Raw genomic sequence first — 56,549 nt, 5'->3', positions numbered from 1 at the left:
GCGGCACCTGCGGCACGCGCAGCGGCGCGGCGGCGTCCGTCGCCGGCTGCCCGCGCCACTGCAGCTGCCGGCGCACCCGCGCCAGCACCTGCGAGGCCACCAGCGGCTTGCTGATGAAGTCGGCCGCCCCCATGCGCAGCGCTTCGGCCTCGACCTCGGGCTCGGTGTGGCTGGTGGCGAAGACCACCGGCACGGCCGCCGTCACGGGGTCGGCGCGCAGTGCCTTGAAGACCTCGAAGCCGTTCAGGCCGGGCATCTCCGCGTCGAGCAGGATCAGGTCGGGCCGCTGCGTGCGGGCCATCGCCAGCGCGTCCTCGCCGCAGGTCGCGAAGCTGACCTGGGCGAAGCCGGTCAGCAGGCTGCCGAGCTGGCGGATGGTGGCCAGATCGTCGTCGACCACCAGCAGGCGAAAGGCGGCATCCACGTTCGTTCGCGCGGGCGCGAGGGTCAGGTCGGGGCTCATGACAACACTCCTGTGGTGGCCGCGCGGCGGCCTTCGGCCTCGGCGAGCGCCGATTCAATGCGTTCGGCCAAGGTGCACACGTTCAGCGGCTTGGTCCAGTAGTCGTCGAAGCCCGCAGCCCGCGCCTGCGCCACCTGATCGGGCATGGCGCCGGCCGACAGCGCGATGCAGAGCAGGCCGCCCAATGCGATGTCGGCGCGCAGCGCGCGCACCAGGTCCAGCCCCGACATGCCCGGCAGCTGAATGTCGCTGAGCACCAGCGCCGGGCGGCAGGCCTGCACCAGCGCCAGCCCGGCCGCGGCGTCGGCGGCGTGCAGCACGGTCCAGCCCGGGCGCACCTGCAGCGCGTCCTGCACCAGCAGCGCGTTGACGGGCTCGTCTTCCACATACAACAGCGTCAGTGTCTGCAGGGTGGCCGCGGGCGGCGGCACGGTGTCGGGCGGTTCCGCGTGGGCGGGCACCGGCACGGCGGCCCGCGGCAGCCGCACGCTGAAGGTGGCACCCATGCCGGGCGTGCTGGCCACGCTGATGCGCCCGCCCATGGCCTCGACGAACTGGCGCGAGATCGCCAGGCCCAGGCCCAGCCCTTCCACCGGCGAGTGCTCGGCGCCGAGGCGGGCGAAGGGCTCGAACAGGTGCTCGATCTGCTCGGCTGCCAGGCCCGGACCCTGGTCGCCGATGTCGATACGCACGCGCTGCGCATCGCTGGCATCGACGCTGAAGCGCAAGTCCAGGCGGCCGTCGCGGCGGTTGTACTTGATGCCGTTGCCAAGCAGGTTGACCAGCACCTGGCGCAGGCGCAGCCGGTCGGCGTGCACGGCCAGCGTCGCACTGTCGGGCGCGGCTTAGAGGTGGACCTGCACGCCGCGCTCGGCCGCCGCCGTGCTGACCAGCGCCAGCGCCTCGTCGACCACCGGCGCCAGCAGCAGATCTTCGACCGCCACGACCGGCTGCGCGTGCTCGATGCGGGCCACGTCGAGCAGGTCCTGGATCATGCCCAGCAGGTGCTGCCCGGCATCCTCGATCTGGCGCAGGCGGGCCGCCTGCGCCGGCACCAGCGGTGCCGCGTCATCCATGCGCATCAGCTGCGCAAAGCCCAGCACCGCGTTCAGCGGCGTGCGCAGTTCGTGGCTCATGCGTGAGAGGAAGGCGGTCTTGGCGGCGCTGGCCTGTTCGGCGGCCTGCTGCGCGCGCAGCGCGGCCTCGGCGCGCCGGCGCTCGGTGAGGTCGGTGTTGACGCCGGCCACGCGCAGCGCGCGGCCGTCGGCGTCGCGCAGCACGAAGCCACGCGACAGCACCGGCACGGCGTGGCCGTCGCGGTGCAGCAGGCGGTACTCGAGCTTGAAGGATTCCTGCGCCGGGTCGGCCAGCACCGCGGCGTACGCGGCGGCGACGCACGCGCGGTCGTCGGGGTGCGTCAGCCGGTGCCAGAGGTCGGCGTCGGCCGGCAGGTCGCCCGGTTCGTGGCCGAGCATCTGCAGCCAGCGCGGCGCGTAGTAGGCGGCGCCGTCGACCAGGTTCTGGTCCCACGGTGCGTCGTTGGACCCGCGCAGCACCAGTTGCAGCCGTTCCTCGGACTCGTGCAATTCGCGCTCGGCCTCCTTCAGCCGCGTGACGTCGGTGAAGCTGACCACCACCTCGGTGGGTACACCGTCGGTCCCCAGCACCGGGTAGGCGTTGCACATCAGCCAGACGAGCTGGCGGTCGCTCGACCGGTAAATGCCGAGGACGAGCTGGCGCACCACCGCGCGCGTGGCGACGGCCCGGTTGACCGGGTATTCCGGGATCGGCATGCGCGAGCCGTCGGCGCGGATGAAGCCCCAGCGCGGGTCGGTGTTGACGGCGCCGCGGATCTCGTGGCGGCCCACGCCCAGCAGCCAGGCCGCCGTCTCGTTGGCGTACAGGATCTCGGTGTCGGCGCGGTGCACCACGATGCCGGCCTGGATGTGGTCGAGCAGGAAGTCGCGCCGCTGCTCGACGGCGCGCAGCGCGGCCTCGGCGCGGCGGCGCGGGCTCACGTCGTCGACGATGCCCACCCAGTGCGTGCAGCGGCCCGCCGCGTCGTGCACCGGGTCGAGCCAGCACTCGCGCCAGCAGGGCGCGCCGTCGGGCGCGCGGCCTTCGACCTCGGCGTGGAAAGCGCGGCCGGCCGCCAACGCGGCCCCGACCGCAGCCGCCAGCGCGGGGGCGTCGCCGCTGCCCCGGCACAGCGCGTCGGCCAGCTGCGTGGCCGGCGTGGCAGTGGCTGGAGCGCCGGCCAGTTCGGCGGCGCGTGCGTTGCACCATCGCACGCTGCCGTCGGGGGCGGCCAGCCACACACCCTGAATGGTGCGCGCGAGGGCATCACCCAGCAGTTCGGCCGGGGGCAGGCCGGCCTCAGAGGCGGCGCCCGGGGTCGCTGCAGGGTCGTCGTGCATCGCCATCGCCTCAGGTCTCCAGCGCCCCGAGCTCGACCAGGCGGCTCTCGCCGCGGTCGAGCCAGGCCTCGATGCGCTGCGGCAGGGCCCGCACGTCCAGCGGCTTGGTCCAGTAATCATCGAAACCGGCGTGCATGGCGTCGACGATCTGTTCGTCCATCGCGTCGGCCGACAAGGCGATGCACACGGTGCGCCGGATCGCCGGGTCGCGCCGCAGCGCCTGCACCACGGCCTGGCCCGACAGGCCCGGCAGGTTGATGTCCGTCAGCACGATGGTCGGTTGCAGGGCCTGCGCCAGTGCCAGCCCGCTGCGGCCGTCGGCGGCATGGAACAGACGCCAGTGCGGGCGCGAGTGCAGTGCCTCCTGCACCAGCAGCGCGTTGATGGGGTCGTCTTCGATGTAGAGCACGGTGACCCCGTCCTCGTCGCGATCGACCGGGGACTCGACAGTCGTGGTTCGCGGGGTACCCACGGCCACGGTGGCCGGCGGCAGGGCATCGACACGCCGCAGCCGCACGGTGAACTGGCTGCCTTGCCCCGGCACGCTGGCCACGGTGATCTCGCCGCCCATGGCTTCGACCAGCTGGCGCGAGATCACCAGCCCCAGGCCGCTGCCCTCGACCTGGGTGTGTTCGGCGCCCAGGCGCTCGAAGGGCTGGAACAGTCGGGCGCACTGCGCCGCGTCCAGGCCAGGGCCCTCGTCGCGCACCTCGATCCAGATCCAGCCGGGGTCGGCGCACAGCGCCACCGCGAGCGTGCCGCCACGACGGTTGTACTTGACGCCATTGCTGAGCAGGTTGAGCAGCACCTGCTCGACGGCACGGGGGTCGCCCTCGGCGACCAGCGCCGGGCCGTCGTCGGCGGCGCTGAAGGCCAGCAGTACCCCGGCCTGTGCCGCCATCTGCGCCACCATCGGCAGGCAGCCCGAGACCAGTTCGTGCACCGCCAGCGGCTGCAGCGCCAGCTGGCGCGCGCCCTGCTCGATGCGGCTGACGTCCAGCACGTCGTTGATCAGGCCCAGCAGCAATTGTGCCGCGCGGTGCGCGTGGCCCACGCGCTCCTGCTGGCGCGGGCTCAGCGGCTCATCGGTGTCGATCTGAAGCAGTTGCGTGAAGCCCAGCATGGCGTTGAGCGGCGTGCGCAGCTCGTGGCTGACGCGCGAGAGGAAGGCCGACTTCTCGCGGCTGGCCTGCTCCGCCGCCTGCTTGCCGCGGCGCAACTGCTCGACTTCGACCTGCTCGGTGATGTCGGCGATGAAGCCGTGCCACAGGATCGTCCCATCGCCTTGAGACACCGGGGTGGCGCGCGCCGAGCGCCAGGCCAGGCCACCGTCGGCCAGTTCGATGCGGAATTCGTGACGCCAGGGCACCGTTCTGGCGGCAGCGGCGGCCAGCGCTGCGCGCAGCCCTTCGCGGTCGTCGGGGTGGGCACGCTGCAGGAACGGGCGAACGTCATCGCGCACGGCGTCGGGTTCGAGCGCGAACAGCTCACGCACCTGGGGGCTGACGTAGGAGAAACGCGCAGCACCTTGGGCATCGACGCGGTACTGGAACAGCATGCCCGGCGCCTGTTCGGCGAGATTTTCCAGCAGCGCCAGCCGCTCGGCCGAGCGAGCGCGCTCGGCCTGAAGTTCCAGGTGTTCGCGCCGGCTCTCGAACCAGTGCGACACGGCATGCGCCAGATCGGCCAGCAGCGCGGCCTGCCCAGGTTCCAGCTGCCGCGGTTGATGGTCGATGAGACAGAGCATGCCGATGTTCTGCCCCGCCACCGTCAGCGGCATGCCCGCATAGGCGCGCACATGGGGCTCGCCGGTGACAAGGGGGTTCGCGGCGAAGCGCGGGTCGGTTGTCGCGTCGGGCACCTCGAACAGGCTGTTGCCGAGGATGGCATGGGCGCAGAACGCGACCTCGCGCGGTGTCCCGGCTGCAGCCAGGCCGTGCCGGGCCTTGAACCACTGCCGGTGCTCGTCGACCAGACTGACCAGCGCGATCGGATAGCCCAGCAGGCTGGACGCGCAGCGCACCAGGCCGTCGAGCACCGGGTCGGGCGGCGTGTCGAGCACCGCAAGTTCATCGAGGAGCTGCAGGCGGCGCTGCTCTTCGGGGCCGCCGGCGGTCGTGACCACTGTCTTCATGCCCCGGTCTCCCCGATTCCGGCGCGCGAGGCCAGCCAAAGAACGACCGCAGGCAGCACGGCCTGCGGCACCACGTGGGTCAACCGCGGCTGCGGTGGCCAGCGCTCGTCCATGTCACCGTGCAGAAGCAGTACCTGGGTGCCGCTGTGGGTTCGCAGCAGATGGTCGAGGAACTCCCGCTCCAGCGCTTCGCAGAGCCCGGCATCGATGATGGCCAGCGCCGGCGGGTGGTTCGAGGCCGCGATCATGGCGTCGCCCAAGGTACCGACCTGCGACAACCGGGCACGGAGCGGGCTCGATTGCAGCAGCCGCTGGATGGTGGCCGCAACGTCTGGGTCGCTCAGCAACAGCACCGCCACGGGCGGATGATCGCCCGACGGCATGGACGGGGTGTCGGGCTCGCCCGAGGTCGAGCATTTGGGCAGGCTAAGCGGCATCGGTTCGGCTCGGTTGGGGCCGGCTGACAGTGCCGGCGGCTTGGGTGACCTTGAGCCTCGACTGTAGGGAGCAGCGGCGCCGGCGTCTGGCCGGGCACCCCGTGATGCGTGCCGGGAAACCTTGACGGTCGGCTCTGCAGCGCTCGTCGAGAGCGCCAGGGCGCGCTCAGGGAGCGCCGTCGTCGATCAGACCGTGCCGCAGCGCCAGCTTGACCAGTGCCGTGATGTCGCCGGTGCCCAACTTGGCCATCAGCCGGCTGCGGTAGCTGTCAACCGTCTTCGCCGAGACATGCAGCTCGGCGGCGATCTCCGCGCTGGTGCTGCCGTTGACGACCATCACGACCACCTGACGCTCGCGCGGAGACAGCTGCGCAAAGGGGTCGTCGGCGTGGGGTTCGGCCAGGGCGCGCAATGCCAGCTCCCCGACCTCCGGGCCGAAGTGGCGGCCACCGCGCTGTACGCGTTCGATGGCGGCGAGCAGTTCCTCGGCCGGCGAGCCCTTCAGCACATAGCCGGCAGCCCCCAGCCGCAGCGCGTTGGCCACGTGCCGAGGCTGCGCGGACATGGTGAGCACCAGACAGCGCACGGGAACGCGGCGGCTCTGCAGCTCGGACAGCAACTCCAGCCCCGAACGGTCGCCCAGGCTGAGGTCCACCAGCACCACGTCGGGCAACAGGCGCTGCACCTCGGCCAGCGCCACGGTCAGGTCGCCGCTGTCGCCCAGCACCTGGTGGCCCGCCTCGGCCAGCAGCGCGCGCAAGCCGTGGCGCACCACGGCGTGGTCGTCGACGAGGTACAGCCTGGCTGTCACGTCGGCGTCGCCCAGGCCACGCCCATGCGCGTGCCGCCCTCGGCCGCGGTACCGAGCTCGAGCACGGCGCCGATGGCACGGGCGCGTTCGCGCATGCCGATCAGGCCCAGGTGACCCGGGCGCGCGCGATCGGTGACGGGCTCGAAACCGACACCGTCGTCCACCACCTCGAGTTGCACGCCGCGTGCGTCCCCGGCCATCGCCACCCGCACCAGCGTGGCGCCGGCATGGCGCAAGGCGTTGTCCAGTGCCTCGCGGGTGATCATGAACAGAGCGTACTCGACCTCGCCCGGCCAGCGCATGGACTGCGCGGCGGGGGGTACTTCGAGCAGCAGGTCGATGCCCGGGTGAAGAGAGGTGCGGGCGGCCATCTCGTTATCGAGCGCCGCGTGCAGTCCCTCCTCGTCGAGTAGCGGTGGGCGCAGGTCGACGAGCACCTGGCGCACCTGACCCACCGCCTCGTCGACGAGGGCGAGGCTTTGCGCACTGCGCAGCGCGGCGTCTGCCGCGTCAGCCGCTGGGGCCCGCCGTTCGCGGTCGAGGGCCAGTCGCAGCGCCGTCAGGGTCTGGCCGAGCTGGTCGTGCAGTGCCTGCGCCAGCCGCTGCGTGGTGCGCTTTTCCTGTTCGAGCAGCTGGCGCGTCAGCGCCGACAGCTCGAAGCGGTGGCGCAGCAGGTCAGCCTCGGCGCGCACGCGCTCGGTGACGTCGCGCAGGATGGCGGTGAGCACCACCTGCCCGCCGACCTGGGCCTTGGAGATCGAGGCCTCGAGGTCGAGCTCGTGGCCATCGGCACGCAGCCCCTTGACGCGGCCGGCACCCATGGCACGGCGGCTGCTGGCCGACGCGCTGAACCCGGCGATGTCGACGTGGTGGCGTGCGCGCTGCGCCGCCGGCAGCAACCGGTCCATCGACTGACCGTGCAGCGCAGTCGCCGCGACGCCGAAGATGCGTTCGGCGCCCGGGTTGAACAGCAGCACCTGCCCCTTGACGTCGACGCTGACGATGGCGTCGCTGGCGGCCTCGAAGATCGCTGCGTAGGCCTCGCGCTGCTCGCGCAGCGCCTGCTCGGCCAGCACGCGGTCGCTGATGTCGGTGAGGGCACTGAGCACCAGGGTCTGGCCGCCGATGTCGAGCAGCTGCGAAGACAGGCGCCCGTGCACGGTGCTGCCGTTGTGGTGGCGCAACAGCACGTGCGGCGTGAATGCACGGCCCTCGCGCCGCAACGCATCGGCGAAGGGCACACGCTGCGCGGGCTCGGCCCAGACGCCGAGTTCGACCGTGCTGCGCCCCACCATCTCGCCCGCTGGCCAACCGAGGATGCGGCCCAGCTCGTCATTGGCCTCGACGACCAGGCCGTCGTCCAGGCCGGTCAGTGCGATGCCCACCGGCACGGTGTGCAGCATCGCGCTGGCGCGCGCCTGGCTGTCGCGCAGCGCGTCCTCGATCTGCCGGCGCGCAGTGATGTCGGAGATGCTGCCCGCCATGCGCAGCGGCTGGCCGGCGGCGTCGCGTTCGACTTCGCCGCGCGAACGGAACCAGCGCCACTGGTCGTCCTTGGTGCGCAGGCGCAGCTCGATGTCGTAGGGGGCGCCGTGGCGGAAGTGGGCCTGCACGGCCGCGTTCACGGCGCCGACGTCGTCGGGATGCAGGCGGCCGAAGAAGCTTTCCTCGGCATCGGCGAGCTCGTGTGGCGCGAAGCCCAGCAGTGCCTTCCAGCGCGGCGATAGGTGGTCACGCCCCGTGCGCACGTCCCATTCCCACAGGCCGTCGCTGGTGCCGCGCATTGCCCGCGCCAGGCGTCCCTCGCTCTCGCGCAGCGCCTGCTGGGCCTGCAAGGCATCGGTGATGTCGCGCGTCAGGTACAGCCAGCGGCCGTCGGACATGGCGGTGATGCGCGCCTCGAAGCTGCGGTCGGCCCCGCCGACGGTGGCGAGCCGATACTCGATGCGCTCAACGCTGCCGCCGGCGCGGGCGCGGGCCAGCGCGGCAGCGGCCAGCTCGGACACATGGGGCGATACCACCTCGGCGAAGTGCCGGCCATGGGCCTGTTCCCAGGGCGCGGCCAGACTGGGGTGATCGGGACGGCTGACTTCCATGTAGCGGCCGTCCTCGCTGAGCACGAACCACAGGTCGGGCACCGCCTCGAGCACGGCCTTGACGCGGGCCATGGCCTCCTGGGCCTCTGTTCGGCTTTGTTCGAGAGCCTGCTCGATCTGCCTGCGCTCGCTGACGTCCTGCAGCGTCCCTTCAGCGCGCGCAGCTGACGCATCAGGCACGGGCGCGCCACGCATTCGCAAGCAGCACCGACCGAGCGGGGGACGGTGGACATCGAAAAACAGGTCGATCGGCCGCCCGCCGGCGACCAGTGCCTCGAAAGCGCGGGCGATTGAGGAACGGTCCTCGACATCGACCAAGGCGAGCAAGTCCGCCAGGCCGAGCCGGGCGCTGTCGGCGTCGCCAACGAGCAACTGCCGCGCCTGTGGGCTGAGAGTGAGATCCCCGGCCGGAAGACTGAGGGTCCACGACCCGATGCAGCCGTGCTTGAACAGCAGCCACTGCCGGGCTCGCAGCGCCTCGATCTCGCCGTCCGGATCAGGCTGCGGCGAATTCATGGGGAGGACTGGCTGTCGCGACGCATTGCAAAGTTGATGTCTCAGGAAGTCGTGTAAGTGCAACCACTGCGTAGCGGTTTGCCGCGAAGCTGTGGCGGCCATCCCGCAAGGGGTGGGCATCGTGAGCCCGGATAAGGTTGAGGTGCGAGCCATCCACCTTGATCGAAGGAATCCACGATGACCGCCGCCACTATGGCATTGACCGAACTCGCCGAGAAGGGAGCCGACATCGACGTGCTGCGCCAGAGGGTGCAGTTCATGGCCCAGCGCTTGATGGAACTCGACGTCGAAGGACGCTGCGGCGCCGGCTATGACGAAAAGAACCTCGGGTCGCTGAACAGCCGCAATGGCTAACGCGATCGCACCTGGGACACCCGTGCCGGCATCGTCGAGCTGAAGATCCCCAAGCTGCGCCAGGGCAGCGACTTCCCCGAGTTCCTGGAGCCCCGGCGCACGGCAGAGAAGGCGCTCCCCGCCGTGATCGAGCAGGCGTACATCCAGGGCATCTCCACGCGCTCGGTGGACGATCTGGTCAAGGCGCTGGGCATGACCGGCGTGTCCAAGAGCCAGGTCAGCCGGCTGTGCGCCGAGCTCGACGAACGCGTCGGCGCGTTCCTGAACCGACAGATCGAAGGCGACTGGCCGTACCTGTGGATCGACGTGACTTACGTGAAGATCCACGAGGCCGGGCGCATCGAGAGCGTAGCCGTAAAAGTCGCCGTCGGCATCAACACCGACGGCCAGCGGGAGGTGCTGGGGCTGAAGGTCAATACCAGCGAGGCCGAGTCCTTGTGGACGGAGTTCCTGCGCAGCTTGAACCGGCGCAGTCTTCGCGGCCTCAAGCTCGTGATCAGCGACAGCCACGGGGTATCAAGGCCGCTGCCAACAAGGTCCTGAAGTCGACCCAGCAGCGTTGCCGGGCTCACTTCAAGCGCAACGCTCTGGCGCACGCTGGCAAGACGCAGCGGCGCATGGTCAGCGCAGCCATCGGAACCGTCTTCGTGCAGGACTCGGCCGACAGCGCCCGGGCGCAGTGGCGCATCGCAGCTGATCAGCCACGATGCAATTTCCCCACGCTCGTTACGCTGATGGACGAAGCCGAGAACGACGTGCTGGCTTTCATGACCAACTTCATGATGGTTGAGCCGATGAGATTCGGCTCCTGAAGGCGGAGTTGCGCCGGGTGAGCGAGGAGCGCGGCATGCGCTTGTTCGGCAGGAACGACATGAAGAGCGGCGATCGCTTTGCGCGGGCCTTGAATGACGCGTCACTTGAAGTGCTTCGTTACCCGTCCGGCAAAAACCCTCGCGTGTTCACTTAGGAGTGCAGGGAAATGGCGCGCACTGCCTGGTGCAAGGCACCGCGTCGTACCGCCCTGTCAGCAGACGGGTTCTAGGGCAGTGCTGACGTCGCGACTGGCAGTGTCCGCTTCCCCAAACCCCTCAACGCACCGCAGCCGGCACGGCTTCAACCGGCCGGCTCGCTTCGCTCTGTGCGGCGAGCCACTGCGTGGCGGCGCGGGCGGTCATGGGGCGGGACCACAGGTAGCCCTGGCCCTTGTCGCATCCCAGCGTGGTGAGCAGGGCCGCCTGACCGTCGGTTTCGACGCCCTCGGCGGTGGTGCTCATGCCGAGGCTGCGGGCGACGCGTACGGTGGCTTCGATCAGGACGCGCTTGTGCAGATTGGTTTCGGCGTCGGCGACGAATGAACGGTCGATCTTGACCACGTCGATCGGCAGCTGGCCCAGGCAGGCGAGCGATGAGTAGCCGGTGCCGAAATCGTCCAGCGCCAGGGCGATGCCGAGCGCTTTGAGTTCGTGCAGGCGGGTGCGAATGTCGTCGCCCTGGGCCGCCATGCTTTCGGTCAGTTCCAGTTGCAGTGACGCCGCGGGCATGCGGGTTGCGTGCATGACGCGTTCGACCTGACGGGCGATTTCGGGGTCGTTCAGCTGGGCGCGTGAGAGGTTGACGGACACCATGCGGGGCACTTCGCTGCCGAACTGTTGTTGCCACGACACCAGCTGGCGGCAGGCCGAATGCAGGACGAACTCGCCGAGTGCGCCGATCAGGCCGCACTCTTCGGCGATTTCGATGAATTCGATCGGCGACACGACACCGCGTTCCGGGTGCTGCCAGCGCACCAGTGCTTCGAAGCCCGCGACGCGGGCATCGGGCAGTTCGACGATGGGCTGATAGACGACGAACAGTTCCTTCTGTTCGAGCGCGCGCCTCAGTTCATGCTCCATGACGCCGCGTCGGGTCGCCCGGTCCTTGATCGACGGGTTGAACAGCACGTGGCGTCCGCCGCCGGCATGCTTGGCTTCCTGCATGGCGAGGCTTGCGTCCTGCAGCACGGTATTGGCGAGCGAGGCGGTATGCACACCGGCCACGACGCCGATGCTGGCGGAAATATGGACTTCGATGCCATTGATCAGATACGGCCGCGACAGGGTGTCGATCAGCCGCTGCGCGATGCTGTGCACATCGTCGCTGTCGCGCAGCCCGTCGAGCAGCAGCACGAATTCATCGCCGCCGAGCCGCGCCGTCGTGTGCAGGTTCTCGTGTGCCGAGCCGACTGCGTCGCGCTGCCGGACGGTGCCGTTCAGCCGCTCGGCCACCATGCGCAGCAGCCGGTCACCGCCTTCCTGCCCGAGCGTCAGATTGACCCGGTTGAAGCGGTCGAAGTTGATGAACAGCACCGCGAAGTGGGGCGAGTCTTCACCTTCCGAACGCGCGATCGCCTGCTGTATGCGTTCGAGCACGGCGGCACGGTTCGGCATCTGGGTCAGGCTGTCGGTACGCGACGCGTCGCGCATCCGCGATGCCAGGCGCTGCTGCTCCAGCTCGACTTCATGCGTCACATCATTCACGCAGCCCATGATGGTGTGGGCATCGAGTCGCAGCAAGCTGAGGCCGAGCACACGTCTGCTGCGGGTCGGCGGCAGCACGGGCATGCGCAGTCCTTCGCACACCAGTGCCCCCGGTTCGGCCGCGGCGGCGACCATGGCGCGCAGATCGGGAGCGACTTCGGCCAGCACCTCGAACAGGTTGTCCAGATTGCCCTGTCGCGCGAGCGGCATCAGCAGCTGCGCCGAGCGCGGATTCATCATCGTCACCGAGCCGTCGGGCCGGATCTGCAGCAGGCCGGTCGGCGCCTGATAGAGGAACTGGATCAGCGCCTCGAGATTGGGCGGCTGAAGATCCTCCGCATCGACGTCTGTGCTCATCGCACGGCCGCCGGCAGGGTGGCGGGTTGCCAGCGTTCGACCCGGTTGCGACCCTTGGCCTTGGCGGCGTAGAGCGCCTCGTCGGCGCGCTGCACCAGCGCGTCGAAATCGGTCGCGTCGGCATCCATGGCCGCGACACCCGCGCTGACCGTGTAACGCACCGTGTGCTCGCCGACCACCGCCGGCGTGGCCTCGATGAGGCGGCACAGTCGCTGTGCGACCTGCTCGGCGCCCTCGAGCGACGTGTCCGGCAGCAGCACGATGAATTCCTCGCCACCGAAGCGCGCCAGCACATCCATCGCCCGGAAGGTCGCGGTCATGCTGGCGGCCAGATGGCGCAGCACGCCGTCGCCGGTGACGTGGCCGTACTGGTCGTTGATCCGCTTGAAGTGATCGGCGTCGATCATGACCAGCGACAGCGGTCGCGGCGAGCGGGCCCAGCGCTGCATTTCGAGTTCGGCCGCCTCGACGAAGGCGCGGCGATTGAACAGCCCGGTCAGGTGATCGCACGACACGGCCTTCAGCATCGCTTCGGCCGCATCGCGCCGATCCGACACGTCGCGGATGATGAGGCTGTACGCGTGTTCGTCCGACGGGTCATCGTCGCTGTCGTGCAGCGGGGCGATCAGGCAGCTGCCCCAGTAGCGGCCGCCCTCGGCGCGCATGCACCATCCTTCGTCCAGGCTCCAGCCGGTCAGATCGGCTTCGTGCAGGCGATCCAGCACGCGCTGGTCGGACATGGCATCGGCCGGGTAGAACAGCGACAGGCTGCGGCCTTCGACCTGCTCCCGGCTGAAGCCGGTGATCCGGCTGATGCTCGGGTTCCAGTCCTGCACGCAGCCGCGGTGGTCGAGTGAAACCAGGGCGTAGTCGCTCAGGCCGATGGCCAGCGTGTTGATCCAGGCCTGGCTCTGGCGCAGTTCGCGCTCCCTGCGGACCGACTGCGTCACGTCCGACAGCACGGCCATCAGCCGCTCGGCGTCCAGCTTGAGCAGGGTCAGCGACAGCACCTGGTGCTGCCGACGGCCCGCCTGGCCGGTCGAGATCGGCACCTGCTGGGCGTCGCAGATGGTGCCGTGCGCATCCGGAAATTCCCTCACGCGCTGGCGCAGGTCGGGCACGACGGCTTCGAGTGCCGTAAACAGGTTGGCCAGCTGGCCGTCCGGGGAGAGTGGCATCAGCAGCTGCGCACAGAGCGGATTGACCATGGTGATCTCGCCGTCCGCCAGCGTCTGCACCAGGCCGATCGGGGCCATGTACATGAACTGCAGCAGCGCTTCGTATTCCTGTTCTACCGGTGCGCTCATGCTGGCTCCGTTTTCAGATCTGACGGTGAACCAGCACATAGCGCAGCGCGCTGCCGGGTTGGGCGAGCAATCTGAGCTTCACCTTGACCGGCCGCATGCGCAGCGTCAATACGTAATCGATGGTGTCGTCGAGTGCGCTGCCATCCTGCTGTGCATCCTCGAAGCGCTGGGCGATCATGAAGTTGTTCATGCACGGCGCGACGACCGTGAACAGCGCATGGCCGAGCACGCGGTCGGGCGAAAGGCCTGCGGCGATCGATTCGAAACGGTTGTAGCGCGTGACGTGTGAAGCGTCATCCATGCCGATGACGCCGAAATCCAGTCCGTCCAGCTCGGCATCGCTGGCGCGCTCAAGAAAGTCGAGGATGGCTGCGTCGGCAAAGGACACGGTATGTTCAGTGTTCATGAGGCTCCTTGGGTCTGAATCTCCGGCTGCGACGCGGCGCACCGGATGCCAAAGCAGAGGCGATGGCTATTTTAGATAGCGTTCTACGTATCGGCATTTTGCCGCCAAACTTGAGCGAATTCACGCCCGGCTCGGTGGTGGTGCGCGGCACCCGCATCAGCGCACCGGCGGTGCGATGGACCAGTCCGCGAGCTTGCCGCGCTCGTCCATCGGAAGCCGGTCGCCGAAAGTCCAGCCACGCGGACATTCCAGCGCGGACAGTCGTTCCCGCGCCCACGCTTCAAGCTCGGGCAGCAGTGCAGCGGCGGCCGCGCCCGCGCGCGGCACGATGAAGGCCTTCAGGCGCTCGCCTTCCCCGGTCGACATGCGTCGCACCGCGCACGCCTCGACCCGCGGGTGTTCCAGCAGCACGGCGCGCACCCGCGCCGGAAATACATTCACGCCGGCCACCTGCACCGCCTCGTCCCGCCGACCGGCCAGCCGGAAGTGACGGCGGCGGTCAGGCAGCCATTCGAGGACATCCTGCAGCACGGCCTGAACCGTCGTGCCGTCCGCCGATGACTGGCACAGCACCGGGTCACCGGCGTGCGTGTCGTGCCCGGTGCGCCGCCAGTGCGGCATCAGTTCGAAGGCCGCGCCTGCGGCATCGCGCCAGCCGACGCCCGCCGTTTCGGAACTGCCGTAGATCTGGATGAGGCGCGCCAGACCTTTCGCGATCAGCGCGTCGGCGAGGGCGTCCGGGCAGGGCGCCGTCGACGTGATCCCGACGACGTCGGCGGGCAGCTGCGGGCAGAAGCGGTCGACCAGCGCCCAGTGCGCCGGGTGGCTGACGATCAGGTCGCCCGCCTGCAACCGGCCTTCCAGCGCGAGCGGCGACAGCTGCCGGATATCTTCCGTGCCGGTGGCGCCCAGCCGTGGCGGAAGCAGCACCCCGAAAATGAAGCCGTAGATGTGATGACCCGGTACGGCGAGCAGCACCCGCCTGCGCGGCCCGATGTAGTCCGCCAGCGCGTCGGCTTCGGTTTCGAGGGTGTGCAGCGCATGCCGGCACGGTTTCGGCGTACCGGTGCTGCCGGAGGTGCGGAAGGTCAGGTGCGTGTCCGCCTGCGCGAGCCCTTCCGCGGCGAGCGCACACCACTGTCCGAACTGCCGCGCCGCGGGCAGCGCATCGATCACCGAAGATTCGTGAAGCTGCAGCATTTCGGCGATCGCTGCGGCCACGGTGTAGCGTTCGAGCGAATCGAGTCCGAAACCGGTCTCATCCAGCGCCATGTGCGCCGGCCAGGGCGGCGGCGGCGCGCTTCCACCCGGCCTGATGCGACGGATTTCATCGGCGATCAGGTCGGCCAGCACGCGGGCGAACGCCGCTTCATCTGCGTACCAGGCTGCCCTCACTCGCCCGACTCCAGCACGTTGCGGGCGCTGTCGTCGCGCAGGACCTGCATCAGCTGCATCAGCGCCTGATCCAGTGCGCGGTCTTCGACCACCAGCGGAATGTGTGCCGCGAGCCACGCCTGCGTGTCCGACAGCACCGGCGGCAAGGTGCCGCCGTCGATGCGCAGCCGCAGCGTGACGGCCTGGCGGGCCGCGATCAGCATGGCGGCCAGCACCTGGTCGCCCAGATCGAGGATGCGCTGGCAGTCGCGTGCCGCGATCGTGCCCATGCTCACCTTGTCCTGGTTGTGGCACTCGGTCGAGCGCGAGAACACCGACGCCGGCATCGTCAGCTTCAGCGCTTCGGCGGTCCAGGCGGACACCGCGATCTGCAGCGCCTTCAGCCCGTGGTTGATCGCGCTGCGGTCGGCCGGGGCGGCCGACAGGTTGTCGGGCAGGCCGTGGCTGAAGCGGCTGTCCACCAGCAGCGCCAGCTGCCGGTCCAGCAGGTCGAGCACGTTGGCCACCGCGGTTTTCAGGCTGTCCATTGCGAACGCCACGTGACCGCCGTAGAAATGGCCGCCGTGCAGCACACGACCCGATTCGGGGTCGATCAGCGGATTGTCGTTGGCGCTGTTCAGTTCGTTCTCGATCAGGGACCGGGTGAATGGCAAGGCATCTTCCAGCACGCCGATCACGTGCGGTGCGCAGCGCAGTGAATACCGGTCCTGCAGTCGCGCCGGATTGCGGCCCTCAGCGTCGGCGCAGGCCAGGTCGCGGCGCAGCCAGCGCGCGACCGCGCGCGGGCCCGGATGCGGCTTGGCGTCGAACAGCAGTGTGTCGAAGTGGTGCGGATTGCCGGCCGTCGCGAACACGTTCAGCGCGGTCAGGCGGGTGGCGATGCGGCTGCACCGTCGGGCCCGCTGCCAGGCGAGGCAGGCCAGCGCGGTCATGACGGCCGTCCCGTTCATGATCGCCAGCCCCTCTTTCGGCTGCAGCGCCAGCGGCTCGACACCGGCCTGTTCCAGCGCCTCTTTCGCCGGCATCCTCCGGCCCCGCCACAGCACGTCGCGCTCGCCGCACAGCGCGGCGGCGACATACGACAGCGGCGTCAGATCGCCGCTGGCGCCGACCGAACCTTCGGCCGGAATGCAGGGCAGGATGTCGTGGTGCAGAAACACCTCGATCTGCTGCAGCAGCGCATGGCGCACGCCCGACATGCCCTGGCACAGCGACGCCAGCCGCACCGCCAGCACCGCGCGTGTCTCCTCGGCGTCGAGCAGGCGTCCCAGGCCGACACCGTGATAGGCGTAGAGGTGATGGGGCAGTTCGGCGATCTGGGCCGGCGGTACCGGCACCGTGCACGATTCGCCGTAACCGGTGGTGACGCCATAGATCACGCCGTCGTCGGCGAGCAGTTGCAGCACGGCGCGGGCGCCGGCATCGATGCGTTCGCGGAACCGTTGGTCGGTGGACAATCCGGCGCGCCGCGTGCCATGCGCGATGGCATCGATGGCTTCAATGTCGAGTGGCTGACCGTCGAAAACAACGGCCTCCGTGTGCTGTGCAGCTGCAGTCATGAAAGCAGGTTCGGATGTGTGCAGGGGGAAAGCATGGCATCTGTCGGCCAGGATGCCTATCGCCCTCCGTGCCTCCCGACCGTGCGAGTCCGCAGACAGCCGAGCGGCCGGTCAGTTCAGCACGTGGGCGGCCGGGTCAGTGCCCGGCGACCTGACTGAGCCCTGCCCGAGCCCTTCGATCCCCGATGCTTCGGCGACGCGACGACGCGACGGCTTCGTTGTCAGGACCTTGGCCGCCCTGCCTGGAACACGGGCGTGCCGCGTCGGCGCATGGCGCCTGCGCTGACGACGGCCAGGCCCAGCAGCATGAGCAGTGCCGCGTGCGGCTCGGGAATGGCGGGCGGCTGCACGTAGTCGTAGCCGCCCACGCCGTCGATGTACACATCCACGCCAGGGTCGGCTGAAGCGAAATAGAGGTACGCGGAATTGCCGTAGCTCGACTGCGATGTGCGACCGTTCGCCACCTCGTCCGCCTGCCAGGCGGCAGTGCTGACACCGGTCGAGGCGCGCAGGCTGTAGTCGACATCCAGCGTTTCGCCGATGTAGGCGATGAACGAGCCACCCATGCCCGCAATGCTTCTCTGCGCGCTGTTCGAGGATTCGGTATCGCCGAACAGGACCGTCTCGATGCCGTCGCGTCTGCCGACCACGTTCAGATACAGCGTGCCCTCACCGATGCCGGTGATGTTGAATACGGTGCTCAGTGTGACGGCCGTTCCGTTGGCGAGTGTCGAAGACCGGATCCTGATACGGTCTTCGACGGCCGCATAACCGTAGCCGCTGATGCCCGGCACGAAGGCGCCACCCGTGCCGGTGACTTCGACCGCGACCGAGGCGTGCAGCGAACCCGGCAGCGCGAGCGCGAAGGCATCGCCGGTCAGCCGGAAGTTTGGAGAGCCGCTGGTGTTGGCCGGTGCATACACTTCGCGCAGCAGGTGGCTGCCGGTCGATACGCCATTCTGGTCGGTGACGAGCAGCGGCTGGTCGAGCAAGCGGTTGCACTCGCGCGTGTCGTTGTTGGTGGTGCAGGACGTGTTGCCGGGACCGATCACGTTCGGCTCGTATTTCGTCTCGACGTGCGCATACACGGAGGCGGTTGCGGCGTGAACCGTCGGGCTGGCAAGCGCGAGGAGGATCGCGGCGGACGAGCTTGCAATGGCAATTCGCATGCGGGCGACTCCTCAGGCTGACTGACTGCAGTGTAGGTCACCGCCGCGACATGTACAGGGATACGGCGGCGCCCTCGAATCCGCTCATCGCAGCGCCGCCGAACCTGCTGCCTGGAGCCGTGCGGCGGCGAGCATGCGCCGCAGCCGATGTGCCGTGCTCAATGTGCCGTGGTCATTTCCGGTGGGTGGTCGGCCACGGTGCGGTCAGGCTCCCGCCTCCTCCGATGCGGCCTGTCCCTTCGCGCCTGCCGGCCGCCGGCGCGCTGCCCACAGCCCCGCCGCGCCCGCCGTCGCCAGCAGCAACAGCGTGTCGGGCTCAGGTACCGGCGCGGTCGGGCGGTGGTCGAAGGTCGCCGAGAAGGCGAGATCGGCTCCGGCCGTGACTCGCCAGGGGGAGGCGAGTGCGGTATCGAGATCGGCGAATGCCGACATCGGAATGTTGTAGGCGCCGCCTGCGAGGTCGCTGCCCGACGTGGCCAGCCGCAGCCGCGAATCGTCCGGGATCTGCAGTTCGAAATTGTTCGCGAACAGAAACATCATGTAGGTGCTGCCGGCGATGACCGCGGCATCGACGTCGAACTTGTACAGCTCGAACTGCAGTGCGGACGTCACCGGTACAGTGATCTCGGCGCTGCTGTAAAGCGTCGGGCCGACGATGAGGCGGGTGAGCGGGTTGTACTGCACCAGATGCGCCTGCATCGCGACCGGCACAGGATTCGTGTTGCCGCCCTCAATTGCGTCACTCAGCAGGAAGGTGAAGTCGATGAGGCGGTTGGTGCCCGTCGGTGCGACGAAGAATTGTCCCCACGCGGAGAACCCGGAAGAGCCGAAGTCGCCGATGCTGGCGCTGCCGTTCCACGACGGCAGGGTGCTGATGACGATGGGCGCGGCAAGGGCGCTGCGTGCGCCGCCCGCGAGGGCGACCAGAATCGATGCCGCAAGTACGATGGTTTTCATGGCGAGTCTCCCGTTTCAGGACCGGATCCGCGGCGGACACCGGTGGTGCGGTGCATCGCGGCAGCGGACGGGCGGGCACGCGGCCGATTGCCGCGGCACTGCGCCCGAAACGCTGCAGGCATTCTGATCAGCGCAGGGGGGTCGGCACAATACGAAGGAGTGCGTAGTCCGGCCCGGCAACCGTGGCAAACCGCACGGCATGGTCGTCGGCTTTCGTGGCCTTGCTGCGCCGGCTGCTTCCAGTACGTGTATATCGCGCTGCCGTGACCTAGACTGAGGTCTGGCACACGAAGGAGTGACCGACATGCGAATCGCCTTCTGGAACCTTTCGGTCGCGCTCCTGCTCGCGCTGGCCAGTCTGTCCGCCCAGGCCGCCACCGCCTGGGTCGGTGCCCATGTGGAGACCGTATTCAACCGGCTCACACTCGGGCCCGGCAATACGTCCTGCTCGACCAACAACATCCTGCGCGAATGCAACCAGTTGATCGACGAGCCGCTGCTGGCCGGTGACCCGGATGGCGTATGGGTCAGGAGCGAGCTCTACCACGACGTGTTCCTCCCCGGCAACGTCAGTGCCGTGCCGAACATGGTGTTCACCGGCAATGCCATCGCGCGGGCGCGACCGGGTTCGCTGCACGCGTCCGCGGAAGTCAAGCTCGTCGGTACAGGAGGCGGTCAGCCGGGCATGAGCGCGTACGGCTATGTCGAAATCGACGATCAGATCAAGGTCCGCTCCTCGACCCTTGCCGACGGTACGGCCGTCACGCTGAGTGTCCTGCTCGACATCACCGGCCTAGGGCCCGGCTCCATCGCCCTGAACGTGCGCGGCAGCCGCAACGGCATTTTCCCCTGGCTCGTATTTGGCGACAGCGACAACGCGAGCGGTACGCCCAGGCGCCTTGAGGACATCGGCGGCTCGTTCACCGCCTTCATCGGCGAAACCCTGTACGTGACCTACGCTCTGCGCGCCTCGAACGGCGTGAGCACCGCTGGGTGGCAACAGATCGATGTGCAGAATGGTCGGGCGGCCGCGTCGACCTACGGCAATTCCGCCTATCTGTACTTCTCGTCGGCCGATCCGTCCGCGGATGTCTTCATCGAAGGCCTGAGCGGCTACGACTACGTGCAGCCGCCACCTGTACCCGAGCCGGAGACCGCGCTGCTCATGCTCCTCGGCCTCGGTGTGGTGGTATTCGGCGCCCTGCAGCGTCGGCGCAGTCTGCCTTCCGGTGCTTCAGGCAGCGCGGATCAACGCTGACCTGCTTCGCCGCAACGCAAACGCCGTTCGGCGCGCCCGGAGGATTGACGTCTGCAGCGCGCCTGCTGCGGTCTGAGAGAATCTTTGCCCGAGACACCCTGCGTCCATCGCGGCCGGGCCGACTCCCCTCCGCGTCATCGCTGCCCGGGTCGTTCAGGCAATCGCCGCTTTTGTTCAAGCCGCGCAGCGCGCTCGTCTCTACAGTCGGGCTCCAATGGCGTTCTTCCGTTCGGCCGGTTAGTCTTGAGCCGGCTGCGGCGTGCCAGTGACCGGCTTACAGACCCATAAAGGAGGAGAACAGATGAACACATCGACGGTGGTTGCGAAGGCAGCCGACGCGCAGGGCAAGGTGACGACTTTCGACGCGGTGGTGATCGGCGCCGGTGTGGCCGGCATGTACCAGCTGTACCGGCTGCGCCAGCAGGGGCTCAACGTGGTGGCCATCGAAGCCGGCTCGGCCGTCGGCGGCACCTGGTACTGGAACCGCTACCCCGGGGCGCGCGTCGATTCGCAGGCCTACATCTATCAGTACTGGTTCTCCGAAGACCTGGCGAAGGAATGGAACTGGAGCGAGCGCTTCCCGGCCCAGCCGGAAACCGAGGCCTACCTGAACTTCATCGCCGACCGCTGCGATCTGCGCAAGGACATCCGCTTCAACACCCGCGTCGTCGGCGCACGCTTCGACGAAGCGACGAACCGCTGGCAGATCCGCACCGATTCCGGTGAAGTGCTCGACGCCAAGTATTTCGTGTCGTGCGCCGGCATGCTGTCGGCGCCGCTGACCTCGACCTTCCCGGGGCAGGAAACCTTCAAGGGCCCGATCTTCCATACCGCGCGCTGGCCGAAGGAGCCGGTGCAGCTCGCCGGCAAGCGCGTCGGCGTCGTCGGCACGGGTGCGACCGGCATCCAGGTCATTCAGACCATTGCCAGCCAGGTCGGCCACATGAAGGTGTTCATGCGTACGCCGCAGTACATTATCCCGATGCGCAACCCGAAGTACGGCGACAGCGACCGCGCCGCGCAGAAGGAAGGTTTCCACGACATGCGCAAGCGCGTGCAGGGCACCTTCGCCGGTTTCGACTACGATTTTGCCGGCGACAGCTTCTACGCCATGACGCCGGAAGCGCGCCGCGAACTGATGGAAAAGGTGTGGGCCGACGGCTCGCTGAGCTTCTGGCTCACGCTGTACCCGGAAATGTTCACCGACCAGAAGGTGAATGACGAAGTGTCGGAGTTCGTGCGCGAGAAGATGCGCGAACGCATCAAGGACCCGGTGCTGGCCGAAAAGCTGATTCCGACCAGCTACGGTTTCGGCACCCACCGCGTGCCGCTGGAAACGCAATTCCTCGAAGCCTTCCTGCGCCCGAACGTCGAGATCGTCGACGTGAAGGCCTCGCCCATCGTGTGCGTGACCCCGGAAGGCGTGAAGACGGCCGACGGCACGATCCACGAACTGGATGTGCTCATCCTGGCCACCGGTTTCGACGCCGGCACCGGCGCGCTGACCCGCATGGACATCCAGGGTCGCGGCGGCCGCTCGCTGACCGAAGACTGGAACAAGGACATCCGCAGCACCATGGGTCTGATGGTGAATGGCTATCCCAATCTGTTCACCACCGCCGCGCCGCTGGCGCCGTCGGCGGCGTTCTGCAACATGACCACCTGTCTGCAGCAGCAGGTCGACTGGGTGACCGACTGCATCAAGTACATGGAAAGCCATGACCTGAAGGTGATCGAGCCGACGAAGGAAACGGAAGACAAGTGGGTCGAGCACCATGACGAAATCGCCAACGCGACGCTGGTGACCAAGACCGACTCCTGGTACATGGGCTCGAACGTCAATGGCAAACCGCGCCGTTTGTTGTCCTACATCGGCGGTGTCGGCACCTATCGTCAGAAGTGCGACGAGGTGACGGCGTCGAACTACGCCGGGTTCAGGATGCAGTAAGGCGTCGCCGGTCGCGGACGCACGGGACGGGGGCCTTCGGGTCCCCGTTTTCATGTCCGCCGCGGCACGCGTCGTTCGCGACCCGGTCACAGCCGGGCCGGCGACGCTCTGGTAAGCTCGGCTCGGGGAATGCATGGCGTCGGCACGTGTCGAACGCGGATAAAGCCCCGACGATAATGTTCAGGGCAGGCGATCGGCCGCACCGGATCGGCAGGAGGAGAGAATCGATGGGACGCGCCATCACACCGGAAGAGCTACTTGACTGGGTGCCCGGAACCATTCTGTCGTCGAGCGACAAGCTCGGCTGGAAGGGGGTTTCCCACCGGGCCTATCACTACGCCGGGCTGGACGTATTCATCCCCCCGCTCGATCACTTCATGGTCGTGCGCTACGCCGCCGGCCAGACGCCGATGGACCGCTGCTTCGACGATCGCTGGTCGCGCGCCCAGTGCGCGCCGGGCGACGCGTCGCTGCTGACCATGTCGCAGGCGTCGCACTGGCACTGGACGCAGGATGTCGATGTGTCGCACGTCTATCTGTCGAACACCCTGATGGACCGTGTGGCCAGCGAAGTCACCGAACGGTCGGTGGCCGAGGTGCGACTGCGTGACGTGCTGTGCGCCAAGGATCCCACGCTGGTCGCCATCACCGACGCCATCACCAGCGAGGCGAAACAGAACGGCATGGGCGGTCCGCTGTACGTTGAGGCGCTCGGCACCCAGCTTGCGGTGCACCTGCTGCGCAATTACGCCGATGTGCGCTTTCGCTCATCGCACGATCCGGGGCGGTTGTCGTCCGCCCAGCTGCGGCGCGTGCTCGATCTGATCGAATCGCGGCTGCATGAGGCGCTGACGCTGGAAGACATGGCCGAAGCCGCAGGACTGGGCGTGTGCACCTTCAGTCGACGGTTCCGCGAAACCCAGGGGCGCGCGCCGCACGCCTTCGTGATCGACCAGCGCGTGAAGCGGGCGCGCGAACTGCTGACGATCGGCGATCTGGCGGTGAAGGAAATCGCCGCTTCGTGCGGCTTTTCAGATCAGGCGCACATGACCCGCGTGCTGCACGCCCGGCTCGGTCTCACGCCGGCAAAACTCAGGGCGTCCGTGCGTTCCGCCGGCTGAAGTCGCCGGCAAACGCGTCGATCAGCGTTTGCGTCAAGCCATGCATCGGCCCGATCGCCGTCACGTCGGGCTGCAACCCGCGACGGAATCCCGCCTCCTCCAGACGCGCCAGCAACGCCTCGTCGGTGCCGATCACATGCACCGGCACATCCCATGACGCACCCGGTCCGGTGACGCCGCCGATCGGCTGGTGGTCGCCGATCACGACGAGCAGCATGTGCCGGGGCGCATCCTCGCGCAGCCAGCGGGTCAGCCAGTCGAACTGGTAGTGCATCGCATCGATGTAGGCCGGCGTCGGGTCGGTCCACGACACCGGCGCGGTCAGTGCCCGGTTGACGTCCTCGTCGGAGAACGCATCGGCCGCGAGCAGTCGCTGCGGGTCGGCCAGATACGGCGGCACTGGCCGGAACGGCGCGTGCGTGGTGAGCGTCGGGAACACGATGAAGCGCGGCGTCGACGGATCGGCGCTGCTCAGCGACACGGTGCGCAGGCCGGCAGCGGTGTCGCGATTGTCATCCGCCGCGCGGTGCAGCTCCTGTTGCTGCAGCAGCGCGATCGACACCTGATCCGGAATGCGCCAGTAGCCGAAGGGCAGGCCGGCGTAGCCGGTGTTGTCGGCGTCCGCCAGGCGGTCGAATCCGTAGAAGGCTCCCTCGGGCCAAGGGCGCTGCAGGCCGGGCATCCAGCCTATGGTGCGGTAGCCATGCTGCGCGAAGTGGCTGACCAGCGTGGGCCGCCGCGTGGTCAGCAGCAGCGCGTAGTCGTCCGGGTCGTGCGTGTCGATGCCGGACAGCAGCGCCGCGTGCGCCAGCCACGATGCCCCGCCGAAAGTGGGCGAAGTGACGCGTGCCGACACGACTTGCCGGCCGCCGGCGTCGAGCGCCTGCTGCAGCGCGCGGCGCCGTTCCGCCAGCGCGGCGGCCAGTTCCGGCCGGTCGAACGTAATCGCGCCATAAGCTTCGGAGAACAGCACGAACACGTCGGCACCGCCGAGCGCAGCGATGTCGCCGTCGAACGCCGGTCCGGGGCCGAGCTGTCGTTCGCCCGCGCTGCGCGACAGCGCGCGGCTCAGCAGGCTGGCCTGCGCCGCCACCATCGTGCCGACCGGCGGCGCGAACAGCCGCTGCAGGTCATGGTGGGCGACCGATGCAGCGCCGTGCGTCAGCAGCACGGCGCTGCCGAGCGCGGCCAGCGGCCACTGCCAGCGTGGCCTGGCGGCCGCGGCGGCCAGTGCGCGCACGCAGGCGCGCACCAGGATGAACAGCAGTGCCAGCCCGGCACAGGCGGTGAGCAGTACGGCCGTAATCTGCCAGGCGGTGGCGAATTCTCCGCCCATGCGCGCCAGCTGCCACAGGTGCCGGCCATCCCACCAGGCATTGACCGGCCGGCCGAGCAGCGCCGGAATGGTCACGTCGATGTAGTGCAGCAGCACCCACAGACTGGCGAGCGCGGCGACGACGCCGATCACGCGCGCCGACACGGCGCCGCGCCAGCGCGCCCACAGCACCAGCGCAAGCAGGCCGGCGAACAGGTCGACCGACAGACGTGCCTCCGGCCGCGGCCAGGCGCTCGGCCACAGATTGCCGAAGGCGAGCAGCGCATTGAGCACGATCAGCGCAAGCAGCAGTCGAAGAAGGCTTTGAAGCGGCGCGGTCGGGTGGGGCATCACTGGGCTCGGGCCTCGGGGGCTCTGATTTCGTGGCTCACGCTGCGTGGTCAGGGCAGCAGGCGTGGTGCAGATTTCGCTGTCTTGTCGGACCGCCCGGTAGTATCGGGCCGGACAGGCGGCGCCACGGCATTCAACGGAGACACGGCATGGCAGACGGTGCAGGTGAAGGGCAGTCGGGCGACAGCTCCTGGTGGCAGGACCTGACGCCGCAGCGTATCGCGCAGTGCGCCGCGCGTGGTGGCGTGGCGCTGCTGCCGCTGGCGGCGATCGAGCAGCATGGCGAGCACCTGCCGCTGAGCACCGATCTCGATATCGCGAACGGACTGGTCGCAGTGGCCCTGCCGCGTGTGCGCGCCGATGTGCCGGTGTGCGTGCTGCCGCCGCTGGCGGTCGGGCTCAGTCTGGAACACACCGGTTTCGCCGGCACCCTGAGCCTGAGCCCGGAAACCGCGCTGGCCGCGCTGGGCGAACTGGGCGACAGCGTGGCACGTGCCGGTTTCCGCAGGCTGGTGCTGTTCAACAGCCATGGCGGCAACAAGGCGCTGGTCGATCTGGCCGCGCTGAAGCTGCGCGCGGCGCACGGCATGTTGGTGGTGCGCGCCCATTACTTCCGTTTCGCGTTGCCGCCCGGTGTGCTCGATGCAGACGAACTGCGTCACGGCCTGCACGGCGGCGCGCTGGAAACGTCGATGATGCTGCATCTGGCGCCACACGCGGTGCGCCGAGAGGCGCTCGGCGACTTCCGCAGTCTGGGCGCGCAGATGGCGGCCGACGGCTGCCTGCTCGGTCCGGAAGGTGAAGCGGGCTTCGGCTGGATGGCGCAGGACCTGCACGGCTCGGGCGCCGCAGGCAACGCGCAGGACGCCAGCGCCGCACTGGGTGCGCGGCTGGTCGACCACTTTGCCGCCCGGCTGGCGCAGCTGATCGACGAGGCGCATGACTTCGATCTGGCGCAGCTCAAGCCGGCGCCGCGCTGAGCCGCCGACCATGTGCTCAGGCACGGCCGGCGCCGTCGGCCAGCGGCCGCACGGCGAGCAGCTCGCCCAGGCTGTGTCCCTGCCGGCGCGCCTTGGTTTCCAGGTAGCGCTGGTTCTGCGACGTGAGGTCGCCGTAGATCGCCTGCCGCGCCACCACATTGATGCCGGCATGGCGCAGTGCGTCGATCTTGCCCGGATTGTTGGTCAGCAGCAGCACGCGCGATACGCCCAGCTGGTCGAGGATCTGGTGCGCAATGCGGAAATCGCGCTGGTCGTCGCCGAAGCCGATGACCTGGTCGGCATCGATCGTGTCGAGGCCGTCGTCCTGCAGCGCGTAGGCGCGCAGCTTGTTCGCCAGACCGATGCCACGCCCTTCCTGCGACAGGTAGAGCAGCACGCCGCCGCCCTGCGCATTGATCGCCGCCACGCCGCGGCGCAGCTGTTCGCCGCAGTCGCAGCGCAGGCTGCCGAACAGGTCGCCGGTCAGACAGGACGAATGCAGCCGAACCGGCACCGGCTCGGCCCAGTCGTCCGGATCGCCGATGACGATGGCGACATGCTCGCGCAGGCCGTCGGCTTCGCGGAACAGCACGAAGCGGGCTTCGTCGGCGTCGGCCAGCGGTATGCGTGCCTCGCTGATGCGCGTCAGCACGCCATGGCCGCCGTCGCACAGTGCCAGCACGTCGGCCGTACTGACCGACAGCAGATGGCCGCTGGCGATTTCGGCGGCGACCAGCGCGGCGCGCGCCGGCAGCACCGGAAGGGCGACGGCCGCCGGCAGCAGCTGTGCGCGTCCGAGCAGGCGCAGCGCAGCCGCGGAAGCGGTGCTGGCCGGCGCGCGCCGCAGGCCGTCCGGCAGCCGGGCGTCGCGCGCGCTGGCCAGTCGGCGCAGGTGCGCACTGTCCGTCAGACCGGTCGGCGTGAGCGCCTGCGCCTCATCGCTGATAAGGTGACCGAGTGCCGCCAGGCGATGGCGCGACAGCACCAGTTGCGGCACGCTGCCGGTCAGCAGCTGTGCATCGGTCAGTGCATCGTCGGTCAGTGTTTCGACCGGCAGGATCAGGGTGTCGCTGCCGACGTCGGCCAGCAGCACCGGGACGCCGCGTCGCAGGTCAAACAGGGCTCGTTCGGCTTGGCGCATGTCGTTTTTCCGATTTGATATGGATGTTGTTTGAAGACGCCCGTTGCCCGTCCGTTGTCGTGTCGAGGCAGTCACTCCATGAAGGAATGCGTTGCGGATGTCGCTGACCGAAGTCGCCGAAGATGAAGCGTGGGCCCTCGTCCTGCAGGCCCGTTGCGTCGATTGGTCCGCAATCGCGCTGACAAGTTTCCGTCATGAGCACGTCACGCTCGAGGTGGCGCCGGGCGGCGCATGGGCCAGCACGCCGGCGGCCGGTCCCGCCGCGGCCGCGCTGTTCGACCTCTTTCTGCCGCTGGTGGCGCGTTGCGCGCCGCTCGCCATCGCGCAGATCGGCCAGAGCCTGGACGGACGCATCGCCACCGACAGCGGTCATTCGCACTATATAAATGGCGACGAGGCGCGTCGTCACCTGCACCGAGTGCGTGCCGTGGTCGATGCGGTCGTGGTGGGCGTCGGTACGGCGGATGCCGATCAGCCGCAACTGACGGTGCGCCATGTCGCCGGGCCGCATCCGGTGCGCGTGGTGCTCGATCCGCGCGGGCGTGCGCAGCGCAGCGGACCGCTGTTCGATCAGGCGGATGCGCCGACGCTGCATGTGGTCGCAGCCGGGCAGTGGGCCGTCGTGTCCGCCGCCGGGCACGTCGAGCGCGTCGAGCTGACCACGGATGCAGACGGATTCGCGCCGCAGTCAGTGCTCGCGCTGCTCGCGTCGCGCGGCCTGAAGCGGGTGCTGATCGAAGGGGGCGGGGTGACCGTGTCGCGCTTTCTGCAGGCCGGCGCACTCGACCGCCTGCACGTCATGGTCGCGCCCTTGCTGATCGGCTCCGGCAGACCGGGTCTGACCCTGCCGCCAATCGGCACGCTCGATGAGGCACTGCGGCCGCGCTGTCGCAGCTATGCCTGCGGCAGCGACACGCTGTTCGATCTGGAGCTGGACGCGACGCGGGCGCGCTGACGCAGCAGCACCAGCGCGCCGGGCAGGCTGGACAGCAGCACCACCAGACCGTACGTCACGGAAATCGCCACGCCCTGCGCCGGGTCCAGCCCGGCAGCCACCCAGATCACGGCGGCTGCGCCTTCGCGCACGCCCCAGCCGGCGACCGACAGCGGGATCGCCATTGCGAACAGCACCCAGGGCACCAGCGGCCACAGTTCGGCCGTCGGCAGCGTCACGCCTATCATGCGCGCACAGCATAGGTATACGGTGATGTAGCTCAGCACGACGCCCGCCGACGCCACGAGCTGCACCGGCCACACGTCGCGCCCCAGCAGGCTGCGCCCGAGCACGGCAGCGATGCGCCCGGACAGCGGCCCACGGCGGCGGCGCAGCACCGCCACGCCCACCCCCACCGCCAGGGCGCCGGCCAGCAGCGCACCGATGATCCCGCCGCCGTGTCGACCGCCGATGGCGTGTGCCAGTGCGGACTGCAGCGGCAGCGATGCGGTCAGTGCCGCCAGCGCGCACAGGAGCAGCACGCACTGGCCGGATGCACGCTCGATCACGACGGCCTGCCATGCGGCGTGCCCGGCATCCAGGTTCCGCGCATGTCGCCAGGCACGCGCCGCATCGCCGGCCACACCGCCCGGCAACACCTGGTTCAGAAAGGTGGCCAGGTAGTACTCGGCGTACGCCTGCCGCCTGCCGAGTGGGGCGCCCAGCCGCGCGGCGGTGTAGCGCCAGCGCCACGCCGAAAGCGCCACCTGCGGCACGCTCAGCAGCAGTGCAGCGATCAGCCAGCCGGGCGATGCACCGGCGATGGCCGTGCCGATCGCCGCGACATCCAGTGTGGCAGCGAGCCCGATCAGCAGCGCGGCACCGACCGCATAGCGCCAGAGGACGCGTCCCTGGTTCATGTGCGGACGCCCGGCTCGGCGTACAGATCGAAATGGCCGACTTCGATCCGGGTCGAATCACGTGCCAGCGCCAGTTGCCGGCGCGCGTGCCAGGCCTCGATGCGCGCGGCGGCATGCGGGCATTGTTCAGCGGCTGCGGCGCGCCAGCCGTCGAGCAGCGCGGCGGCGAGTGCGCGCTGCCCGGCGTCGTCGGTGTGCAGCAACCAGGGACTGTCTGCCAGCGTGACGCGATACCCCTGCGCCTCGAGCAGCGTGGCCAGCCGCGGCGCAGCGCGCGCGCCGAGCGCCGGGCCTGACGCCCTGCCCGCACCATCGCCGGCTCCGGCGCCCTTGTGTCTTTGCTGGTGCGCGTTGAACGCGGTGCGCACGAAGGCGTCATCGGGATCGGCCATCTCGCCATCGTCGATCACCCAGTGACCATCGACGCTGAGCGTGATCAGCACCGCGCAGCCCGCATCGGCGCAGGCGTCGGCGAAGCGGACCAGCCAGCCCTCGTCGACCAGATCGATCAGCGCCGAAGCGCTGACCAGATCGCTGCCGGCGAAATCGTCTTCGGCCAGCCCATGCAGCGTACGCAGCCGGGTGTCGACCCCGACCGGCCGGCCATCGCGGTCGCACACCGCGCTGCATGTGCCCTGCGCCAGCGCGAGCAGCGCCGGGTCGTGATCGACCAGCTGCCAGTGCTGCGGTCCGGGCAGCCGGGGCGCGAGATAGTGCGGATTGGCGCCGCTGCCGCTGCCCAGATCGATCAGTCGCAGCGGCCGGCCGGCGCGGGCGCTCAGCCAGTCGTGCGCCAGCCGGTTCAGCGGCTCGGCGCGGGCGGCGGTGTCGGCCGGGCGGCGCAGGGCGAGCCAGCCGGCGTCGAAAACCGTGTCCGGGTGCGGTGCGTCGGGACGCCGGGGCGGGGCGCTCATGCGGCGTGGTCCTCCACCGCAAGCAGGTTCCGCAGTGCGGCGGCGAAGGCGTCGCCGGCGGCGGTCCAGTCGGGCAGGTCAGCGCGCCGGGCGCGTGCGCCTGCGCGCAGCGCGTGGCGGGCCGATGCGTCGCCGATCAGGTGGCGCAGCGCAGCCGCCAGCGCCGGCACGTCACCCGGAGGTACGGCGACGCCGCTACCCGGCGGCAAGGTGTCGACCAGCGCGCCGCCGGTCGTCGTGAGCACCGGCAGCCCATGCGCCAGCGCTTCGGTGATCACCATGCCGTAGCCTTCGTAATGCGACGGCAACACGAACAGGTCGGCCGCCCGCCAGGCGGCGGCCAGTGCGGCGTCGCTGCATTCGCCGTGCAGGCGGATGCGCGCGTCGAGGCCGGCGGCGGCAATCTGCGCGGCCACCTGCGCTGCATGGCTCGGCGTGCGCGCGGTCGAGCCGATGCAGTCGCAGGTCCAGTCGAGGTCGGCGACCGATGCCAGCGCCGCCACCAGCACATCGTGGCCCTTGCGCGGCGTGATCGTGGCGACGCACAGCAGGCGCGGCGGCTGCTGGTCGGCGGCGGCCAGCGGCGCGGCATCGACGCCGGGTTCGACCACCGCCATCGGCCGGTCACCGACGCCATAGCTGGCCAGCCGGCGCGCGGTGAACGGGCTGCTGGTGATGAGGCCTGCCATGTGTGAAAGCGCTGCGCATTCGCTGCGCAGAAAGGCGCTGTGCCGCTCGGCGTCGAGACCGGTTTCGTCGGCCAGCGGGTGATGGATCAGTGCGATCAACCGCAGCCGCTGCGCGTGCGCGGCCGCGACCTCAGGCAGGCCGCCCAGCGCCAGACCGTCGATCACCACGGCAGTGCCGTCGGCCAGCGCGGCCAGTGTGCGCTGCAGCGCACGGCGCGCCGTGTCGTCGGCGTCGGGGAAGCGGCCGGGCAGGCCGGTCACCTCGACCGTCCAGCCGCGCGCACGCAGCGCGGCCACGATGCGTGCGTCGTAGCGGTAGCCCCCGGTGTGTTGAGCCGGGTCGCCCGCGACGATGAAATGCAGCGTCACAGATCCGCTTCGTAGCCGGCCCAGGCGACGTGCGATTCGTGCAGCGTCACCTTCAGCCGGTCCAGCCCGCGACCGCTGTCGCCCAGCCGGCCGTCGCGCGTGGCGGCGGCGATGCGGTCGAATACCACGCGTGCCATGAATTCGGTGGTGGTGTTCTTGCCGCTGAACGCCGGCTCTTCGTCCAGATTGCGGAAGTTCAGGTCGGCCAGCACGTCATGCAGCACGGTGCTGGCGAGACCGATGTCGATCACCAGCCCGTCGGCGTCGAGTTCGGCGCGCTGGAAGCACACGTCGATCAGGTAGGTGGCGCCGTGCATGCGCTGCGCCGGGCCGAAGATTTCGCCCTGGAAGCTGTGCGCAATCATGATGTGGTCGCGGACGGTAAGACTGTACATGGGAGGTCCTTGGTAACGGAAACAGGAATGAATACTCAGCCGGCCGCGTAGCGGATGCGATGGCACAGCACACCGGCGCCATTCGCGGCCAGCACGCGCATCAGGTCGGGCAGATCGGCGAAATCACTTTCACCGCTGATCAGGACATCGAGCCTGTCGTCGACGAGCAGCGACAGCGCGAGTTCCATGCGCCGCCGATAAGTCCAGCGCGGCAGCCGCGCAGGTGGCAGGTGACCGACCTGGCTGGAACGCAGCGTGAGGCGCTTTGCGTGGAAGGCTTCGCCCAGGGGCAATGCGACCGCCTGCTGACCGAACCAGCTCATTTCGATCACGGTGGCTTCGAAGCCGGCCATCGCCAGCGCACTGCGCAGACCGGCGGCACTGCCGCTGGCGTGAATGACCAGGTCGCACTCCCGGCTGCACTCGGGCGTGTCCGGCGCGCGCATGGCGAGGCCGAGCGCCGCGGCCGGCGCGGCGCGGCCCGGGTCGATATCGATCAGTTCGACCCGGGTGCCCGGGATGCGCGCGCACAGCCAGGCGACCAGCGTGCCGACCACGCCGGCGCCGATCACCGCGATGCGATCGCCGACCGAAGGCGCGGCGTCCCACACCGCGTTGATGGCGGTTTCCATGTTGGCGGCCAGTACCGCGCGCGCGGCCGGCAGGCCGTCGGGCAGCGGCACGACCGCGTCGACAGGCACCACGTAACGCTGCTGATGCGGGTGCAGGCAGAACACGGTGCGGCCGCGCAGCGCGGCAGCCTGTTCGCCCAGGCCGTCCTCGACGATGCCGACGCTGATGTAGCCGTACTTCACCGGCCCCGGGAAGTCGCCCTGCTGGAACGGCGCGCGCATGCGCCGGTACTCGCTTGCCGGCACTTCGCCGCGGAACACGAGGCTTTCGGTGCCGCGGCTGATGCCGCTGTACAGCGCGCGCACGCGCACCTCACCGGCGCGCAGCGCCGGCAGTGCTTCGGCGCGCAGTTCGCCGGTGCCGGGCGCGACGGTCCAGAATGCAGACGTGGGGTCGATGGACGTGTCAGTGGGCATGGTTTTTCGTTGTGAGCGAACGATTCGGTGCTTCAGGGTATCGAATCGCAAGTTGAAGTATGCAGGCCGATGGACGCGCCGCCATACCGGAAGGTTGCACGGCGACCGACATGCAGGCCTCGGCACAGCGTTCAGGGAGATCGGCTTGGCAGCAGGACTGGGGAATGCGCGAGCGCTCGACGCGGTGCCGTCGATGTGGGTGGATCTGCTGGCGGGGGGGGCGTTGCTCGCCCTCCTTGCAGCCACCCTCACGCATGCGCTCGATCTGCCGCCGCGGGTCGGAGGTGCCGCACTGTGTGTATACGGGGTGATGGCGGCACTGCTGCTGCGTCACGTGCCGGACAGGCGCCGACCGCTGGGCGCGGCGAACCGGGTGACGCTGTTCCGCGCGCTGCTGGTGGCCTTGCTGGCCGGCGCGCTGGCGAGCCCGGCCGTGCTCGCGGCGCAGGCGACGCCCTTCGCCATGCTGGCGCTCGTGGCGTTGCTGCTCGACGGGGTCGATGGCTGGGTCGCCCGCCGCTTTGACGCGGCCAGCGATTTCGGCGCGCGTTTCGACATGGAACTCGACGCCTTCCTGATCGCAGTGCTGTGCCTGGCGCCGGTACTGCTCGGCAAGGTCGGCCCCTGGGTACTGGCGATCGGCGCGATGCGCTACGCCTTCGTCGCCGCGATGCCGGTCTGGCGCTGGCTCGATCGCCCGCTGCCGGACAGCCTGCGCCGCAAGACGGTGTGCGTGGTGCAGGTGGCCTGTCTGCTGGTGTGCCTGTTGCCGGCCGTCGATGCGCGCACCACCGCCGCGCTGCTCGGCAGCGCGTTGCTGGCGCTCGCGGCCTCATTCTTCGTCGACATCCGCTGGCTGTACCGCCGGCGGACACACGCATGACTTCGTCGGATTTCCGACTGAACCGGGAGGGCATTCCATGAAAACGATGCATCCGCTGCTGCTGCACCTGTACCGTCCGCTGCTCGTCGCGCTGGCCTGCGGCACAGTCGCCACGGCTGCACAGGCCGAGCCGCGCACCTATGACATCGATCCCGATCATTTTTCGATCGGTTTCGGCGTCGCCCACATCGGCTACGCCGACATCCTCGGCCTGTTCCTGAAAGGCAAGGGCAGCTTCGTCTATGACGAACAGACCCGCAAGCTGAGTTCGGGCCGCGTCGTGGTGTCGGCCGACAGCGTGTTCAGCAATCACAAGGCGCGCGACAACCACATTCGCGAGAACGATTTTCTGGATGCGAAGCAGCATCCGGACATCGTGTTCGAAGCCACGGGGTATGAAACGACCAGCCCGACCGCCGGCAAGCTGGCCGGCAAGCTCACGCTGCTCGGCCAGACCCGGCCGGTCACGCTGAACGTGACGCTGAACAAGGCGGCCAGTTATCCGTTCGGCCACAAGAAGCACACGCTGGGCATTTCTGCGCGCACGACGATACGGCGCAGCGAATGGGGCATGACCTACGGCGTGGAAAAGGGGCTGGTCGGCGATGAAGTGGCGCTGACGTTCGAGCTGGAGGCGATCAGGCAGTAGCCGGCTCGCCGCCGGCACAGCGGACCTGGATCAGGCCGGCTCGCACGCGTACTGGCGCGACATGTCCTGCTTCATCTGGTCGTACAGCGGCTGCATGAAGGCCGGCAGGTGCGCCATCAGCTCGGTGCGATAGATGACCGAAGGCACCCGTTTGCCGCGGTGTTCGATCGCCTGGCCGATCAGGTGGATGCGAAAACCGAGCGCAGACAGGTGTCGCGCCAGACGCGCTTCGGTGAGCGTGAACAGGTGTTCGATGCCGTGCAGTTCCGCCGCCACGAGCAGGCCCAGGTACAGGCCGACCGGGATGTACGGGAAACGCGGCTGATCGCGCGTGCCCATGTCCTCTTCGGAAATCGCCATCGGGCTGCCGCTGTCGCCCTTCCGCTTGCGGTAGTCGGACAACACCGCCAGGCGCGAGATTTCGACCATGGCGCGTCGATCCACCTGCGCCGGATCGATGATCGACCGGTCTATGGCGTCGGTGCAGAGCTTTTCGAACGGCAACAGCGTGTCCGGCGCGTCGGGGTCGCACTGGACCAGCCGGACACAGCCCACAATGCGGCCGTGTGCCTGCGCACGCAGCGCGATGTGCAGTGAGCGCGCATCGTAGCTGTCGGATTCTTCGTGATTCGGATTGGTGTTTTCGTAGCCGAGTTCTTCGCAATACACCGCGTGCCGGACGCGAAACACCTCGTGCTTGAGTTCTTCGGTGACGGCCGCTTCCACCGAGAAATACTTTGCGAAATTCTCTTTTAGGTTTCCGACTTCGAGCAGAAACATGATGATCTGACCACGAAAGACGACGCTGGATACGTTCCGCGACGTGACGGCAGGGCGCGGGTCATTCCACCTTCTTCAGATATTCCTTCGTGAATATCTTGTCCGGCAGTTCGCGCAGCTGCAATGCACTGTATTCAAGCACAGATTGATCGCCTTCCCTGAGGGCATCCTGCATAACCAGGCGCGTCGGGCGCAATTTTCCACCCAAGGTCTTGTAGTCGTCGTAGACGCAGGTTTTCAGCAGTTTTCCGGAGACTGAATAGAATTCCGCCTTGTGCGGTGCGCCATTGCTTGCACGGACCCAGTACAGGACGCGGGCGTAGGTCACCGAGCGGTCCACTGCCGTGAGCTCCAGTGCATGGTGATCGGCGCCGTCGATCTTCTCGACGCCGATCAGTCTGGGGGTGTAGTCACCGGAAAAATTGGCGCGCGCAAGGTCACCGTTGGCCACCTGACCCGTCAGCCGCTGCGCGAGGGACAGCCGTACCGGTTGCGACACTGTCGGCAGGAACGCCCACAGGTCGCGCTCCTTCATCAGCAGTATCTGCCCGCGCTCGGACGCCGGTTCGATGGTCTGGATGATCGTGTTGCTGCTGCCCTTGGACAGAATCCTGAACTTGCGGAATTCTTCGCCGCTCGCGCTGTTTGACGTGATGCTGACTTCGACCTGGAAGGCCTCGCGCGGGAAGCGGATCGTATCGGCCTTTTCCACTATACTCGCGGCATCCTGAGCAAAGGCAGGCTGGGCAACAAGAAGCGCGGAACCCCATGCGACCGACAAGAGTACGCAGCGAGCCAGTGATGCCAGGTGATTCGGGACCGCTGCAGGGCGCAGGAAGCGTGTCGGCCATGCAGCCGGACGGGTGCAGGAAAGCAATGCCATTCGTGGTGTCTCCAGTGACGGGCGTTTCGCCCTCAACTCTTGCCGGGCGTATTGATGAATAACGTCGTCCAGATCCGGAACGTGAGCCGCAGTTACATGCTGGGCGGCCAACTGGTAACCGCATTGAAGAGTATCACGCTCGATATTGAGGACGGCGTGTTCATCGCCATCGCCGGCCCCTCCGGCAGCGGCAAGTCGACCTTGCTCAATCTGATCGGTTGCATCGATACGCCGACCAGCGGTCAGATACTGATCAACGGCCAGGATGTGTCCGGGCAGACGCCGGATCAGCTGGCCGGCCTGCGTGCGCGCACGATCGGTTTCATATTCCAGACCTTCAATCTGCTGCCTGTACTCACGGCCTACGAGAACGTCGAATATCCCTTGCTTCAGTTGCCGGAAGTCGGCAAGGAAGAACGTGACCGGCGCGTCCGCTATTTTCTCGATGTGGTCGGGCTTGGCAAAAAGATGAATAATCGACCGAACGAATTGTCAGGCGGACAGCGCCAGCGCGTGGCGATCGCCCGTGCGCTGGCCGCGCAGCCCACGATCGTACTGGCGGACGAACCGACCGCCAACCTCGATCGCAAGACGGGTGATGCCATTCTTGAATTGATGCGTGAGATCAATCGTACCTTGAAGACGACCTTCATCTTTTCCACACACGACAAACGCGTCATGTCGATGGCCGACCGCCTGGTCCGCATCGAGGATGGCGAACTGACCGCACTGGGCGTACAGAAATCGCCGGGTGAGTGGTCCTATGTGAAGCCGCCGAAGCCGGCTGCCGACAAGGCGGCGTGATGATGTCCCGAGTCATGCCCCCGATGAAGCGGAATGCGGTCATTCCATCGTTGCTCATCGCGTTGCTTGTCGCATTTCCCCCTGCGCACGCGGCCGATCCGCTGGACGATCTTTTCCTCGACGCACCGGCGTCCGACACACCTGCGAAGTCGGACGCAGGTGGTTCATTGCCGGATCTGGGCGAAGCATCGGCACCCGCGACCTCCGGCTGGAAGGGATTCACGCAGTTCGAACTGGCCCGCACTGTGGCCGGTGACAGCCACTGGTCGAAGGCGCGCTGGCGCAACGAACTGGGGCGCAGCGGCAGCTTCGGGCAGGGCATCAAGTGGAAGGCCTTCGGGCGCGTCGATTACGACTTCGCCTATGGCTGGGAAGACGACTTCTACAACGCGAATGTGCGCGACGACAAGCGCAGCGAGTTCCAGTGGCGCGAAGTGTTCGTCGATGTGCCGCTGGGCAACATGGAACTTCGACTCGGACGCCAGCACATCGTGTGGGGCGAAATGGTCGGACTTTTCTTCGCCGACGTCGTGTCGGCCAAGGACACCCGCGAATTCTTCAACCCCGAATTCGACCAGCTTCGCATTCCACAGTGGGCCGCGCGCGCCGAGTACTTCATGGGCAACGTGCACGCCGAAATCGTGTGGATACCCTACGTCAGCGTCGACAACATCGGGCGTTTCGGCGGCGACTACTACCCTGTCCAGCCCGAAATCTCCGGGCTGACAGCCGTCTACAACGATCAGGTGCGACCCGATCGCAAGCTGAGCAACTCGAACTACGGTCTGCGCGTCAGCACGCTGGTGAAGGGCTGGGACCTCTCGGCGTTCTATTACCGCAGCCTGGACGTCAATCCGACCTTCGCCCGCCAGATCGTTGGTCCGACCGCGGTGTACACGCCGGAGCATGACTGGATACATCAGTACGGTTCCACGCTGAGCAAGGACTTCGGCCGGGTATTGCTGCGCGCCGAAGGGGTGCTGACGCTGGATCGTCGCGCGCCGACGTCGTTGCCCGGCGCGGATGGCCTGGTCAAGCAGAACATGGTCGACTACGCGGTCGGCCTCGACTTCCCGCTCGAGAACGAAGCGCGTTTCAACGTCCAGTACTTTGAGCGTTATCACAACGATCGCCCACCGGAGCTGCTGGCATCCAAGCGCGAGAACGGCATGTCGCTGCTGTATCACCACAAGTTCGGCGAACGCGTGGAAGGCGAGGTGCTGTGGGTGCAGTCATTGGTGCGCAACGACTACATGTTCCGGCCGAAGGTTATCTGGCGCGTGCAGTCGAATCTGCGTGCCATGTTCGGCGCCGACCTTTTCGGCGGCAACTCGAATGGTTTCTTCGGTCGTTACGGCGAATCGGATCGCTACTACGGCGAAATGCGCTACTCATTCTGAGCCGAAAGCGGGGTCGTCAATGCGAGTACTGATTACGGGTGGCGCGGGTTTCATCGGCTCGCATACTGCCGATGCGCTTCTGGCGCGCGGCCACAGCGTGCGTGCGCTCGACATCCTCGATCCGCAGATACATGGCGAAGGCCGGCAACGTCCGGTCTACCTTGCGCCTGAAGTCGAATTGATGGTCGGGGACGTGTGCGACGCCGCCGATGTCGCGCGTGCGCTGGACGGCGTGGATGCCGTCTTCCACTTCGCGTCGCTGACCGGCGTCGGGCAGAGCATGTATGACATGGCGCACTATGTGCGCGTGAATTGTCTCGGCACGACGACCCTGATCGAGGGCATCGTCAAGGGCGGGCATACGCTCAAGCGGTTCCTGCTGTCGTCGTCGCGGGCCATCTACGGCGAGGGCGCCTATCGGTGCGCCGAACACGGTCTGCAGTTTCCCGGCGCCCGCGCCCGGGAGCGTCTGCAGGCGGGCAGATTCGCCATGCCCTGTCCGGTGTGCGGGGCTGCCCTCGACGTGATACCGACGCCCGAAAACAAGCTTTCAGAGCCGTTTTCGGTCTATGCGATCACCAAGAAGCAGCAGGAAGACTATGTCCGCTACGCCGCGTCGACATTCGGTATCCCGGCCACCATCCTGCGTTACTTCAATGTGTTCGGCTCGCGCCAGTCGTTGCGCAACCCCTACACCGGTGTGGTGTCGATCTTCTACTCGCGCATCTGCGCGGGGCAGCCGATTTCGGTTTATGAGGGTGGCCTGCCGGTGCGCGACTTCGTGCACGTGTCGGATGTGGTCGCCGCCAACCTGCTGTCGCTCACGCAGGATGTGGCGCCCGGCGCAGTCTTCAACGTGGGCGCCGGTGTGTCCAGCACGATTGCCGACATCGCCAATGCACTCGCCCGCGCCGCCGGAAAGCCGGTGTCGATGGAAGACAAGGGCGAGTTCCGCGTGGGTGACATCTTCGGCTGCGTTGCCGATCTGAGTACCTCGCGCGCGCAACTCGGCTATGTCCCGGCCTGCACGCTCGACGCGGGCATGGCCGAGTTCGAGGCCTGGGCGCGTACGCAGGCGTCCGAGGACCGTTATCAACAGACGGTGTCCGAGCTGACCCGTTTCGGTTTGTTCGGCCGCGCCGGAGGCGCCTGATGGCTGCGCGCCGCCGCGTGCTGTTCGTGGCGGAGGCGGTTTCGCTTGCGCATGTCGCACGCCCTGTCGTGCTCGCGCAGGCGCTCGCGCCCTCGTGCGATGTCAGTATTGCTTCGGCCGGGGCGTTCGACCTGTGCCTGCGCGGTACGGATCTGGCGCGTATCGGTCTCGACAGCATTGCTCCCGCGCTTTTCCTTGAACGTCTCGCCGAAGGCGCACCGTTGTACACCCAGGCCGAACTTGCGCGATACGTCGAACAGGATGTCGAACTGCTCCGGCGTGAGAAGCCGGACGTCGTGGTGGGTGATTTCCGCCTGTCGCTCAGCGTGTCGGCGCGGGTGGCGGGCATCCCGTACATGGCGCTGTGCAATGCGCACTGGAGTCCGTGGTCGGTGCATCGGCGCTTTCCGCTGCCCGACATCACGCTCACCCGCCTGCTCGGCCCGGCCCTTGCGACGCCCATCTTCCAGATGGCGCAGCCCATCGCGTTCCGCCTGCATGCCAGACCGCTGAATGCACTGCGGCGCAAGCACGGCTTGTCGACCTTTCCGGATGTGCGCTACGCCTACACCGATGGCGATTTCACGTTGTACGCCGATACACCCACTCTGGTACCGGTCAGCGCCGACTGCCCGTCGAATCATCACTTCATCGGCCCCATCGTCTGGTCACCGGACACGCCGCTGCCCGATTGGTGGGACAGTATTCCGGACGGGCCGCTGGCTTACCTGACCTTGGGGTCGACCGGACGCGTCGACCTCCTGCCGATGTTGTTCGAAGTGCTCGAACAGCAAGGCGTGCGGTGCATGACAGCCACTGCCGGCCGCTCGAATGTTGCAGCCAGCAGCGCATCGTGTTTCGTGGCGGATTATCTGCCCGGAGCTTCAGCGGCCGCTCGCGCAGACTTCGTCATCTGCAACGGCGGCAGCGCGACTGTCTATCAGGCGCTGTCGGAGGGCAGACCGGTGATTGGCATCTGTTCGAACATGGATCAGTTCCTCACCATGTCGAGGGTGCAGGATGCCGGTGCCGGCATCTGCCTGCGTGCGGGAACGGTGAAACGGGATGCGTTGCAGGTCGCGATTGAGCGCATGGTCCGGGATCCGGATTTCAAGATCGCAGCCGGCCGTGTGCGCGCCGATTTTTCCGGTTTCGTCGCTGGCGCACGACTGAATGATCTGATCGAGACGATCTTCAAGGCCTGAAGCGCACGCCTTCAAACGGGCGGTCATCGCAGGTGTGCATTGAATCGGAAAGAAAATTCAGGACGAAAAAAAACGGGAGCTTTCGCTCCCGTTTTTCATGTCTGCCTGTGTGACCGAAGCTTAGGCTGCCTTGCGACGGCGAGCGAAGCTCAGTGCACCCAGGGCCAGACCGGTCAGAGCCAGCGTAGCCGGTTCCGGGATACCTTGCACCGGGCCGTTGAAGTCGGTCTGGAACAGAATGTCCGGACCCACAGCAACCAGACCACCCGGCAGTGCGCCGTTGGTGTCGAACGTGCCACCATTGACTGGACCGATGTTCGGCACCTGGCCAGCGATCAGGACCGACGGATCAACTGACGTGAAAGGAAGCGCCTGGCTGATGTTGGTGACCAGGAATTCCGTCAGCTGCGAGTTCCAGAACGTCGGGTCGAAGGTGATCGGCACGACGGTCAGCAGATCGAATTCCGGCGTCGAGCCTGCGCCAACGACAGTCTGTGCGCCTGAAAGGGCCGACGTGCCGTTGCTGGCATCGCCGTCACTGCCCAAGGTACCGAGCGTCGTCGTGCTGGCCGAGAAGTTCGAAACCGAACCTGCTGCACCCGGGGCGATTGCGCCGGAGAACACCAGCGTGCCGGTGTTGAAGCCGGTACCCGCTGCGTAGTTGGCTGCTGCGGCGAGGTCCAGATCCTTCACGTAGACGTTGAAGTAATTGCGGTTGGCATCCTGCGAAGCGGCAAAGTCGAACACGGCGATGTTGGCACCCGTGACAGACACTGCCGTCGTCACGACTTCCTGGTAGGCCAGTTCGAACGTGATTTCGTAGCGGTTGGCGGTGGCGCCCGAACCGTTGTACAGATTGCCTACTGCGCCCACGCCGCCGAGGAACGCGGACAGGCGACCTTGCGAATACACCGTGAACTTGTTGCCCGAATCGCCATTGAGACCCAGGTCACCATTGTTGACACCGTTGGCGAGATCAACGAAGGCCTGGTTACCACCCTGGGCCAGCACCGGCGACGGTGCCCAGTCGAAAGCGGTGATGCCGCTGACGACACCATTCGGCGTGGTGATGGAAACGGGCTCAGCGTATGCCGACGCTGCGAAACCACCGGCAAGTGCTGCTGCGATTGCGAGTTTTGAAAATTTGATCATTTTGGACTCCGACTGGTAGGTGACTTGAACCACGAGTACATCTAAGCAATCCCCGGGCCAGTTTTTTTGATTCGAATTAAGCTAATGAATTATATGAATTTTATTTTCTTCCCAGGGGCGTCGGTGGCGGTTCAGTCAGGCCCTGCTTCAGATTTGTAAAGTATTTCGACAGGTCTCTTGTCCCTGCTTCCGCGACGTTGAAGCCCACTCACTCGGCACGCGCTCGAAGACGCTGCAAGGTCATGCGCAATGAGCGACCCGGTGCGCTGCGGGAACGGCCCACCCGGCACAGCCAGACAGCGCGTTCCAGATCCGTCTGGCCGAGCATGGTTTCAAGCGAATCGCTCAACGCGCGGGCGCTGGTCAGTGCGCTGTCGGAGGTCGTGAAGCGCAGCCCGCTGCGCGTGTAGTGACTGAATATCAATGGTGTCATTTCCGGCTGGTGCTGCAGGCCGAGCCGTTCGCAGGTCAGCCAGAAGCGCTGGACCGCGGCGCCGGCGGCCACCCGCTGCTCGATGGTTGCCATCGCCGCTGGTGCGACCAGGAAGGCGTGTGCCGAGCATGCGATGCCGGGGATGAGATCAAGCTGGACGCGAGGCGCAAGCGTACCGGCGAGCCACGCGTTAAAAAACTCGACACGCGACCAGCTGTGCATGACCCACTTCATCATTTTTGCCGTCATCGGATCCACACCGACCGCCGCTTCGGGAATGCGGTCCTCGCTGAACTGCGCGCCCCACTCGATCACCCGCTTGTGAACCTCGTACGCTTCGCGGATCGTCAGGCGGATTTTCGCGTTGGCGAAATTCAGACGGGCGATCGACCATCGTTCCGATGTTGATTCGAACCAGCGCACCTTGAACGGATGTGCGGCGGTTTCAAGGGCGGCGCGCTCGGCACTCGTCAGCGGCGCACCAGGCATCGGGCGTCGCTGCACGCTGCGTCGCTCTACATAGGCCAGGAGCGGGTCTTCGGTCAGCGTCGGGTCCGGTTGCAGTCGTACGTCGTACAGAAGGTGAGTGTCCGGCGTACCGGCCCGACGCGTCCACGCAGCGCTCAGGCCATGCCGGGTGGCGGCGATGCGCAGCGTTTCAAGCAGTGCGCCGTGCGCAAGCTGGCTGGCGTGCCCTTCGAGGTCGTATACACAGTCGTGTCGCGTGTCGAAGCCGTGAATCAGCACGTGGTCGTCGGCCAGGATTTCGAAGCGCCAGGGCTGCGTGTTGTCGCCGCTGGGCGCCCAGCGGGCGAGGTCGAGGATCTGTTCAATGACGCGCATGGAAGGGCCTCGCGTTGGGTGAGGAGTCAGAGCGAAGGTTTGCGTGCGAGCTGACGACGACCGATGGCCATGATCAGCCGCTGCAGCGGGTGGTTGTTGCCGCCCGGCCGCCAGGTACGCACCAGCTTGTTGCGGAAGGCGTCGTACTGCAGGCCCCAGGGCGCCGGTCGGACTTCGCCCCGGCCGAGCAGCAGCTTGATGCCCTCCGCGGCGGCGAAACCGGCGCAGAGATTGCACGCGATCATGGTCGATGGGCCACGCCGCGCCGCCAGATCGATACGGGAAGGCTCGACCAGATAAGGGCGGTGCAGGCCTGCCGGCGCGAGACCGACCAGGAAGCGCAACGCCTGTTCGGTCTCGTCGCACCCCTCCAGCCGGAAGTACTCCTCGAAACTCATCCGGTCGGGCAGAAAGACCAGCAGGGCCGAGCCCATGCCGAGCGGCGCCGCGGTGACGGCGGGGATGCGCAGGCGATGGCAGGCTGCGAAGGTCGCACGGCGCGCCGCAAAGGCGAAAAAATCGAGTCCGTCTATATATATATCCGCGCCGCGCAGGAAGTCGTCGGGAGATTCGGCCGAAACGCCCTGCGGAAACAGCTTCAGCTCGACTTCAGGGTTGATGTCCCGCGCCTGGGCCGCCAGCACATCGAGCTTGCGCTGGCCCAGCGTGCTCATCGTGGCGCCCACCTGCCGGTTGAAGTTGGCGACGTCGAAGGTATCGAAGTCCGCGATGTGGAACCGGCCGACGCCGAGTCGCGCAAGGGTCAGCAGGTGGATGCCACCGACCCCGCCCAATCCGGCGATGGCGACTGTGCTGGCGCGCAGCTTCTGCTGCTCGGCGTCGGTAAACCACCCCAGATTCCGGCTGAATGCTTCGTTATAGTCAAATGCGGAATGATTCATCATCGTCCTGCCTGTCGGCGCTTGCCCGAACCCTTGCCTGCCCTGAAGGCTTGCGGCTTCTGAAAAGTCAAAAACTGTTATGCTGGCAATACCTTAGCATCTTACCCTTCGAATCCGCATGAAGTTTTGGCTGCTTGATCTGCGACTGGCCATGCGCAGCGTGCTGCGACAGGGGCGGCGCACGATGATTGCGATCGGAGCGGTGAGCTTCGGGGTCGTTGCCATGATCCTTTCGGCCGGATTCATCGAGTGGTTGATGGACGGAATGCGCGAATCGACGATCAAGTCACAGCTTGGCCACATCCAGGTGGTCAGGCCGGGGTATGTGGAGCGCGGCACCTCGGATCCGTTCGGCTTCATGATCGAAGGCGAGGAGGCGGCGCGTGCGGCGGTGCAATCCAGCAGTGGCGTGAAGGTGATCGCGCCTCGACTCAGTTTCAACGGTCTGGCGAGCAAGGGCGAAAACACCTTTGCCTTCCTCGGGCAGGGCGTCTCGCCGGAAGCCGAAGCCGTGCTGTCCAGTTCGATCCGGATCAGTCGCGGTCGTAACCTCGCCGCAGACGGTGCGAACGAAATGATCATGGGGCGTGGCCTGGCGATCAATCTCGATGCCCAGGTCGGCGACACCATCGTGCTGCTGACCACGACAGCCGGCGGCAGCATCAATGCCATCGAGGCCCCCATCGTCGGTCTGTTCAATTCGGTCAGCAAGGAATACGACGATTCGGCGCTGCGCATGCCGATCGCGCTGGCCCAGCAGCTGGTCAAGGTGACCGGCGCACAGCAGTGGCTGGTGCTGCTTGAGCGCACCGATGCCACGGACAGCAAGATCGAGGAGTTGCGCAAGGTGCTCCCTGCAGACAAGCTCGAACTCGTGCCGTGGTATCAGCTCGCCGACTTCTACAACAAGACGCGCGACCTCTTCTCCAGTCAGATCAATGTGGTACGGCTGATCATCCTGATGATCATCGTGCTCAGCATTTCGAATACGCTGTCGATGAGTGTCATGGAGCGGGTCAGCGAAATCGGCACCTGCATGGCGCTGGGCCTGACGCGCAGTCGCATCCTGCGCATATTTGTGTCAGAGGGGCTGATGCTCGGTGTCGTGGGCGGCGGATTGGGTGTGGTGCTGGGCTGCCTGCTGGCGGTGGGGATATCCGCAGTGGGCATTCCGCTGCCGCCGCCGCCGGGCATGGAGGAGGGATTTGACGGCAAGATCATGCTGACCTTCGGTATCGTGGCGCAGGCCATGCTGGTGGCGGTGGCCAGCAGCTTCGTATCCAGCCTGTACCCCGCCTGGCGCGCATCGCGCATGAACATTGTTGACGCCTTGCGACAGAGCCGCTGACCCGCCATGTTCAAACTCGCCCTGCGCAACATCCTCCGTCAGAAATCGCGCACCGCGATGACGCTGGCGGCCATCGTGTTCGGCGTATCGGGTCTGATCCTGACCGGCGGTTTCGTGGCGGATGTGCTGACCCAGCTCGGTGAGGCGACGATCCACAGCCAGCTCGGTCATGTGCAGGTGTTCAAGCAGGGCTTTTACGAGAAGGGCTCCCGCTCGCCGGAAAAGTACGTCATTGAAGACGCCGACCAGATCGCGCGCTTTGCGGCCAAGATGCCGGAAGCGGACACGGTGCTTCAACGCATCCGCTTTGCCGGCCTGCTCAACAACGGCAAGGCTGACTGGGCCATCGTGGGCGAGGGCGTGGAGCCGGACAAGGAAAATCACCTCGGTACGTTTGTCCGGATCACGGCGGGGCGGCAGCTCAAGGATGAGGACGCATCGGGCGTCCTGATCGGGGACGGGGTGGCAAAGGCGCTCGCGCTTGCGCCCGGCGACACGGTCACCTTGATCATGAATACTGCGGACGGCGCGCTGAACACGACCGAACTCAACGTGGTGGGCGTTTTTCAAAGCTTTTCGAAAGATTTCGATACCCGTGCCGTAAGAATCCCCATCGCAGCAGCGCGGGAGTTGCTGGCGCGCGATGGCGCCAACTCGATCGTGCTGCTGCTGCATCGCACGGCCGACACCGCGCTGGTGAAGGATCTCCTGATTCCGCGCCTGCAGTCTCTGGGGTTCGATATCCGGGATTGGGTGGAACTGTCGGATTTCTACGCCAAGACGGTCGAGCTTTACCGCACGCAGTTCGGCGTGCTGCAGTGGATTGTGCTGATCATGGTGCTTCTCAGCGTGTTCAACACGGTGAATATGAGTGTTTTCGAGCGTGTGGGAGAATTCGGCACGCTCATGGCGCTGGGCAACACGAGAGGTTATGTGTTCCGTCTGGTCATGGTGGAGAACGCGATACTGGGCCTCTTCGGTGCCGTGGTGGGGGTTGTGCTGGGCACGCTCGCGGCGCTGGCGATCAGCGAAGTCGGTATCCCGATGCCGCCGCCGCCGAATTCCAATGTCGCTTACACCGCGACCGTCAGGGTGCTGCCCGACACTGTTTTTCTGGCATTCGGGGTCGGTTTGATCGCCACGCTGGTGGCCGCGCTTTTGCCGGCTCACCGCGTATCACGCACACCGATTGTCGATGCGCTGCGCTACAACATCTGATGAGGCGTGACGGAATAGAGCGCGCTGTCGGGCGCATTGGCTATGATTCGCGGCTTGTCTCGCCGCTGTCCTTCTGGAGGATGCAATGTTTCGTTCGATCTTTCTGATGTCCGCCCTGCGCAAATGCGCCTTGCTCCTTGCACCGCTGGCGCTCGTGGCGTGCACTTCGTCACCCTACCCGGCGGCTCCGACGCAGGCCTACAGTGACGGTTACAACTACATTCTGGGCCCCGGCGACTCGGTGAGTATCGTCGTGTGGCGCAATCCGGAAATCTCGTCGACGGTCACCATCCGGCCGGACGGCAAGATCACCGGTACGCTGTTCGAGGACCTGCCGGCGGCCGGTCGTGATCCCACGACACTGGCGCGCGAGATCGAGCAGGTACTGTCCAAGTACATCCGTGATCCCATCGTCAGCGTCATCGTGGCCGGCGGCATCGGTCCGTACAGCGAACAGATCCGCGTGATCGGCGAAGCGGCCAAACCGCAGGCGCTGGCCTACAAGCAGAAGATGACCTTGCTCGACGTGATGATTGCGGTGGGCGGCATCACCGACTTTGCCGATGGCAATGCGGCGACCATCCTCCGTACGTCCGAAGGCGACAAGCAATACAACGTGCGCCTGAAAGACCTGATCCGCCGCGGTGATGTCAGTGCGAATGTGGACGTCAAGCCGGGCGACATCCTGATCATTCCGCAGAGCTGGTTCTGAGCGGTGACCATTGATATTCAAATTCGCGAGGTAGCCCGAGTTGGATGAGCTTCTGCGCATGGTGCTCAGCTATCTGCGATCGATGTGGTCGTATCGCTGGGCGGGGTTGATCGTGGCCTGGGTGATCGGACTGGTCGGCGCGGTGGTCGTCATGAAACTGCCCGACAAATACGAGGCGTCGGCCAAGATCTATGTCGACACGCAATCGCTGCTGCGACCGCTGATGTCCGGACTCGCCATCCAGCCGAACATCGATCAGCAGATCAACATGCTCAGCCGTACGCTCATCACGCGGCCGAACGTTGAAAAGCTGATCCGCATGTCGGATATGGACATCGACGTCAAGACGAAGAAAGAGCGCGACGAACTGATCGACACGCTGATCAAGGACCTGAAGCTGAGCAGTTCCGGGCGCGACAACCTCTACAACGTCACCTACTCGAACCAGCGGCCGGAGAAGGCGCAGAAGGTCGTGCAGTCGCTGGTCACCCTGTTCGTGGAATCCGGGCTTGGCGGCAAGCGGCAGGATGCCGATACCGCACGCAAGTTCATCGAGGAACAGATCAAGTCCTACGAAGCCAAGCTGCTTGAAGCAGAAAACCGGGTGAAGGAGTTCCGCCTCAAGAACCTCGACCGCCCCGGCGGCAACGACTATTTCGGTTCCCTCAGTGCGGCGCAGGGCCAGCTGAAGGAAGCGCAGCTCGCGTTGAGCGAAGCAACCAACTCGCGCGATGCGCTGCGCCGGCAGATCGTCGGTGAAGAGCCGACGCTCGCCTTTGATTTCGGCGCAACCGGACAGTCTTCCGGCGAGCCGGGTACGCCGGGTCCGAATACATCCGATCTCGATCAGCGGATCGCGTCGATGAAGAACGATGTCGAGGCGCTGCTTCAGCGCTATACCGACGCGCATCCGGATGTTGCAACCTTGCGTTCCCGTATTTCGAAAGCCGAAGCGGAGCGCGCCGAGAAGGTTGAACAGTTCAATACCGCGCTGGCCGAACAGGCGAAGAAGGCGAAGAGCAGCGGCGCGCAGCCGGCCGTCAATCCGCTGGCCAGCATGTCGAACAACCCGGTGTATCAGCAACTGAAGGTGGCGCTCGCAGAATCGGAAGCGCAGGTCGCGTCGCTGACGGCACGCGTGGCCGAATACTCCTCGCGCGTCGGGAAGATGAAGGATTCGGCGCGCCTCGTGCCGGAGCTCGAAGCGGAGTTCGCCCAGCTGAATCGCGATTACGACATCCAGAAGGACAACTACAACCAACTGGTTTCGCGTCGGGAGTCGGCATCGATTTCAGAAGAAATGGACGCCTCGGGTGTTGCCGAGTTTCGTCTGATCGAGCCGCCGCGGGTAACGCCCAATGCGGTCTGGCCCAACCGGCTGGTGCTGTTGCCGGCGGTCCTCGGTGGCGCTTTTGCAGTGGCAATCGCGATCTGTTTTCTGCTTTCGCAGCTTCGTCCGGTGTTTCACGACGGTCGGGACCTGGCTGAGGCGACAGGGGTGCCGGTGCTCGGATCCGTTTCGATGCTGCTTTCAGACGATTTCAAGCGCGTCGAACGCCGGCGCCAATTCACATTCCTTGGCGGGGTCGGGTCGCTTGTGGCGTCCTATGTTGCGCTGCTCGCCTTTGTCGCACTTGCCGTGCGCGGCGCCTGAGGTCATTCATGAGCATCATTGAACAAGCGGCAGCACGGATCGCCCAGCTGAAGAAGGTGGGTGTCGATATCGGTGCGCACGACTCGCCGGAGCCGGTGGCGGCGCCTGTAGTGGCCCCGGAATCGCGGCAGGAGACGATTGCAGTACCCCTCGCCACTGCGCCCGACGTCGCTGCCGAAGCACCCGTGTCGGCCCGCGTCGCGATCGAATCAGATCCCGATGTGTCCTCGCGCCGCGTCGAACTCGACCTGAAGCGGCTCGACGAAATGCGCATCGTCACCCCGCGGTCTCCGCGCTCGCAGATCGCCGAAGAATTCCGGATGATCAAGCGTCCCATCCTCGCCAATGCGCGTGGCAAGGGCGCTTCGCCCGTCGAGAACGGCAATCTGATCATGGTGACGAGTTCCGTCCCGGGCGAAGGCAAGAGTTTCAACTCGATCAACCTCGCGATGAGCATTGCGATGGAGCTCGACAACACGGTGCTGCTGGTGGACGCCGACGTTGCCCGCCCGTCCGTGTTGAACCTGCTCGGTTTGCCCCCTGCAAAGGGTTTGATGGACGTACTGCTCGACAAGACCGTCACACTGTCGGATGTACTGCTGCGCACGAACATCGAAAAGCTGACCTTGCTGCCTGCCGGCATGCCGCACAAGAATGCGACCGAATTGCTGGCCAGCCGGTCGATGAAGAACCTGCTGGTGGAAATTGCCCATCGCTATCCTGACCGGATCATCGTGTTCGACTCGCCGCCGCTGATGGTGACGACGGAAGCGCCCGTGCTCGCACAGTCCATGGGTCAGCTCGTGCTCGTGGTCGAGGCGGGGCGTACGACTCAGACGATGGTGAAGCAGGCGCTGGCCAAGGTGGCGTCGTGTCCGGTCAAGATGCTGGTACTCAACAAGGCGCGCTACGCCCGTTCGGACGGGTACTACGGCTATTACGGCTATGGATACGGCTACAGCGGCGCCGTGCGTGGTGATGCTGGTGAAAAGGCTGCCTGAGGTGTCGAGCAGCCAGGCGTATCGCTGCGTGCGATTTGTGTCGCTCTCGGCACTCGCTCTCGCGCCGACCGTGGCTGCCGCGGAAGGCTGGCGCGTCAACACGGCGCTCACGACGCGGGTCATCGCCAGCGACAACATCAACTACTCGGCCATTTCGCCCCAGTCGGATTCGCTCGTCGAGTTGAACCCCAGGGTCAATCTGACGCGCACCAGTCCGCGCCTGCAGCTCAATCTGACCTACACGCCGCGCTATCTGCATTACGTTGAAGAAACCTTTGATTCGAGGGTGGCCCACGACTACAACGGCACCGGCAGCGTGGAAATCGTCGATGACCTGTTTTTCCTCAGTGGAACGGCGATCTCCGCCCAGCGGAACCAGTCGATCTTCAATGCCGTACCGTCCGACAACCAGCTGTCTCCGAATCAGCTCAATCGCACGCGCACCTACTCGCTGACGCCGTCGTTCCGCGGCACGGTGCGGCTGGGCGATATCGCGACCTGGCGCTCGAGTTACAACATCGTGCGCAGCGAGACCGCAGGCTCGGTGAATGCCGGGACGCTGACGGCGGAAACCTTCAATGGCACGCTGGCCGGCGCGCCGGCGACGCTGAGCTGGCAGGTCGACGTCAATTCTACAAAAACCTCCTCGGATATCGCCCGGGCGACCGATCGGCAGCGCGTGACCGGGTCGCTGATCTACAAATACGATGCGACCCTGCGCCTGGTCGGTCGCTATGGATACGAAGACACCAACTTTTCGAATCAGCGCAGCGGCAATACCTACGGTGCGGGTTTCTCGTGGAATCCCTCGCTGCGCACGTCGATCAGCGGTGACTACGATGATCGACCGTTCGCCTCGACGTCTTCGTTCAACATTTCGCACCGCATGCCGCGCATTGCGATGTCGGCCGATTACCGGCGGACGCTCACGAATCGCGCAGAACAGATTCTTTCGCCGAGCGGTGCCATCGATCTTGCCGAGTCGCTCGCGCTGCTTGAACCGTTCGCGAGCGAATCCGATCCGGTCCAGCGCTTGCGACTGATCGAAAACTTCCTGCGCGACAACGGGCTTTCGCGTTTTCAGGTTGCGCTGAGCCCCATCCTGAGCGACCGCCAGTTCCTGCAGACCCGCTGGCAGGTTTCGGCGACCCGTACCGGCGTTCGCAATACCGTGAGCCTCAGCTACTTCCGTACCGAGAGCAACAGCGGCATCGGCGGCATCGGGCCTGCCGTGGGAGACGACTTCGCCCTGTCACCGATCATCCGGCAGAACGGATGGACGGCCTCCTATTCGCATCGGGTGAGCACCGACTCATCGGTCAATCTGTCTTACACCAGCTCCAAGTCGAACGGGACGTCCCTCTCCGGGCTCGGGACCAATCGCGACACGCTCAACGCAACCTGGTCCACGCGTCTGGGCACGCGCAGCAACGGTTCAATCGGTCTGCGCATGACGCGTGCCACAGTCACGGCCGGCGATGTCGATGAAAATGCAGTGATCGCGACGCTCTCGACGCGATTCAACTGAACACCTCTCTGGCGCCTGTGCCGGAGCGGTTCTTGCGTCGAACCAGACACGTCGCGGATACATGTACGAAACCTTTTACGGCCTTTCCGGCAAACCTTTCCAGCTCAACCCCGATCCGTCCTTCTTCTTCGGCAGCAAGGGACATCGCCGTGCGCTGGCCTACCTTGAATACGGCTTGCACCAGAGTGAAGGCTTCATCGTCATCACCGGTGAGATCGGCGCCGGCAAGACCACGCTGGTGCGCAGCCTGCTGCAGAAGCTCGACGTCAAGAAGGTGGTGGCCGCGCAGCTGGTCAGCACCCATCTCGACGCCGAAGACACCCTGCGTCTGGTTGCCGCCGCATTCGGACTGCCGAACAAGCAGCTGAAGAAGGCCGACCTGTTGCTGTCGATCGAAATGTTCCTGCTGTCGCTGACGGCGGCGGGCAAGCGCGCGCTGCTGATCGTCGACGAGGCGCAGAACCTGACGCCGCGCGCGATCGAGGAATTGCGCATGCTGTCCAATTTCCAGCTCGGCGAGCACGCGCTGCTGCAGAGTTTTCTGGTCGGTCAGCCCGAGTTTCGCGAAACGATGCAGAGCCCGGACATGCAGCAGCTGCGGCAACGGGTCATTGCGTCCTACCACCTCGGACCGATGGACCCGGCCGAAACCGAGGCCTACATCGAACACCGGCTCAAGCACGTCGGCTGGCGCGGATCGCCGGCCTTCCTGGCGGGTACCCACGAAGCCATTTTCAAGGCGACCGACGGCGTGCCGCGGCGCATCAACACGCTGTGCGACCGGCTCATGCTGGCCGGATTCCTGACCGGAGCAACGGCATTCTCGACGGAAGAGGTGGCCGTCGTGGTCAGCGAAATCCGTGATGAAGCGGGTGACGCTGCGGCGGCTGCTGCGGTGGCCAAGCATGGCGATGGCGGTGCGGCGGTTGCGACATCCGGACGCGCTGCCTTCGGCGGTTCGCACATGATCGGAGCCCCGGAGCTGTTCGACATGGATCTGTCGCAGTTCAAGCTCGATGCAACATCCGCACAACGGGTACGCGATTTCGTCAATGCCCATCAGGCCGGTTATCTCGAAGACCGGTTGTCACGTATCGAACGTACCCTCGAACAAACCATCGCAATGCTCGGCGAGCTGGCTGACCGTTCGCTCGACGCCCAAGGCAAGGAAACAGAATGACTGCTGCCCGTTCCATCGCGCCGGTACTGTGCATCGTCGGTGCCCGCCCGAACTACATGAAGATGGCGCCCATCCTGCGCGCCTTCGACGAACACGTTCCCGCCATTCCGTGGGTGCTGGTGCACACCGGCCAGCACTACGACCATGCGATGAACGAACGCCTGTTCAGCGGGCTGCGCCTGCCGACACCGCAGCACAACCTCGAAGTGGGTTCCGGCACGCACGCCGTGCAGACGGCCGAAATCATGAAGCGCTTCGAGCCGCTGGTCGACGACATCAAGCCGTCGTGCGTGCTTGTCGTCGGGGACGTGAATTCCACGCTGGCGTGCGCACTGGTCGCGGTGAAGAAGCACATCGCCGTGGTGCATGTCGAAGCGGGCCTGCGCAGCGGCGACCGCGCGATGCCGGAAGAGATCAACCGCATCCTGGTCGATCGCATTTCCGACCGGCTGTACACGACCGAACGCAGCGCACTGGCGAACCTCGTGGCCGAAGGCGTCGATGCATCCTGGGTGCATTTTGCCGGCAACGTCATGATCGACTCGCTGCTGTCGAGTCGCTCGCTGGCAGTGCCCCCGGCGGCGACATTGAGCGAGCACGGCATCGATCCCGCGCTGATTGCCGGTGGTCGTTACGGCGTCGTCACGCTGCATCGCCCGAGCAATGTCGACGATCCGGAACAGCTCAGGCGCCTCGCCGGCATGCTGTCCCAGGCCGCCGAGCGTCTGCCGCTGGTGTTCGCCATCCATCCGCGCACCCGCACCAATCTCGAAAAATTCGGTCTGGGTGCCTTGCTGGACAACCCGCGCATCGCACTGCTGCCGCCGCTGGGGTATCTGGAAATGCTCGGCCTGATGGATGGGGCGACGGTCATGATCACCGACTCCGGCGGACTGCAGGAAGAGACGACGGCGCTGTCGGTGCCGTGCATCACCCTGCGCGAAAACACCGAGCGGCCGATCACGGCGGAGCAGGGCACCAATACCGTCGTGGGTTCGGACGAGGCCTTGTTCGTGCGCTGCCTCGATGACACGCTCGCCACCGGCGGCAAGCGCGGACGCGTTCCCGAATACTGGGACGGCGCCGCCGCCCCGCGTATCGCCGCCGATCTGTATGCCTGGCTGCAGGCGCGCGCCGCATCGTGAGCCGGACGTCGTGACGGCCATCCGCAACGCGTTCACCGTCGACGTGGAAGATTACTTCCAGGTGTCGGCGCTCGCGCCTTACATCGCCCGCGCCGACTGGGATCGCATCGAATGTCGCGTCGAACGCAACGTGGACCGCATCCTTGCGCTGCTCGATGCGTCCGGCAACCACGCCACCTTCTTCACGCTGGGCTGGATTGCGCAGCGCCACCCGGCCATGGTGCAGCGCATTGCCCGCGCCGGGCACGAAATTGCCAGCCACGGCAGTGCGCACCTGCGTGCCACCGAGCAGTCGCCGGCCGATTTCCTCGACGACATTTCGCGTGCCAAGAAGCTGCTTGAAGACATCACCGGCGTGGAAGTACGCGGTTACCGCGCGCCGAGCTTTTCGATCGGCCACGCCAATCCGTGGGCGCTCGACTGCGTGGCCGAAGCCGGCTACCGCTACAGCTCCAGCATTTATCCGGTCAAGCATGATCACTACGGCATGCCGGATGCGCCGCGTTTTCCATTCGCCTCGCGCGACGGCCTGATGGAAGTGCCGGTCACCACCGTGCGTGTCGGCAGCCGCAATCTGCCGGCGGGCGGTGGCGGTTACTTCAGGCTGCTGCCCTACGTGGCCTCGCGCTGGCTGCTGCAGCAGGTGAACAGACGCGACGGCCGACCGGCCATGTTCTATTGCCACCCGTGGGAAATCGACGCCGCCCAGCCGCGCGTGGCCGGCGTGGATGCGAAGTCGCGCTTTCGTCACTACATCAACCTCGACCGCACCGAAGGCCGGCTGGCGCGCCTGATGCGCGACTTCCGCTGGGGCCGGATGGACGAGGTGTTTCCGGAGATTGCCCGTGCGACCTGAGGCGGAATTCATGACAGCTGTCAGCGTGAGCGTGCGCGCCGCCACCGATGCGGACCGCGCAAACTGGAACGCCTTCGTGGAAGCGAGCCCGGCGGCAAGCTTCTTCCACCTGTTCGAGTGGCGCGACATCATGCGCGACGTGTTCGGCCACCGCACGCACTACCTGCTGGCCGAACAGGCCGGGCGCGTCTGCGGCGTGCTGCCGCTGGCGCAGGTCAAGAGCCGGCTGTTCGGACACTCTCTGGTGTCGCTGCCGTTCGGCGTCTATGGCGGCGTGGCGGCGGACAACGAAGCCGCTGCACTGGCGCTCGAGACCGAAGCGCAACGCATTGCGCAGTCGCTCGGCGTCGACCACCTCGAATTCCGCAACGTCACCGCGCGCCACACCGACTGGCCGACCGAAGACCTGTACGTCACCTTCCGCAAGGAATTGTCGCCCGACGTCGAGGCGAACATGAACGCCATCCCGCGCAAGCAGCGCGCCATGGTGCGCAAGGGCATCAAGAACGGTCTGGTCGCGAAGTTCGATGTCGACAACGCCCGCTTCTTCGAGCTGTATTCCGACAACGTGCATCGTCACGGTACGCCTGCGCTGTCGCGTCGCTACTTCGACACGCTGCGCGCCACCTTCGGCGAGCGCTGTTCGGTCATGACGGTCGAAGGGCCGGACGGAGCCTTGCTCAGCAGCGTCATGAGCTTCTACTTCCGCGACGAAATCCTGCCCTATTACGCAGGCGACGCGGAGGCCGCGCGCGATCTGGCCGCGAACGATTTCAAGTACTGGGAACTGATGCGCCACGCCTGCGAGCGCGGCATCCGGGTGTTCGACTACGGCCGCAGCAAGCAGGGCACCGGTTCCTATTCGTTCAAGAAGAACTGGGGTTTCGAACCGGCGCCGCTGCACTACGAATACTGCCTGTACAAGCGGGACAGCCTGCCGCGCAACAACCCATCGAACCCCAAGTACAAGCTGATGATCGAAGTGTGGCGCCGCATGCCGCGCAGTTTCGCCAACACGCTCGGGCCGCTGATCGTCCGCAACCTGGGCTGACCGGGTTGGAACCGCTGCTCTACCTCGCGCACAGGTTGCCGTATCCGCCCAACAAGGGCGACAAGGTGCGCTCGTTCAACCTGCTGCGTCACCTGTCGAAGCGTTACCGCGTTCATCTGGGCTGCTTCGTCGACTACGCCGAAGACATGCAGCATGTGCCTGCGCTGGCGCAGTGGTGTGCGTCGAGTCACGTCGAGCGCATCGATCCGCGCCTGGGCAAGGCTCTGTCGCTCAGTGGTCTGCTGACCGGCGAAGCGCTCACGCTGCCGTATTACCGCAGCGCCGCGATGACGCGCTGGGTCAGACAGGTGATCGATCGCGAAGGCATCCGCAACGCGGTGGTGTTCTCGTCGGCGATGGGGCAGTACGTACAGGCCATCGACGGGTTGTCCAGCGTGGTCGATTTCTGCGACGTGGATTCTGCCAAATGGGCCGAGTACGGTCGCACGCAGACCGGGCCGATGGCCTGGCTGTATCGGCGGGAAGGCCGTCGTTTGCTTGCCTTCGAGCGCGCGCTGTCGCAGCGCGCGACAGCGAGTGTCTTCGTGTCGCAGGCTGAAGCCGATCTGTTCGTGTCGCTGGCGCCGGAAGCCGCATCGCGCACGGTCGCCGTGTCGAACGGCGTCGATGCGGCCTATTTTGCGCCGGCGCCGGCGCTGCCCGATCCGCTGGTCGAAGGTGCCCAGTCGCTGGTATTCACCGGCGCCATGGACTACTGGCCCAATATCGACGCCGCCACGAGTTTCGTCAGCGAGCTGTGGCCTGCCATCGCAGCCGCCCGCCCCGCGCTCCACCTTTGGCTGGTCGGCATGAATCCTGCGCCTGCGGTGCGGAATCTGGCCGGGCCGCGCATCCATGTGACCGGCACCGTGCCCGACGTCCGGCCCTATCTGCAGCACGCGGAGCTCGTCATCGCCCCGCTGCGCATCGCCCGCGGCATCCAGAACAAGGTACTGGAGGCGATGGCCATGGGCTGCGCAGTCGTCTGTTCCGGCGAAGCCGCTGAAGGCATCGATGCCATGCCGGGTATCGAATTCGCCGTGGCGCGGGATCCGGCCACCTGGCTGTCGACGCTTGCCGATCTGCTGGACAACCCGGCCCGGGCTGCCGTCATCGGCCACGCCGCGCGCGACCGGGTGCTGTCCGATTACAGCTGGGATGCGCACCTGTCGCGCTTCGACCGGCTGCTCGACCATCCGGATCGGCACGCGCCGGCACTCGGCGTGCCGCAGGTCCGCACGACATGAGTCAGCTCAGTTCCGCGTCGCCGCCGCTCTCCTTGCCGCGGTTCTTCATGTTGCCCCTGCTCGTGCTGGCGGGGCTGGTTGCGATATGGATCGGCTATCGCGACACGGTGATGTCGCTCTATGAGCAGTGGCTCAGTTCCGAGTCATATTCGCATGGGCTGGTCGTCGTGCCGATCACGCTGTACTTCATCTGGATGCGCCGTGCCACGCTATACGATGCGGCGATCCAGCCCAGCCTCGTCGG

General features: G+C 66.6%; 49 protein-coding genes and 1 pseudogene (2 of these 50 cut by a window edge). 24 read left to right on the top strand and 26 right to left on the bottom strand.

Annotated features, from left to right (window positions below; translation table 11 throughout):
- From ACTIFF_RS03900 to ACTIFF_RS03870, 7 genes are all read right to left on the bottom strand, one after another.
- On the bottom strand, positions 1 to 463 hold the start of the coding sequence (locus tag ACTIFF_RS03900) for a response regulator (protein ID WP_439535645.1). Its footprint begins 1,466 nt before the window's first position; only the first 463 of its 1,929 coding nucleotides appear in the window; it begins with the start codon at positions 461 to 463; its stop codon lies off the left edge, out of view.
- Positions 460 to 1,281 carry a hybrid sensor histidine kinase/response regulator gene (locus ACTIFF_RS03895; protein WP_439535644.1) on the bottom strand — a complete coding sequence of 274 codons (822 nt, stop codon included), beginning with the start codon at positions 1,279 to 1,281 and terminating at the stop codon, positions 460 to 462. The genes ACTIFF_RS03900 and ACTIFF_RS03895 overlap by 4 nt, the downstream gene beginning before the upstream one ends.
- A 27-nt stretch (positions 1,282 to 1,308) precedes the next feature.
- Complete coding sequence (locus ACTIFF_RS03890) at positions 1,309 to 2,886, bottom strand: PAS domain-containing sensor histidine kinase (RefSeq protein WP_439535643.1); 1,578 nt, start codon at positions 2,884 to 2,886, stop codon at positions 1,309 to 1,311.
- A gap of 4 nt (positions 2,887 to 2,890) precedes the next feature.
- Entirely contained in the window at positions 2,891 to 5,014 is a 2,124-nt protein-coding gene (locus tag ACTIFF_RS03885) for an ATP-binding protein (protein WP_439535642.1), read from the bottom strand.
- The gene (locus tag ACTIFF_RS03880; protein ID WP_439535641.1) at positions 5,011 to 5,451 is read right to left on the bottom strand and encodes a hypothetical protein; all 441 of its coding nucleotides are present in this window, start codon (positions 5,449 to 5,451) and stop codon (positions 5,011 to 5,013) included. Before ACTIFF_RS03880 ends, ACTIFF_RS03885 begins: the two co-directional genes overlap by 4 nt.
- Before the next feature lie 166 nt (positions 5,452 to 5,617).
- Entirely contained in the window at positions 5,618 to 6,262 is a 645-nt protein-coding gene (locus tag ACTIFF_RS03875) for a response regulator (RefSeq protein WP_439535640.1), read from the bottom strand.
- A complete protein-coding gene (locus tag ACTIFF_RS03870; protein ID WP_439535639.1) occupies positions 6,259 to 8,874 on the bottom strand; it encodes a PAS domain-containing sensor histidine kinase in 2,616 nt (871 codons plus the stop codon). Before ACTIFF_RS03870 ends, ACTIFF_RS03875 begins: the two co-directional genes overlap by 4 nt.
- Before the next feature lie 177 nt (positions 8,875 to 9,051).
- Between ACTIFF_RS03870 and ACTIFF_RS03865 the strand changes: the two are divergent.
- Positions 9,052 to 9,998, top strand: a pseudogene (locus tag ACTIFF_RS03865) (IS256 family transposase); the annotation flags it as partial.
- A 318-nt stretch (positions 9,999 to 10,316) separates the two neighbouring features.
- On the opposite strand, the gene ACTIFF_RS03860 reads toward ACTIFF_RS03865, so the two are convergent.
- The 7 genes from ACTIFF_RS03860 to ACTIFF_RS03830 all read right to left on the bottom strand — a co-directional run bounded on the left by ACTIFF_RS03860 (position 10,317) and on the right by ACTIFF_RS03830 (position 18,894).
- Positions 10,317 to 12,101 carry a putative bifunctional diguanylate cyclase/phosphodiesterase gene (locus tag ACTIFF_RS03860; protein WP_439535638.1) on the bottom strand — a complete coding sequence of 595 codons (1,785 nt, stop codon included), beginning with the start codon at positions 12,099 to 12,101 and terminating at the stop codon, positions 10,317 to 10,319.
- Positions 12,098 to 13,408, bottom strand: coding sequence for a diguanylate cyclase (locus ACTIFF_RS03855; protein WP_439535637.1), 1,311 nt, complete (start codon positions 13,406 to 13,408; stop codon positions 12,098 to 12,100). The genes ACTIFF_RS03860 and ACTIFF_RS03855 overlap by 4 nt, the downstream gene beginning before the upstream one ends.
- 13 nt (positions 13,409 to 13,421) lie before the next feature.
- Positions 13,422 to 13,814, bottom strand: coding sequence for a phosphonate transporter (locus tag ACTIFF_RS03850; RefSeq protein WP_439535636.1), 393 nt, complete (start codon positions 13,812 to 13,814; stop codon positions 13,422 to 13,424).
- A 156-nt stretch (positions 13,815 to 13,970) separates the two neighbouring features.
- Positions 13,971 to 15,209 carry an AMP-binding enzyme gene (locus ACTIFF_RS03845; RefSeq protein WP_439535635.1) on the bottom strand — a complete coding sequence of 413 codons (1,239 nt, stop codon included), beginning with the start codon at positions 15,207 to 15,209 and terminating at the stop codon, positions 13,971 to 13,973.
- Positions 15,206 to 16,768 (bottom strand): HAL/PAL/TAL family ammonia-lyase, encoded by a 1,563-nt coding sequence (locus tag ACTIFF_RS03840; RefSeq protein WP_439535634.1) that lies wholly within the window; start codon positions 16,766 to 16,768, stop codon positions 15,206 to 15,208. Before ACTIFF_RS03840 ends, ACTIFF_RS03845 begins: the two co-directional genes overlap by 4 nt.
- 221 nt (positions 16,769 to 16,989) lie before the next feature.
- Entirely contained in the window at positions 16,990 to 17,937 is a 948-nt protein-coding gene (locus ACTIFF_RS03835) for a PEP-CTERM sorting domain-containing protein (RefSeq protein ID WP_439535633.1), read from the bottom strand.
- A 204-nt stretch (positions 17,938 to 18,141) separates the two neighbouring features.
- A complete protein-coding gene (locus ACTIFF_RS03830; protein ID WP_439535632.1) occupies positions 18,142 to 18,894 on the bottom strand; it encodes a PEP-CTERM sorting domain-containing protein in 753 nt (250 codons plus the stop codon).
- 304 nt (positions 18,895 to 19,198) lie between these two features.
- On the opposite strand from ACTIFF_RS03830, the gene ACTIFF_RS03825 reads away from it, so the two are divergent.
- The 3 genes from ACTIFF_RS03825 to ACTIFF_RS03815 all read left to right on the top strand — a co-directional run bounded on the left by ACTIFF_RS03825 (position 19,199) and on the right by ACTIFF_RS03815 (position 23,221).
- Positions 19,199 to 20,152, top strand: a complete 954-nt coding sequence (locus tag ACTIFF_RS03825; RefSeq protein WP_439535631.1) for a PEP-CTERM sorting domain-containing protein — start codon at positions 19,199 to 19,201, stop codon at positions 20,150 to 20,152.
- A 301-nt stretch (positions 20,153 to 20,453) separates the two neighbouring features.
- Positions 20,454 to 22,100, top strand: a complete 1,647-nt coding sequence (locus ACTIFF_RS03820) for a flavin-containing monooxygenase (protein ID WP_439535630.1) — start codon at positions 20,454 to 20,456, stop codon at positions 22,098 to 22,100.
- 227 nt (positions 22,101 to 22,327) lie between these two features.
- Positions 22,328 to 23,221: a helix-turn-helix domain-containing protein gene (locus ACTIFF_RS03815; protein WP_439535629.1), complete on the top strand. Its 894-nt coding sequence runs from the start codon at positions 22,328 to 22,330 to the stop codon at positions 23,219 to 23,221.
- Here ACTIFF_RS03815 and ACTIFF_RS03810 read toward each other — a convergent pair.
- Positions 23,193 to 24,887, bottom strand: a complete 1,695-nt coding sequence (locus ACTIFF_RS03810; protein ID WP_439535628.1) for a sulfatase-like hydrolase/transferase — start codon at positions 24,885 to 24,887, stop codon at positions 23,193 to 23,195. The two genes, ACTIFF_RS03815 and ACTIFF_RS03810, sit on opposite strands and share 29 nt — an antisense overlap.
- Positions 24,888 to 25,036: 149 nt before the next feature.
- On the opposite strand from ACTIFF_RS03810, the gene ACTIFF_RS03805 reads away from it, so the two are divergent.
- On the top strand, positions 25,037 to 25,867 hold the full coding sequence (locus ACTIFF_RS03805) for a creatininase family protein (RefSeq protein WP_439535627.1): 831 nt from the start codon (positions 25,037 to 25,039) through the stop codon (positions 25,865 to 25,867).
- 16 nt (positions 25,868 to 25,883) lie between these two features.
- Here the strand turns inward: ACTIFF_RS03805 and ACTIFF_RS03800 are convergent, their stop codons facing one another.
- Positions 25,884 to 27,008 (bottom strand): GTP cyclohydrolase II, encoded by a 1,125-nt coding sequence (locus tag ACTIFF_RS03800; protein WP_439535626.1) that lies wholly within the window; start codon positions 27,006 to 27,008, stop codon positions 25,884 to 25,886.
- Positions 27,009 to 27,105: 97 nt separating this feature from the next.
- Here ACTIFF_RS03800 and ACTIFF_RS03795 point away from each other — a divergent pair, with 97 nt between their 5' ends.
- On the top strand, positions 27,106 to 27,963 hold the full coding sequence (locus tag ACTIFF_RS03795) for a RibD family protein (RefSeq protein WP_439535625.1): 858 nt from the start codon (positions 27,106 to 27,108) through the stop codon (positions 27,961 to 27,963).
- On the opposite strand, the gene ACTIFF_RS03790 is transcribed toward ACTIFF_RS03795, so the two are convergent.
- Genes ACTIFF_RS03790 through ACTIFF_RS03770 form a run of 5 tightly spaced genes read right to left on the bottom strand, consistent with a single transcriptional unit; the run spans position 27,903 to position 32,278 of the window.
- Positions 27,903 to 28,862 (bottom strand): lysylphosphatidylglycerol synthase transmembrane domain-containing protein, encoded by a 960-nt coding sequence (locus ACTIFF_RS03790; RefSeq protein WP_439535624.1) that lies wholly within the window; start codon positions 28,860 to 28,862, stop codon positions 27,903 to 27,905. The genes ACTIFF_RS03795 and ACTIFF_RS03790 overlap by 61 nt on opposite strands.
- Positions 28,859 to 29,776 carry a hypothetical protein gene (locus tag ACTIFF_RS03785; protein ID WP_439535623.1) on the bottom strand — a complete coding sequence of 306 codons (918 nt, stop codon included), beginning with the start codon at positions 29,774 to 29,776 and terminating at the stop codon, positions 28,859 to 28,861. The genes ACTIFF_RS03790 and ACTIFF_RS03785 overlap by 4 nt, the downstream gene beginning before the upstream one ends.
- Positions 29,773 to 30,834, bottom strand: a complete 1,062-nt coding sequence (locus ACTIFF_RS03780; RefSeq protein ID WP_439535622.1) for a glycosyltransferase family 4 protein — start codon at positions 30,832 to 30,834, stop codon at positions 29,773 to 29,775. Before ACTIFF_RS03780 ends, ACTIFF_RS03785 begins: the two co-directional genes overlap by 4 nt.
- Positions 30,831 to 31,229, bottom strand: a complete 399-nt coding sequence (locus tag ACTIFF_RS03775) for a 6-pyruvoyl trahydropterin synthase family protein (RefSeq protein WP_257092761.1) — start codon at positions 31,227 to 31,229, stop codon at positions 30,831 to 30,833. The genes ACTIFF_RS03780 and ACTIFF_RS03775 overlap by 4 nt, the downstream gene beginning before the upstream one ends.
- A gap of 35 nt (positions 31,230 to 31,264) precedes the next feature.
- Positions 31,265 to 32,278 carry a zinc-dependent alcohol dehydrogenase gene (locus ACTIFF_RS03770; RefSeq protein ID WP_439535621.1) on the bottom strand — a complete coding sequence of 338 codons (1,014 nt, stop codon included), beginning with the start codon at positions 32,276 to 32,278 and terminating at the stop codon, positions 31,265 to 31,267.
- Between the two features lie 145 nt (positions 32,279 to 32,423).
- Between ACTIFF_RS03770 and ACTIFF_RS03765 the strand changes: the two genes are divergently transcribed.
- Positions 32,424 to 33,161 (top strand): CDP-alcohol phosphatidyltransferase family protein, encoded by a 738-nt coding sequence (locus ACTIFF_RS03765; protein WP_439535620.1) that lies wholly within the window; start codon positions 32,424 to 32,426, stop codon positions 33,159 to 33,161.
- Positions 33,162 to 33,198: 37 nt separating this feature from the next.
- Positions 33,199 to 33,810: a YceI family protein gene (locus tag ACTIFF_RS03760; RefSeq protein ID WP_439535619.1), complete on the top strand. Its 612-nt coding sequence runs from the start codon at positions 33,199 to 33,201 to the stop codon at positions 33,808 to 33,810.
- 30 nt (positions 33,811 to 33,840) lie between these two features.
- On the opposite strand, the gene ACTIFF_RS03755 is transcribed toward ACTIFF_RS03760, so the two are convergent.
- Positions 33,841 to 34,590 (bottom strand): PEP-CTERM/exosortase system-associated acyltransferase, encoded by a 750-nt coding sequence (locus tag ACTIFF_RS03755; RefSeq protein ID WP_439535618.1) that lies wholly within the window; start codon positions 34,588 to 34,590, stop codon positions 33,841 to 33,843.
- A gap of 61 nt (positions 34,591 to 34,651) precedes the next feature.
- Positions 34,652 to 35,473: an outer membrane lipoprotein-sorting protein gene (locus ACTIFF_RS03750; RefSeq protein WP_439535617.1), complete on the bottom strand. Its 822-nt coding sequence runs from the start codon at positions 35,471 to 35,473 to the stop codon at positions 34,652 to 34,654.
- A gap of 54 nt (positions 35,474 to 35,527) precedes the next feature.
- Here ACTIFF_RS03750 and ACTIFF_RS03745 point away from each other — a divergent pair, with 54 nt between their 5' ends.
- Genes ACTIFF_RS03745 through ACTIFF_RS03730 form a run of 4 tightly spaced genes read left to right on the top strand, consistent with a single transcriptional unit; the run spans position 35,528 to position 40,035 of the window.
- Complete coding sequence (locus tag ACTIFF_RS03745) at positions 35,528 to 36,277, top strand: ABC transporter ATP-binding protein (protein ID WP_439535616.1); 750 nt, start codon at positions 35,528 to 35,530, stop codon at positions 36,275 to 36,277.
- A 23-nt stretch (positions 36,278 to 36,300) separates the two neighbouring features.
- Entirely contained in the window at positions 36,301 to 37,677 is a 1,377-nt protein-coding gene (locus ACTIFF_RS03740) for a DUF1302 family protein (protein ID WP_439535615.1), read from the top strand.
- Positions 37,678 to 37,696: 19 nt separating this feature from the next.
- Complete coding sequence (locus ACTIFF_RS03735; RefSeq protein ID WP_439535614.1) at positions 37,697 to 38,830, top strand: NAD-dependent epimerase/dehydratase family protein; 1,134 nt, start codon at positions 37,697 to 37,699, stop codon at positions 38,828 to 38,830.
- A complete protein-coding gene (locus ACTIFF_RS03730; RefSeq protein WP_439535613.1) occupies positions 38,830 to 40,035 on the top strand; it encodes a nucleotide disphospho-sugar-binding domain-containing protein in 1,206 nt (401 codons plus the stop codon). Before ACTIFF_RS03735 ends, ACTIFF_RS03730 begins: the two co-directional genes overlap by 1 nt.
- Positions 40,036 to 40,155: 120 nt before the next feature.
- On the opposite strand, the gene ACTIFF_RS03725 is transcribed toward ACTIFF_RS03730, so the two are convergent.
- From ACTIFF_RS03725 to ACTIFF_RS03715, 3 genes are all read right to left on the bottom strand, one after another.
- Complete coding sequence (locus ACTIFF_RS03725; protein WP_439535612.1) at positions 40,156 to 41,187, bottom strand: PEP-CTERM sorting domain-containing protein; 1,032 nt, start codon at positions 41,185 to 41,187, stop codon at positions 40,156 to 40,158.
- A gap of 208 nt (positions 41,188 to 41,395) precedes the next feature.
- On the bottom strand, positions 41,396 to 42,463 hold the full coding sequence (locus ACTIFF_RS03720) for a nitroreductase family protein (protein WP_439535611.1): 1,068 nt from the start codon (positions 42,461 to 42,463) through the stop codon (positions 41,396 to 41,398).
- Between the two features lie 26 nt (positions 42,464 to 42,489).
- The gene (locus ACTIFF_RS03715; RefSeq protein WP_439535610.1) at positions 42,490 to 43,365 is read right to left on the bottom strand and encodes a ThiF family adenylyltransferase; all 876 of its coding nucleotides are present in this window, start codon (positions 43,363 to 43,365) and stop codon (positions 42,490 to 42,492) included.
- Positions 43,366 to 43,483: 118 nt separating this feature from the next.
- Between ACTIFF_RS03715 and ACTIFF_RS03710 the strand changes: the two genes are divergently transcribed.
- From ACTIFF_RS03710 to xrtA, 12 genes are all read left to right on the top strand, one after another.
- On the top strand, positions 43,484 to 44,713 hold the full coding sequence (locus ACTIFF_RS03710) for an ABC transporter permease (protein ID WP_439535609.1): 1,230 nt from the start codon (positions 43,484 to 43,486) through the stop codon (positions 44,711 to 44,713).
- Between the two features lie 6 nt (positions 44,714 to 44,719).
- Complete coding sequence (locus ACTIFF_RS03705) at positions 44,720 to 45,931, top strand: ABC transporter permease (protein WP_439535608.1); 1,212 nt, start codon at positions 44,720 to 44,722, stop codon at positions 45,929 to 45,931.
- 85 nt (positions 45,932 to 46,016) lie between these two features.
- Positions 46,017 to 46,643: an XrtA/PEP-CTERM system exopolysaccharide export protein gene (locus ACTIFF_RS03700; RefSeq protein ID WP_439535607.1), complete on the top strand. Its 627-nt coding sequence runs from the start codon at positions 46,017 to 46,019 to the stop codon at positions 46,641 to 46,643.
- Between the two features lie 40 nt (positions 46,644 to 46,683).
- Positions 46,684 to 48,297: an XrtA system polysaccharide chain length determinant gene (locus ACTIFF_RS03695; RefSeq protein WP_439535606.1), complete on the top strand. Its 1,614-nt coding sequence runs from the start codon at positions 46,684 to 46,686 to the stop codon at positions 48,295 to 48,297.
- 8 nt (positions 48,298 to 48,305) lie between these two features.
- A complete protein-coding gene (locus tag ACTIFF_RS03690; protein WP_439535605.1) occupies positions 48,306 to 49,298 on the top strand; it encodes an XrtA-associated tyrosine autokinase in 993 nt (330 codons plus the stop codon).
- Positions 49,243 to 50,826 (top strand): TIGR03016 family PEP-CTERM system-associated outer membrane protein, encoded by a 1,584-nt coding sequence (locus ACTIFF_RS03685; protein WP_439535604.1) that lies wholly within the window; start codon positions 49,243 to 49,245, stop codon positions 50,824 to 50,826. Before ACTIFF_RS03690 ends, ACTIFF_RS03685 begins: the two co-directional genes overlap by 56 nt.
- Positions 50,827 to 50,887: 61 nt before the next feature.
- On the top strand, positions 50,888 to 52,006 hold the full coding sequence (locus ACTIFF_RS03680) for an XrtA/PEP-CTERM system-associated ATPase (protein WP_439535603.1): 1,119 nt from the start codon (positions 50,888 to 50,890) through the stop codon (positions 52,004 to 52,006).
- The gene (wecB, locus tag ACTIFF_RS03675) at positions 52,003 to 53,151 is read left to right on the top strand and encodes a non-hydrolyzing UDP-N-acetylglucosamine 2-epimerase (protein ID WP_439535602.1); all 1,149 of its coding nucleotides are present in this window, start codon (positions 52,003 to 52,005) and stop codon (positions 53,149 to 53,151) included. The genes ACTIFF_RS03680 and wecB overlap by 4 nt, the downstream gene beginning before the upstream one ends.
- A 10-nt stretch (positions 53,152 to 53,161) precedes the next feature.
- Positions 53,162 to 54,007, top strand: a complete 846-nt coding sequence (locus tag ACTIFF_RS03670) for an XrtA system polysaccharide deacetylase (RefSeq protein ID WP_439535601.1) — start codon at positions 53,162 to 53,164, stop codon at positions 54,005 to 54,007.
- Positions 53,997 to 55,058 carry a FemAB family XrtA/PEP-CTERM system-associated protein gene (locus tag ACTIFF_RS03665; protein WP_439535600.1) on the top strand — a complete coding sequence of 354 codons (1,062 nt, stop codon included), beginning with the start codon at positions 53,997 to 53,999 and terminating at the stop codon, positions 55,056 to 55,058. Before ACTIFF_RS03670 ends, ACTIFF_RS03665 begins: the two co-directional genes overlap by 11 nt.
- 5 nt (positions 55,059 to 55,063) lie before the next feature.
- Positions 55,064 to 56,305: a TIGR03087 family PEP-CTERM/XrtA system glycosyltransferase gene (locus tag ACTIFF_RS03660; RefSeq protein ID WP_439535599.1), complete on the top strand. Its 1,242-nt coding sequence runs from the start codon at positions 55,064 to 55,066 to the stop codon at positions 56,303 to 56,305.
- Between the two features lie 47 nt (positions 56,306 to 56,352).
- Positions 56,353 to 56,549, top strand: the 5' end (the start) of a protein-coding gene (xrtA, locus tag ACTIFF_RS03655; RefSeq protein WP_439535598.1) for an exosortase A. 1,306 nt of this gene lie beyond the right edge of the window; only the first 197 of its 1,503 coding nucleotides appear in the window; the start codon lies at positions 56,353 to 56,355; its stop codon lies beyond the right edge, outside the window.

This window comes from Methyloversatilis sp. (genome assembly GCF_051861465.1).
Taxonomy (GTDB): Bacteria; Pseudomonadota; Gammaproteobacteria; order Burkholderiales; family Rhodocyclaceae; genus Methyloversatilis.
Note: the sequence above shows the minus strand (reverse complement) of the source record. Positions and strands in the feature narration are given on the sequence as shown.

What these genes read in the sequence shown, in the direction of transcription:
- ACTIFF_RS03890 (WP_439535643.1), bottom strand. Translation starts at nt 2,886, where the DNA reads ATGGCGATGCACGACGACCCTGCAGCGACCCCGGGCGCCGCCTCTGAG.
- ACTIFF_RS03885 (WP_439535642.1), bottom strand. Translation starts at nt 5,014, where the DNA reads ATGAAGACAGTGGTCACGACCGCCGGCGGCCCCGAAGAGCAGCGCCGC.
- ACTIFF_RS03880 (WP_439535641.1), bottom strand. Translation starts at nt 5,451, where the DNA reads ATGCCGCTTAGCCTGCCCAAATGCTCGACCTCGGGCGAGCCCGACACC.
- ACTIFF_RS03870 (WP_439535639.1), bottom strand. Translation starts at nt 8,874, where the DNA reads ATGAATTCGCCGCAGCCTGATCCGGACGGCGAGATCGAGGCGCTGCGA.
- ACTIFF_RS03860 (WP_439535638.1), bottom strand. Translation starts at nt 12,101, where the DNA reads ATGAGCACAGACGTCGATGCGGAGGATCTTCAGCCGCCCAATCTCGAG.
- ACTIFF_RS03855 (WP_439535637.1), bottom strand. Translation starts at nt 13,408, where the DNA reads ATGAGCGCACCGGTAGAACAGGAATACGAAGCGCTGCTGCAGTTCATG.
- ACTIFF_RS03850 (WP_439535636.1), bottom strand. Translation starts at nt 13,814, where the DNA reads ATGAACACTGAACATACCGTGTCCTTTGCCGACGCAGCCATCCTCGAC.
- ACTIFF_RS03840 (WP_439535634.1), bottom strand. Translation starts at nt 16,768, where the DNA reads ATGACTGCAGCTGCACAGCACACGGAGGCCGTTGTTTTCGACGGTCAG.
- ACTIFF_RS03835 (WP_439535633.1), bottom strand. Translation starts at nt 17,937, where the DNA reads ATGCGAATTGCCATTGCAAGCTCGTCCGCCGCGATCCTCCTCGCGCTT.
- ACTIFF_RS03830 (WP_439535632.1), bottom strand. Translation starts at nt 18,894, where the DNA reads ATGAAAACCATCGTACTTGCGGCATCGATTCTGGTCGCCCTCGCGGGC.
- ACTIFF_RS03825 (WP_439535631.1), top strand. Translation starts at nt 19,199, where the DNA reads ATGCGAATCGCCTTCTGGAACCTTTCGGTCGCGCTCCTGCTCGCGCTG.
- ACTIFF_RS03820 (WP_439535630.1), top strand. Translation starts at nt 20,454, where the DNA reads ATGAACACATCGACGGTGGTTGCGAAGGCAGCCGACGCGCAGGGCAAG.
- ACTIFF_RS03815 (WP_439535629.1), top strand. Translation starts at nt 22,328, where the DNA reads ATGGGACGCGCCATCACACCGGAAGAGCTACTTGACTGGGTGCCCGGA.
- ACTIFF_RS03810 (WP_439535628.1), bottom strand. Translation starts at nt 24,887, where the DNA reads ATGCCCCACCCGACCGCGCCGCTTCAAAGCCTTCTTCGACTGCTGCTT.
- ACTIFF_RS03805 (WP_439535627.1), top strand. Translation starts at nt 25,037, where the DNA reads ATGGCAGACGGTGCAGGTGAAGGGCAGTCGGGCGACAGCTCCTGGTGG.
- ACTIFF_RS03800 (WP_439535626.1), bottom strand. Translation starts at nt 27,008, where the DNA reads ATGCGCCAAGCCGAACGAGCCCTGTTTGACCTGCGACGCGGCGTCCCG.
- ACTIFF_RS03795 (WP_439535625.1), top strand. Translation starts at nt 27,106, where the DNA reads ATGTCGCTGACCGAAGTCGCCGAAGATGAAGCGTGGGCCCTCGTCCTG.
- ACTIFF_RS03790 (WP_439535624.1), bottom strand. Translation starts at nt 28,862, where the DNA reads ATGAACCAGGGACGCGTCCTCTGGCGCTATGCGGTCGGTGCCGCGCTG.
- ACTIFF_RS03785 (WP_439535623.1), bottom strand. Translation starts at nt 29,776, where the DNA reads ATGAGCGCCCCGCCCCGGCGTCCCGACGCACCGCACCCGGACACGGTT.
- ACTIFF_RS03775 (WP_257092761.1), bottom strand. Translation starts at nt 31,229, where the DNA reads ATGTACAGTCTTACCGTCCGCGACCACATCATGATTGCGCACAGCTTC.
- ACTIFF_RS03770 (WP_439535621.1), bottom strand. Translation starts at nt 32,278, where the DNA reads ATGCCCACTGACACGTCCATCGACCCCACGTCTGCATTCTGGACCGTC.
- ACTIFF_RS03760 (WP_439535619.1), top strand. Translation starts at nt 33,199, where the DNA reads ATGAAAACGATGCATCCGCTGCTGCTGCACCTGTACCGTCCGCTGCTC.
- ACTIFF_RS03755 (WP_439535618.1), bottom strand. Translation starts at nt 34,590, where the DNA reads ATGTTTCTGCTCGAAGTCGGAAACCTAAAAGAGAATTTCGCAAAGTAT.
- ACTIFF_RS03750 (WP_439535617.1), bottom strand. Translation starts at nt 35,473, where the DNA reads ATGGCATTGCTTTCCTGCACCCGTCCGGCTGCATGGCCGACACGCTTC.
- ACTIFF_RS03745 (WP_439535616.1), top strand. Translation starts at nt 35,528, where the DNA reads ATGAATAACGTCGTCCAGATCCGGAACGTGAGCCGCAGTTACATGCTG.
- ACTIFF_RS03740 (WP_439535615.1), top strand. Translation starts at nt 36,301, where the DNA reads ATGAAGCGGAATGCGGTCATTCCATCGTTGCTCATCGCGTTGCTTGTC.
- ACTIFF_RS03735 (WP_439535614.1), top strand. Translation starts at nt 37,697, where the DNA reads ATGCGAGTACTGATTACGGGTGGCGCGGGTTTCATCGGCTCGCATACT.
- ACTIFF_RS03730 (WP_439535613.1), top strand. Translation starts at nt 38,830, where the DNA reads ATGGCTGCGCGCCGCCGCGTGCTGTTCGTGGCGGAGGCGGTTTCGCTT.
- ACTIFF_RS03725 (WP_439535612.1), bottom strand. Translation starts at nt 41,187, where the DNA reads ATGATCAAATTTTCAAAACTCGCAATCGCAGCAGCACTTGCCGGTGGT.
- ACTIFF_RS03720 (WP_439535611.1), bottom strand. Translation starts at nt 42,463, where the DNA reads ATGCGCGTCATTGAACAGATCCTCGACCTCGCCCGCTGGGCGCCCAGC.
- ACTIFF_RS03715 (WP_439535610.1), bottom strand. Translation starts at nt 43,365, where the DNA reads ATGAATCATTCCGCATTTGACTATAACGAAGCATTCAGCCGGAATCTG.
- ACTIFF_RS03710 (WP_439535609.1), top strand. Translation starts at nt 43,484, where the DNA reads ATGAAGTTTTGGCTGCTTGATCTGCGACTGGCCATGCGCAGCGTGCTG.
- ACTIFF_RS03705 (WP_439535608.1), top strand. Translation starts at nt 44,720, where the DNA reads ATGTTCAAACTCGCCCTGCGCAACATCCTCCGTCAGAAATCGCGCACC.
- ACTIFF_RS03700 (WP_439535607.1), top strand. Translation starts at nt 46,017, where the DNA reads ATGTTTCGTTCGATCTTTCTGATGTCCGCCCTGCGCAAATGCGCCTTG.
- ACTIFF_RS03690 (WP_439535605.1), top strand. Translation starts at nt 48,306, where the DNA reads ATGAGCATCATTGAACAAGCGGCAGCACGGATCGCCCAGCTGAAGAAG.
- ACTIFF_RS03685 (WP_439535604.1), top strand. Translation starts at nt 49,243, where the DNA reads ATGGATACGGCTACAGCGGCGCCGTGCGTGGTGATGCTGGTGAAAAGG.
- ACTIFF_RS03680 (WP_439535603.1), top strand. Translation starts at nt 50,888, where the DNA reads ATGTACGAAACCTTTTACGGCCTTTCCGGCAAACCTTTCCAGCTCAAC.
- wecB (WP_439535602.1), top strand. Translation starts at nt 52,003, where the DNA reads ATGACTGCTGCCCGTTCCATCGCGCCGGTACTGTGCATCGTCGGTGCC.